The organism is Streptomyces sp. NPDC002446 (assembly GCF_053595675.1).
Map to the genome: position 1 here is coordinate 57,222 of NZ_JBSFYC010000018.1, position 56,102 is coordinate 113,323.

Consider the following 56,102-nt stretch of genomic DNA (forward strand, 5'->3'; position numbering starts at 1 on the left):
ACGGTGAGGCGAAGCACCACACGACCGTCGGTTCGCATTGCAGGACGGGGTCGGACAACATGTTTGTGGCTCCTGTCACGATCGGGGACGGCGCTTATACGGCGGCCGGCTCGGTCATCACCAAGGATGTGCCCCCGGGTTCGCTGGCGGTCGCGCGTGGCCAGCAGCGGAATATCGAGGGTTGGGTCGCGCGTAAGCGGCCCGGAAGCGCCGCCGCGCAGGCCGCTTCGGCTGCTCGCCGGGATTCTGAGGGCGAGTAGTGATCGTGCAACAGGTGGGCCGTGCGGGGCGTACCGTGATGAGCGCACGCAAACTGTGATTCGAGGAGATTTGCTGTGACCGGGATCAAGACGACCGGCGAGAAGAAGCTCATGCTCTTCTCCGGCCGCGCCCACCCCGAGCTGGCGGAGGAGGTCGCGCATCAGCTGGGTGTGGGCCTGGTCCCGACGAAGGCTTTCGACTTCGCCAACGGTGAGATCTATGTCCGCTATCAGGAGTCGGCGCGTGGCGCGGATTGCTTTTTGATTCAGAGCCACACGGCTCCGATCAATAAGTGGATCATGGAGCAGCTGATCATGATTGATGCGCTGAAGCGGGCTTCGGCTCGTAGCATCACGGTGGTCGTGCCGTTCTATGGCTATGCGCGTCAGGACAAGAAGCACCGTGGCCGTGAGCCGATTTCGGCGCGGCTGATCGCGGATTTGATGAAGACCGCGGGTGCGGACCGTGTGGTGACGGTGGACCTGCACACGGACCAGATCATGGGCTTCTTCGACGGCCCGGTGGATCACCTTTTCGCGCTGCCGGTTCTTGCGGACTATGTGGGTGCGAAGGTGGACCGCGAGAAGCTCACGGTGGTTTCTCCGGACGCGGGCCGGGTGCGGGTCGCCGACCGCTGGTGTGACCGGCTGGGTGCTCCTCTGGCGATCGTTCACAAGCGCCGGGACAAGGACGTGGCCAATCAGGTCACCGTCCACGAGGTCGTCGGTGATGTGGAGGGCCGGGTGTGTGTCCTGGTCGACGACATGATCGACACCGGTGGCACGATCTGTGCCGCGGCGGAGGCGCTGTTCGCCAATGGTGCGGAGGACGTCATCGTGACCGCGACGCACGGTGTGCTGTCGGGTCCGGCGGCGGACCGGCTGAAGAACTCGAAGGTCAGCGAGTTCGTGTTCACGAACACGCTGCCCACGCCGTCCGAGCTGGAGCTGGACAAGATCACGGTGCTGTCGATGGCGCCGACGATCGCGCGGGCGCTGCGTGAGGTCTTCGAGGACGGTTCGGTGACGAGCCTCTTCGACGAGCAGTGAGCCGGCTCTCGTACTGAGTGATCGACTTTGGGGCGGCCTTCCGGCCGGGTAGACTCGTGGAGTTGCTCGGCGAGGGAGGCCGCCCTTTTGTGGTGGCTGTCCGTTATCGACGCGCTCTTCGTAGCAGGTCTGTCGTGGGCCGGGTGACGTCCACCAGATGTTTCTGCGATACGAGGAGTGCTGTTATGGCTGAGATCAAGCTTGCCGGTGAGGTGCGGAACGACTTCGGTAAGGGTGCTGCCCGCCGTCTGCGTCGTGACGCGAAGGTTCCCGGTGTCATTTACGGTCACGGTGCGGAGCCGCAGCACGTCGCCGTCGACAGCCACGCGCTGATGATGGCCCTGAAGACCCCGAACGCCCTGCTGCGTCTGGAGTTCGACGGCAAGAGCGAGCTGGTCATCCCCAAGGCCGTGCAGCGTGAGGCGATCCGCCGGTTCCTGGTGCACGTGGACTTCCTGGCCGTGAAGAAGGGCGAGAAGGTCACCGTCGAGCTGCCGATCCAGACCGAGGGCGACCTGGCTCCGGGCGGCAACCTGCTGGAGCACGTGCTGAACACCCTGCCGGTCGAGGCCGAGGCCACGCACATCCCGGAGTCGGTCACCGTCTCCGTCGCGGGTCTGGACGCCGGCCAGTCGGTGCAGGCCAAGGACATCGCGCTGCCGTCCGGTGTGTCGCTGGCCGTTGAGGACGACGCCGTGGTGCTGCAGGTCGTCTCGGCGCAGGCGGAGGCTCCGGCCGAGGAGGCCGCCGAGGGTGAGGCCGAGGGCGCCGAGGCCTGATCGTCGCCTCGCATAGTTTTTTTCCAACCGCTGTCCTGTGCCGCCGTGGCGCGGGGCGGCGGTTGGGTTGTTTCAATGGCCGCTCGCACTGGCCTTTCGCAAGGAGATGTGGAGATGTCGGACGCAGACGGTCCGTGGCTCGTGGTGGGACTGGGCAATCCCGGGCCGGAGTACGCGGCCCATCGCCACAATGTGGGTTTTATGGTGGCGGATCTGCTCGCGGAGCGTATGGGCGGGCGTTTCAAGGCTCATAAGGCGCGGGCGCAGGTGGTGGAGGGGCGGGTCGGTCCGCCGGGGCCGGGCAGTCGCCGGGTAGTGGTGGCGAAGCCGTTGTCGTTCATGAATCTGTCGGGTGGGCCGACGACGGCGTTGCGGGATTTCTACAAGGTGCCGGTGGCCAACATCATTGCGGTTCATGATGAGTTGGACATTGATTTCGGTGCGCTGCGGCTGAAGCTGGGTGGCGGGGACAACGGTCACAACGGTCTGAAGTCGATCACGAAGTCGCTGGGTGCGGAGTATCACCGGGTGCGGTTCGGGATCGGGCGTCCGCCGGGTCGTATGCAGGTGGCGGATTTTGTGCTGAAGGATTTCTCTTCGGTGGAGCGCCGGGAGCTGGATTACTTCGTGGACCGGGCTGCGGATGCGGTGGAGACGCTGATCGTGGATGGTCTGGAACGGGCGCAGAGTACGTACAACTCGTGAATGGGACAGTGCGGGTCAGGGTCTGACGAACCGTTGTCGGAGGTTGACCGGGTGCTGGTGGATGGCCAAGGATCGCCGCCATGCCCAGAAGCAGTACGCGCACCAGTTCGGTCAGACGGAGTCGTTCCCGGCGGGTCGGTGAGAGCGCCTTCGGTGTGCTGATCGTCGCCAGGACGGGGTTGATGGGTCTGCTGGCGTTGCTTTTGCTGGTGGCGGGGGTGTGGACGTCGTGGGGTACGGCGCAGTACGCCATGCTCACCAAGGGGCGGGAGCGCGGCACGCTGACGGTGTCGGCGTGTGCGGGTGAGCGGTGCTCGGGTCCGTATGTGCCGGTGGAGGGGGCGGGCGGGTCGCGGTCGCGGGTGTCGATCGCGCAGGCGGCGGCGCCGGACAGGGGCGAGCGGGTCGAGGTGGTGCTGAAGCCGGGTTCGTCGCATGCGGTGCGGACCGGGCCGGCGGGGGTGCTGCACGCGTGGGTGCCGTTTGCGGGGTCGTTGCTGCTGGCGGCGCTGGTGGTGGCCGGGGGGATGCGGCTGCGGCGTACGGCGTGGGTGATGGGGTTGTTGGGGGCGGTGTTGCTGGGGGCGGCGTTTGCCGCGATGTAGGGCCTGGTGTGCGTACGGCGGCGGCCGGCTCCCTTGTGCAGGGGGCCGGCCGCTGTTGTGTGTGCGGGGGTGTCAGCCGGTGTTGCGGAGTCCGGCGGCGACGCCGTTGACGGTGAGCAGCAGGGCGCGGGCCAGTACGGGGTCTGCTTCCTCGCCGCGTTCGGCGGCGGTGCGCTGGCGGTGGAGGAGGGAGACCTGGAGGTAGGAGATCGGGTCGAGGTAGGCGTCGCGGATGTGGAAGGTCTGCTGGAGGACCGGGTTGGAGTCGAGGAGTTCGTTCTCGCCGGTGATGCGCAGGACTTCGGCGACGGTGAGCTCGTGTTCGGCCTTGATGACGTCGAAGACGTGCTTGAGCTCGTCGGGGACGAGGGTGTCGACGTAGTGCTGGGCGATCCGCAGGTCGGTCTTGGCCAGCGTCATTTCGACGTTGGACAGGAAGTTGCGGAAGAAGTGCCAGTGCTCGTGCATCTCGTCGAGGACGCTGCCGAGGCCGGCGTCGCGGGCGGCCTTCAGGCCCGTGCCGACGCCGAACCAGCCGGGGACGATCTGGCGGGACTGGGTCCAGCCGAAGACCCAGGGGATGGCGCGCAGGCCGTCGAGTCCGGCGCCGGAGTCGGGGCGGCGGGAGGGGCGGGAGCCCAGGTGGAGTTCGGCGAGTTGGTCGACGGGGGTGGAGGCGAAGAAGTAGGCGGGCAGGTCGGGGTCTTCGACGAGGCGGCGGTAGGAGCCGTGGGCGGCGTCGGAGACGGTCTCCATGGCGGCGTCCCAGCGGGCGAGGGCTTCGTCGGACTGGCGGGGTGCGGTGTGCAGGGCGGAGGCCTGGAGGGTGGCGGCGACCGTCAGTTCCAGGTTTTCGCGGGCCAGTGACGGTACGAGGTACTTGTCGGAGATGACCTCGCCCTGTTCGGTGACCTTGATCTCGCCTTCGAGGGTGCCGTAGGGCTGGGCGAGGATCGCGTCGTGGGAGGGGCCGCCGCCGCGGCCGACGGTGCCGCCGCGGCCGTGGAAGAGGCGCAGCCGTACGCCGTGCCGGTGGGCGACGTCGCGCAGCAGGCGCTGGGCGCGGTGGATCTCCCACTGGGAGGTGGTGATGCCGCCGAACTTGGAGGAGTCCGAGTAGCCGAGCATGACTTCCTGGACGTCGCCGTTGAGGGCGACCAGGCGGCGGTAGGAGGGGTCGGCGAGCATTTCGTCGAGCAGCTGGTCGGCGATCTTGAGCTCGTCGGTGGTCTCCAGCAGCGGGACGATGCCGATCTTGGCCCAGCCGGCGTGCAGGTCGATGAGTCCGGCCTCGCGGGCGAGGACGGTGGCGGCGAAGACGTCGTCGGAGCCCTGGCACATGGAGATGATGTAGGACTCGACGACCTCGGGGCCGAAGGTCTTCTTGGCCTTGAGGATGGTGCGGAAGACGCCGAGGGTCTTGGCGCCGGCCTCGTCGAGGGGGGCGGGGGTGGGGGCCAGGGGGCGGCGGGAGCGCAGTTCCTTGGCGAGGAGCTTGCGGCGGTAGTCGCGCGGCATGTCCACGTAGCGCCAGGACTCTTCGCCGAGGCGGTCGAAGAGCTGGCCGAGGGCGTGGTGGTGGGCGTCGGCGTGCTCGCGGACGTCCATGGTGGCGAGCTGGAGGCCGAAGGCGGCGATGGTGCGCAGGGTGCGTTCGAGGCGGCCGTCGGCGACCAGGCCGCCGCGGTGTGCGCGCAGCGAGGTCTGGATGAGGGTGAGGTCGTCGAGGAGCTCGGCGGTGCCCAGGTAGTCGCGGCCGGGGACGTGGGGGGTGTCGGCGGCGAGGCGGTCGCGGGTGTTGACGAGCTTCTGGCGGATGCAGGTGGCCTTGAGGCGGTAGGGCTCTTCGCTGTTGAGGCGCTTGTAGCGGGGGCTGATCTCCGGGAGGAGTTCGAGGTCGCGCTGCAGGGAGGCGAGCAGTTCGTCGGTGGCGCCGCAGTTGCGGATGGAGTTGGACAGGGCGCCGCGCAGCTCGTCGACGTGTTCCAGGGCGTCGGTGATGCCGTGCTCGTGCTGGAGGATCAGGACGTCCCAGGTGACCTGGGGGGTGACGTTGGGGTTGCCGTCGCGGTCGCCGCCGATCCAGGTGCCGAAGGTGAGCGGGCGGGTGCCGGGGGGCAGCTCGGTGCCGGCCCGCTCCAGTTCGGCGGCGAGGTCCTCGAGGACGTCGCCGACGGCGCCGCGGCCCAGTTCGTCGAGGTAGTAGATGGCGTTGCGGGCCTCGTCGGTCGGCTCGGGCCGGGCCACGCGCAGTTCGTCGGTCTGCCAGATGAGGTCGATGTTCTCGGCCAGGCGCAGGTCGGCGCGGCGGCGCTCGGTGGTGTCGGTGGTGTCCAGCAGCTCGGCGACCTTGCGGAGCTTGGTGAGGACGGAGCGGCGGGCGGCCTCGGTGGGGTGGGCCGTGAAGACGGGGCGTACGCCGAGGTGGCGGGCGGTCTCGCGGAGGTGCTCGGGGTCGGCGTCCTTGAGCATGTCGGCGGTGCGGGCGAGGATGCCGCCCTCGGCGGCGCGGCGGGCGCGCAGCTCGCGGCCGCGGTGGACCTGCTCGGTGACGTTGGCGAGGTGGAAGTACGTGGAGAAGGCGCGTACCAGCTTGGCGGCGGTGGGCAGGTCCGTGTCGCCGAGGAGGCGGGCGGCGGCCTCGCCGTCGGAGCGGGTCAGGGCGCGTACCCGTTCGACGAGGTCGAGGAGGTCGGGGCCTTCCTGCCGGACGAGGGTTTCGCCGAGGAGGTCGCCGAGGCGGCGGATGTCGGCGCGCAGGGCGATGTTGTCGCTCGGGCCGGTTTCGGGGCTCTCGGCGGGCGTGATCTCGGCGGGAGTGTTGTCGGCACTGCTCACTGGTGCGGCTCTCCTTGCAGCGATCAGGGACGTCGCGCCGCGGCTCGTGGGGGTGGCGGCGGGCTGGGGGTCCCTCCCAGCGATGGCTGGGGGAGGTTGGGCAGGTCTGGTGCGGGCGGGTTGCGGACCGCGCTGTCCGACGCCCCCCAGGATAGATCTGCCCGTTCTCAGCGGATCACACCGTCCGGTGGGTGGGCATCTGTGACGGGTGGTGCAGGTGTGGGGCCTGTCACGGCCTTGCCCGTGGCGGTGTCGCTGCCATACTTACGAGACCGTAGGTTACGGTCCCGTAGCCGTAGCCGTGCCCCCGAGCCCCCGACGAGGGACACCATGACCGCTGGCCCTGAAGCTGTAGAAGAATCACCGATTCCTGCCGATTCGTCCGTTGCGCCGGCTGCCGGTGGCCCGCTGCCGTCCGCGACGCTGGGCGGCGAGCAGCGCAGGTCGCTGGAGCAGATCACGCTCCTGCTCTTCATCACCGTCCCGTTCGTGGCGCTGGTGGCCGCCGTGCCGCTGGCCTGGGGCTGGGGGGTGAGCTGGCTGGATCTGGCCCTGATGACGGCGATGTACTTCATCGGCTGCCACGGCATCACGATCGGCTTCCACCGCTACTTCACCCATGGTGCGTTCAAGGCGCGACGGCCGCTGCGGATCGCGCTGGCGATCATGGGTTCGCTGGCGGTGGAGGGGCCGCTGGTGCGCTGGGTCGCCGATCACCGCAAGCACCACAAGTTCTCCGACGCCGAGGGCGACCCGCACTCGCCGTGGCGGTTCGGCGAGACCGTGCCCGCACTGATGAAGGGCCTGTGGTGGGCGCACATCGGCTGGATGTTCGACGAGGAGCAGACGCCTCAGCACAAGTACGCACCGGACCTGATCAAGGACGATGCGATCCGTACGATCTCCCGCCAGTTCGTCCTGTGGACGGTGGTGTCGCTGCTGATCCCCCCGCTGGTCGGCGGTCTGGTGACCTGGTCGTGGCAGGGCGCGCTGACCGCGTTCTTCTGGGGCTCGCTGGTCCGGGTGGCGCTGCTCCATCACGTCACGTGGTCGATCAACTCCATCTGTCACGCCGTGGGCAAGCGGCCCTTCAAGTCCCGCGACAAGTCGGGCAACGTCTGGTGGCTGGCGGTGCTGTCCTGCGGCGAGTCCTGGCACAACCTCCACCACGCGGACCCCACCAGCGCCCGGCACGGGGTGCTGAAGGGGCAGCTGGACTCCAGCGCCCGGCTGATCCGCTGGTTCGAGAAGGCGGGCTGGGCGTACGACGTGCGGTGGCCCGATGCCTCCCGCATCGAGGGCCGGCGCAAGGAGATGGCGGCCGGGGGTACCTCCCCCCGGTAGCTGGGGAAGGCATGATTGACGGGTGGCGATCGACAACAGCAGCAGCATGGGCAACAACAAGGGCAAGCCTTCTCCGTCCGCGGGCACACGGCGTGCCCGCAGGGTGCGGATGACCGGCGCGGAGCGCCGGGAGCAGCTGCTGGACATCGGTCGCACGCTCTTCGCCGAGCGCGGCTTCGAAGGCACCTCGGTCGAGGAGATCGCCGCGAAGGCCGGCGTCTCCAAGCCCGTCGTCTACGAGCACTTCGGCGGCAAGGAGGGCCTGTACGCGGTGGTCGTGGACCGCGAGATGCGCCAGCTGCTGGACATGGTCACCGGCGCGCTGACCGCCGGGCACCCCCGCGAGCTCCTCGAACAGGCGGCGTTCGCGCTCCTCGACTACATCGAGACCTTCACCGACGGCTTCCGCATCCTGGTGCGCGACTCCCCCGTGGCCCAGTCCACGGGCACCTTCGCGTCCCTGATCAGCGATATCGCCACCCAGGTCGAGGACATCCTGGGCCTGGAGTTCAAGGCCCGCGGCTTCGACCCGAAGCTGGCCCCGCTCTACGCCCAGGCCCTGGTCGGCATGGTCGCCCTGACCGGCCAGTGGTGGGTGGACACCCGCAAACCGAAGAAGGCCGAGGTCGCCGCCCACCTGGTGAACCTGGCCTGGCACGGCCTGGGCAACCTGGAGGCGAAGCCCCGGCTGATAGGGCATCGCAAGAACTGAGGGCTTCGCCGTGCTCAGGACCGGCGCTGGTCCCGGGCCGGTGGCGTCCGGCCGCCGATCAGTGCGGCGTCCGGCCTCCGCATCACCACAGCCCCCGGTACCGTACGAAGCCCGCCGTCCCCTCCGCACCGGAGGTCACCGTGAGCGTCCAGCCCGACGGCCCGTACGGACCGCTGATCCCCCAGCCCGAGCTCACACCCGATGCGCTTCGGTCCGCCGTCGCCCGCATCGCCCCCAGCCGGATCCCCGCGCTCACCCAGCACCTCTTCGAGGCCACGACGAGCGCGCAGCAGACCCAGACGCTCGCCCCGCTCCGGGCCTTCGTCCATTCGTGGGGCGTGTTCGTCGCGATCGAACGGCACCCGGAACGCGCCGCCCGCCTGCGCGAACTGGAGCGGATCGTGGACCGTGGCGAGTCCGATCCGGCGGCGGCGATCGCCGAGATCCAGCAGATCCGGGAGACGGCGGAGGCAGAGGCCGGACTGTGACCGACTGGACATGGGACTACAACCCCAGCACGGAGTACTGAAGGTCGGCAGGCCGGTCGACAGGGAGGGCGGGCTCCGTGAGTTCGACCTTCTGGGCGGGCGGGGCTTCATCAGCTTTCTCGCCGCCCCACGCCATCGGTGCATCTACCTCTGCAACGTCACCTGGTACGGCTGACACCCCCGGCCCGGCCGCCCACCGCCCGTGCCGGCCTCGAACCAGCAGCCGCTGTGGTCGAGGCCGGTGATCATGGCTGTCACCTCGTCTCGGCAGGGGGCGGTAGCGGTCAGCCGGCCGGCTTCTGCGCGATGGCGAAGATGCGGCGGAAGGGGAAGACCGTGCCGTGGCGGCCCGTGGGGTAGGCCTTGCGCAGGGCGTCCCGGTACTCGGCGAGAAAGGCCTCGCGGGCGAGGGGGTCGTCCTCCAGTTCCGTCAGGACGGGGCGCAGGGCGGTGCCCTTGACCCAGTCGAGGACCGGGTCGTCGCCTTCCAGGAGCTGGACGTACGTGGACTCCCATACGTCGGTGGCGCAGCCGAGGTCGGTGAGGCGCTCCAGGTATTCGGCGGGTTCCAGGATGTGGACGAAGCGCCGGCCGTGGGTGGTGAGGCGCTCGCGCCACTGCGGGCTGTCGCACAGCTCGCCGAGGAGGGCGTGGCTGGGCGAGGTGAAGTTGCCGGGTACCTGGAAGGCGAAGGTGCCGCCGGGGGTGAGGGCGTCGATCCAGCGGGCGAAGGAGTCCGGGTGGTTGGGGACCCACTGCAGCGCCGCGTTGGAGACGATCAGGTCGTAGGGCTCCTCGGGTGCCCAGTCGGCGGCGTCGGCGGGCGCGAAGTCGAGGTGGCCGCCTCCCGGTGTGGGCCCGGCGTGGTTCTCGGCTTCCTTGAGCATCTCCGGGGAGTTGTCGTAGCCGGTGATATGCGCGTCGGGCCATCGGGTGGCGAGCTCCGCGGTGACGTTGCCCGGTCCGCAGCCGAGGTCGGCGATGCGGGCGGGGCGGCCCTGCCGGGGGAGTTCCGGAATCCGGGTGAGCAGGTCGTGGAAGGGGCGGGTACGGTGCCCGGAGTGGCGGAGGTATTGCTGCGGGTCCCAGATTGGCGTGTCGTGCATGTTCTGAACCTCTTTGCTGGTGCAGGGCTGACACAAAGCTGGCTCGGTCCGGATCGGTCCGTCCTGGCTGGAAACCGAGCTCCCGCCGACGATGCCCAATCGTCCAGGAAAATATATCTCGACGTCAAGAGACTTCACATCGACAGACCCTCTACACTGATCGTCATGGAGGACGAGGTCGACCGGCTGGTGGCTGCATGGCGCCGTGAGCGCCCGGACCTCGACGTGGAGCCGCTCGAGGTCCTCAGCCGCGTCTCCAGGCTGGCCAGGCACCTCGACCGGGCCCGCCGTATCGCGTTCGCCGAGGTGGGGCTGGAGCCCTGGGAGTTCGACGTGCTGACGGCCCTGCGCCGGGCCGGGGCGCCCTATCAACTCTCCCCCGGAGCGCTGCTGACACAGACTCTGGTCACGTCCGGGACGATGACCAACCGCATCGACCGGCTCGCCAAGAAGGACCTCGTCGAGCGGCTGCCCGACCCCAGCGACCGGCGGGGAGTGCTGGTCAGGCTGACCGCCGAGGGCCGCGACAAGGCCGACCAGTCGCTGGCCGGACTGCTGGTCCAGGAGCGTGCCATTCTCGCCGAGCTCTCCCGCCAGCAGCGCAGCGAACTGGCCGGACTGCTGCGGCAGTTGACGGGCCCGTTCGACAACATCCCCGGGTAGTGCGCAGCGGCGCTCCCCAGCGGGTAACGATCGTTGTGCGGTGCCGTCCGTCCGCCTTGCGGGCCGGACCTCCGCCGACTTTCCGAGGTGGATGAGGGGGCGCGCACTCCCGGGCATACGGCGCGGGCGCTGTCGGTCGAGGTCGCAATGCCGGAGGCACACGACTCCGGGAGGGAACCAGCAGCGGCGCGCGGTGAGTTGATACGCGCCGTATTTGACGGCGCGCAAGCATGGCGCACGCGCCCCATGAATTGACGCACGCCCGTCTCGTACCACGTCCCCTTGCCCACCGCGAGCCTTGTGCACTTGGATCGCGCCATGAGCCAGCAGCGACCACCGCACCCGGCGAACGGCCCCTACGGCAAGCGGTTCGAGGGCCGGACGGTCCTGGTGACCGGGGCCGCCGCCGGGATCGGGGCGGCCACCGCCGACCGGCTGGCGGCCGAGGGCGCCGGCGTCCTGCTGCTGGACATCGACGACGCGCGCGGCGAGCACCTCGCCCGGCGCATCCGGGCGGCCGGCGGCCGGGCCTCGTACGAGCACTGCGACGTGGCGGACGAGGACCACTGGCGGCGGGCGGCCAAGGCCGCGCGGCAGCGCTACGGGCCGGTGGACGGACTGGTCAGCAACGCCTTCCTGCCGTATGTGGCGGCCGCCGACGAGACCTCGCTCGCGGACTGGGACCGCCAGCTCGCGGTCAACCTGACCGCGTCCTTCCTCGGCGTCCGCGCCGTCCTCGACGACCTGCGGACACGCGCCGGCGCGGTGGTGCTGACCTCGTCGGTGCATGCCCTGGTGGGTCTGCCGGGGCGGCCCGCCTACGCGGCGGCCAAGGCCGGACTGACCGGCCTGGGGCGCCAGTTGGCCGTCGAGTACGGGCCGCAGGTGCGGGTCAACAGCGTCCTGCCGGGCCCGGTGCTGACGGCGGCCTGGGCCGGTATCGGCGAGGAGGAGCGGCAGGCCAGCGCCGCGGAGACGGTGGCGCGGCGGCTGGGGCGGCCCGAGGAGGTCGCCGCCGCCATCGCCTTTCTGCTCTCCGGCGAGGCGTCCTTCGTCACCGGCGCGAGCCTCGTCGTGGACGGCGGCTGGAGCGTGTACAAGAACTCGTCATGAGCTGACCCGGCCGGCACGGGGCCGTACCGCCCCGTCCGGGATTCGATCCGTAGGGGGATCCATGGGCATCCATTTCGGCGGCGACTACAACCCCGAGCAGTGGCCCGAGGAGGTGTGGGCCGAGGATCTGAAGCTGATGAAGGCGGCCCATGTCACCATGGTCACCGCCGGGATCTTCTCCTGGGCGAAGGTCGAACCCCGGCCCGGGCAGTGGGACTTCGGATGGTTCGACCGGGTCATGGACGGGCTGGCGGGCGCCGGCATCGCCGTCTGCCTGGCCACGATGACCGCCTCCCCGCCGCCCTGGCTCTCCCGCGCACATCCCGGGATCCTGCCCGAGGGCCCCGACGGGCAGCGCCGCTGGCCCGGCGGCCGGCAGCACTACTGCCCCTCCAGCCCCGTCTACCGCGCACACGCCGTACGCCTCGTCGAGCAGCTCGCCGCCCGCTACGCCGGCCATCCGGCGCTCGCCATGTGGCACGTCGGCAACGAGTACGGCTGCCACACCCGCGAGTGCTTCTGCGAGGTCTCCGCCGAGGACTTCCGGCGCTGGCTGCGCGAGCGCTACGAGAGCGTCGACGCGCTCAACGCCGCCTGGTCGACGGCCTTCTGGTCGCAGGCCTACGGCGACTTCGACGAGGTGCTGCCGCCCCGCACCGCGCCCACCTTCCCCAACCCCGCGCAGCAGCTGGACTATCTGCGCTTCGGCGACGACGCGCTGCGCGCCTGCTACCTCGCCGAGAAGGCGGTCCTTACGCGCCTGACCCCCGATGTGCCCGTCACCACCAATCTGATGCCGCAGCACAAGCCGGTCGACGCGTTCGCCTGGTCGGCGCACATGGACACGATGGCGCTGGACTTCTACCAGGACCCTCATACCGCCGACGACCACATCCGGGCCGGCTATGTCTTCGACCTGATGCGCTCGGCGCGCTCCGGGCAGCCCTGGATGCTGCTCGAACAGGCGCCGGGCGCGGTCAACTGGCGGCCCCGCAACGGTCCCAAGCCGCCCGGCGCCATGCGGCTGTGGAGCTGGCAGGCCGTCGCCCAGGGCGCGGACGCGGTGCTCTTCTTCCAGTGGCGGCAGTCCCTGGGCGGCGCGGAGAAGTTCCACTCGGCGATGCTGCCGCACGCCGGGAGCGACACCCGGATCTTCCGCGAAGTGTCGTGCCTGGGGCGGGAATTGGCGTCGGTACCCGGCATCGAGGGGACCCGCTCGCGGGCCGACGTGGCGCTGCTGGCGGACTGGCACAGCTGGTGGGCACTGGAGCTGGACTCCAAGCCGTCGACGGCGCTGGAGCACTCCCGCATCGCGCTGGACCACTACCGGCCGCTGTTCGAGGCGGGTGTGGCGTGCGACGTGGTGCCGCCGCAGCGCGAACTGTCCGGCTACCGGCTGGTCGTCGCACCCAACCTCTATCTGCTGACCGCCCGCGACGCCGAGCGGCTGACGGCGTACGTACGCGACGGCGGCCGGCTGCTGGTGTCGTTCTTCTCCGGGATCGTCGACGAGCACGACCGGGTGCATCCGGGCGGCGCTCCGGCACCGCTGCGGGAGCTGCTGGGGCTGCGGGTGGAGGAGTTCTGGCCCCTGGACGAGGGCCGTTCGCTGACGGTCGACGGAACCTATACGGGGCGCGCGGACCTGTGGTCGGAGGCCATCGACCTCGAAGGGGCGACGGCGCTGGCCCGCTTCACCGACGGGGACCTCGCCGGACGCCCCGCGGTGACCCGGCACTCCTACGGGCGGGGCACCGTCTGGTACCTCGGCACCCGGCTCGATCCGGCGCTGATGCGGTCGCTGCTGGACGACGTACGGGAGGCGGCGGACGTGGCGCCCGTACTGCCGGGCCTGCCCCCCGGCGTCCAGGCCACCGTCCGCGAAGGCGCAGGCCGCCGGTACCTCTTCCTGCTCAACCACGGGGCGGAGAGCGTGGAGGTTGGGCTGCCGGAGCGGATGCGGGATGTGCTGGCGGCGGACGCCACGGACATGGCGGCCACCGACCGGATCACGCTGGCCAGCCGGGGCGTGGCCGTACTGACCGGGCCCTAAGGCCGCGCCCCGCTGGGAATACCGCCCACGCCCCCCGCGTTTGGTGCGTCGGTACCCGGCTCGATCCGGCGCTGATGCGGGCGCTGCTGGACGACGTACGACGTACGGGAGGCGGCGGACGTGGCGCCCGTACTGCCGGGCCTGCCCCGGCGTCCAGGCCACCGTCCGCGAGGGCGCCGGCCGACGGTACCTCTTCACGGAGACAGTCGAGGTACGGCTGCCGACACCCCCGCCGGACGCACTGGCGGCGGACGCCACGGACACGGCGGCCACCGACCGGATCACGCTGGCCAGCCGGGGCGTGGCCGTACTGACTGGGCTTTGTGGCCGCGCCCCCGTCGGGAGCCACGTCCCGTCCGCTTCCCAGCGGCTGAACCGCTCGTAGACCGTCTGCCAAGGTCCGTACCGCTCGGGCCGGTCGCGCCACGGCGCACCGGTCCGCAACCGCCACAGCACCCCGTTGACCACCTGCCGATGTTCACGCATGGACGACCAGGGCCCGTCCACCTGCGGAAGCAGTGGTTCTCTCAGCTTCCACGCTGCATCCGTAAGCTCGCGTCTACCGGCCGCGTGATCAATTGTTAGGCGGGTCATCGACGGGCAACGGCCCAGACGTCGGGACGAACAGGCTCAACCGATAAGTAGTCGGCTGAGCCAACCGCCCGCAGAGGGTGTCCATTCGGACCGCTGTCCAATCGATCTGTTCGTTTTCAGCTCGCAGGCGCCGGACCTGAGCGCGCCATTCCGACTCGTCCTGAGTCTCGAAGAGCACTTCCCAGCGTCCCGCCTCAGGGGCGAAGCGGACAGCGGCCCGCCGGCGCCCCTCCTGCTGCTGTCGCTTCCGCTTCCTCTGTCCTGCCACGGGCCCAGCATCGCGGCCCACCGTCTACCCCAGCAAGGCCGTTACCCGCTCACCCGACCCCGGAGAACTACTGATCATTTGTCAGGCAGGGCCTAGGGCACCGGCACCGAAGCCGTCGCCGTCGCCGTCTCCAGCTCGACCGGGCCCACTCCGGCCCGGCGGGCCAGGGCCACCGCTGCGAGGGTTGAGTGGACGCCGAGCTTGCCGAGGACGTTCTGCATGTGGGTGCGGACGGTGTGTGGGGAGAGGAAGAGGCGCTCGGCGACGGCCTTGCGCCCTAGGCCCGCCACCATGCAGCGCAGTACCTCGCGCTCACGCGGTGTCAGCGACTCCACCAGTCGCTCGCTCTCCGAACGGTGCTTGCGGGCGGCCGTCAGCTCGCGCAGTACGCCCGTCAGCAGCGCCGGCGGCAGATGCGTCTCATCGCGCAGTACGCCGCGGATGACGGCGAGCAGCCGGGACAGCGAGCAGTCCTTGGCGACCCAGCCGGAAGCGCCGGCCTGCAGGGCGGCGGCCGCGCGGCGCGGGTCGTCGCGGTCGGCGAGGACGACCGTGCGCAGATACGGGTGGCTGGTGCGCAGGCCGGAGACGAGCGCGATGCCGTCGCGCGGGCAGCTGCGCGGGACGGCGTCGCGGGCCGGCCCCGGTGGTTGCGCGGGCACCGCCAGCAGCGGCGCGGCGAGGTCGGCGTCGGCCAGCAGCACGTCGAACCGGCGGCCTTCGGTGGCCGCCCGGTCCAGATTGCGCAGGGCCGCGGGCGCGCTGCCGGCGGCCGCGACGTCCACGTCCTGTTCCGCGGCGAGCGCGGCGGCCAGGGATTCGGCGAAGATGCGGTGGTCGTCGACCACCAGAACCCGGATACGTTGCACAGAGACCCCCTGTCTCGGTGAACGGACCATAGCGGGCACGACGCCCGGATTGAAGATCGCCTCAACCGCACGGCCGCCGCCGTGCCGCATGACTACCCCCACCCGGGGCGCCGTACCCGAACGGTCTCGCCCCCTGATCAGCACCGGCCCCCACCGGTGCAGGATCTCAGCGTACGGACGGGGTGCGGCAAGGGAAGGTGATTGGCGAAACTGCTCCCCCTCCCGGGCCATTTGGCCGGTGCCCGGTGGCCGCGCGCCGGTCGGCGCGCCCTACTCGACGCGGTGTGCTCCCGCGCTCGGGACGGCTTCGAAGATCCGGGGGGTGGTGTGTCCGGCGGCCGCGAACGCCTTGGTGACCGCCGCGCCGACGGCCGCCGCGGCCGGCTCCTCGACCAGCACGATCGCCGAGCCGCCGAAGCCGCCGCCGGTCATCCGGGCCCCCAGGGCGCCGGCCGCGTTGGCGGTGTCGACGGCGAGGTCGAGTTCGGTGCAGGAGATCTCGAAGTCGTCGCGGAGCGAGGCGTGGCCGGCCGTCAGCAGCGGCCCGATGGCGCGGGGGCGGCCCGCGTCCAGGCAGGCGACGACCTCTTCGACGCGCCGGTTCTCGGTCACGATGTGCCGTACGAGGGCCTGGAGGGCGGGCTCGTCGGCCAGTTGTGCCAGCGCGTCGGGCAGCTGTGCGTAGGGCACGTCACGCAGGGCCCGTACGCCGAGCGCCCGCGCGCCACGCTCGCAACCGGCGCGCCGCTCGGCGTATGCGCCGTCGCCCAGCTGGTGCTTGACCCGGGTGTCCACCACCAGGAGGCGCAGCCCCTCCCCCGCCAGGTCGAAGGGGACCTGACGGCGGGTCAGGTCGCGGGTGTCCAGGAACAGCGCGTGTCCCTCGGTGCAGCAGGCCGCGGCGGTCTGGTCCATGATTCCGCAGGGGACGCCGACGAAGGCGTTCTCGGCCCGCTGGGCGAGCCGGGCCTGGTCCTGCGGCGGCAGGTCCAGGCCGTAGAGGTCACTGAGCGCGAGGGCGGTGGCGACCTCCAGGGCGGCGGAGGAGGAGAGCCCGGCGCCGGTGGGCACGGTGCTGTCGTAGTGCAGATCCGCGCCGCCTACGGGCAGTCCGGCCTCCCGCATCGCCCAGACGACGCCCGCCGGGTAGGCGGCCCAGCCCGCCTGGAGCGGCGCCGGGCGGAGCTCGTCGACGCGCAGTTCGACGATCCCGCCGTCGGCGCCGGCGGAGTGCAGGCGCAGCACCCCGTCGGTGCGGGGCGCGGCGGCGGCGAGGGTGGTGTGCGGGAGGGCCAGGGGCATCACGAAGCCGTCGTTGTAGTCGGTGTGTTCACCGATCAGGTTGACGCGGCCGGGGGCGGCCCAGGTGCCCTTGGGCTTCGCCCCGTACACCTCGCCGAATGCCGCGGCGGTGCGGGGTGCGCCGTGCGCCGTCTGTGTCACGTGGCTCCTTTGTGCTGGTTGGCCTTCGCCGGGGCTCCGCCCCGCACCCCGGTCCTCAAGCGCCGGACGGGCTGGAAATGGACTGCGCGAACGCCCACGCATCCGCAACGATCCCCGCCAGGTCCGCGCGGCTGGGGCGCCAGCCGAGGCGGTCGACGGCGGTCTGTGCCGAGGCGACGAGGACGGCGGGGTCGCCGCCGCGGCGCGGGGCGGTGATCTCGGGGATGGGGTGGCCGGTGACCTTGCGGACGGTCTCGATGACCTCGCGCACCGAGAATCCGTTGCCGTTGCCGAGGTTGCAGATCAGGTGCTCGCCCGCGGTGGCGGCGTCCAGCGCCAGCAGGTGGGCCTCGGCCAGGTCCGCGACGTGGATGTAGTCGCGGACGCAGGTGCCGTCGGGGGTCGGGTAGTCGTCGCCGTAGACGGAGATCGCCTCGCGCTTGCCCTGGGCGACCTGGAGGACGAGCGGGATGAGGTGCGACTCGGGGTCGTGGCGCTCGCCGCAGCTGCCGTAGGCGCCGGCGACGTTGAAGTAGCGCAGCGAGACGGCGGCCAGGCCGTGCGCCGCGGCCTCACCGCTGATCATGTGGTCGACGGCGAGCTTGCTGGCGCCGTACGGCGAGGTGGGGGCGGTCGGGTCGGTCTCGGTGATCGGGGTGCTCACCGGCTCGCCGTAGGTCGCCGCGGTGGACGAGAAGACCAGTGTGCGGACGCCGGCGTCGCGCATGGCGGCGAGCAGGTCCATGGTGCCGCCGACGTTGTTGCGCCAGTACTTCTCGGGGTTGACGACCGACTCGCCGACCTGGGAGAACGCGGCGAAGTGCAGCACCGCGTCGAACGAGGCGTCGAGCCACTTGGCGGCGTCCTGGATGCGGCCCTCGATGAACTCGGCGCCGTCGGGGACGCCCACGCGGTGCCCGGTGGACAGGTCGTCCAGCACGGTCACCTCGTGACCGGCCTCCAGCAGATGCGCGGCAACGACGCTTCCGACATATCCCGCCCCACCTGTGACCAGGTACTTCTTGCTCACTCGCTCGCTACCTCTCGCAGTCGCTCGGCCGCGGCCTCCGGCGGCACGTCGTTGATGAACACGTTCATGCCGGATTCGGAACCCGCGAGGAACTTCAGCTTGCCGGAAGTCCGGCGAATGGTGAAAAGCTCGAGGTGAAGTGCGAACTCCTCGCGCTGCTCGGCGCGGACCGGCGCCTGGTGCCAGGCGGCGATGTACGGCGTGCGCGCGGCACCGTCCGCCGCGGTGAAGATCCGGTCGAAGCGCCGCAGGACTTCCAGGTAGATCCGCGGGAACTCGGTGCGCGCGGCGTCGTCGAGGGCGAGCAGGTCGGGTACCCGGCGCCGGGGGTAGAGGTGCACCTCGTAGGGCCAGTGGGCGGCGTACGGGACGAAGGCGACCCAGTGTTCGCCTTCGAGGACGATCCGGCGGCCGTCGGCCAGTTCGTCGGCGAGGACGTCGTCGAAGAGGTTGCCTCCGGTGGCCGCGCGGTGGGCGGTGAGCGAGCGCAGCATCCGCTCGGTGCGCGGGGTGGTGAAGGGGTAGGCGTAGATCTGGCCGTGCGGATGGCCGAGGGTGACGCCGATCTCCTGGCCGCGGTTCTCGAAGCAGAAGACCTGTTCCACGCCGGGGAGTCGGGAGAGTTCGGCGGTGCGGTCGGTCCAGGCCGCGAGGACCAGGGCGGCCTGCTCCTCGGTGAGGTCGGCGAAGGAGGCGTCGTGGTCGGAGGTGAAGCAGACGACCTCGCAGCGGCCGCTGCCGCCGGCGAGGGAGGGGAAGCGGTTCTCGAAGACGGCGACGTCGTAGTCGGCGGCGGGGATCTCGGAGTGCCGGCCGTCGCGGGAGGGGCACAGGGGGCACTCGTCGGCCGGGGGGTGGTAGGTGCGGGCCTGGCGGTGTGAGGCGATGGCCACGCGGTCGCCCAGGAGGCGGTCGTGGCGGATCTCGGAGGCGGTGGCGACGGGGTCGAGGGGGCGGTGGTCGACGGCGTCGCGTACGGCGTCGTCGCGTGCGTCGTAGTAGATGAGCTCCCGTCCGTCCGCGAGCCGGGTCGTCGTCTTCTTCACCGGGAGCTCCTCACCCACCACACCGACCAAACACAAACAAACACAATGAAGCACAACTAAACAGTTGCGTCAATGTGCGGATCATGACCGTGGATAGCGGGAGTTAGCACCCCCATCGACCCCCATCCACCCTCGCCCATCACGATCCAACAACTGAAACGAACAAAAGTATTCAGTTTCTGACCGCCCGGGCGTAGCTTTCTGTGCGTTCAGATCGCACGCAAAGCTGCGTCCTCTGGGGGGCGACCCCCAGCCCCCCGGAAGTGAGCTATGACATGATCACGCTGGCCGAAGGGCTACGGCTCCCCACCAACGGGCTCGACTACACGATCCTGGCCCTCTACTTCGTCGTCGTCCTCGGCATCGGCTTCGCCGCCCGGCGCAGCGTGAAGACGAGCCTGGACTTCTTCCTCTCCGGGCGGTCGCTGCCCGCCTGGGTCACCGGTCTGGCATTCGTCGCCGCCAACCTCGGCGCCACCGAGATCCTCGGCATGGCCGCCAACGGCGCGCAGTACGGGGCCTACACCGTCCACTGGTACTGGATCGGCGCCATCCCGGCGATGGTCTTCCTCGGCCTGGTGATGATGCCGTTCTACTACGGCTCCAAGGTCCGCTCGGTGCCCGAGTTCCTGCTGCACCGCTTCGGGCCCTCCTCGCACCTGCTGTCGTCGGTCATCTTCGCCGTCTCGTCGGTGCTGATCGCGGGCGTGAACCTGTACGCCATGGCGATCGTGCTGGAGGCGCTGCTGGGCTGGCCGGAGTGGGTCGCGATCGTCGTCGCCGGCTTCTTCGTCCTGGCGTACATCACCATCGGCGGGCTGTCGTCAGCGATCTACAACGAGGTACTGCAGTTCTTCGTGATCCTCGCCGCGCTGATCCCGCTGACCGTCGTCGGCCTCAAGCGCGTCGGCGGCTGGGACGGGCTGACCCACTCGCTGACCTCCTCGCACGGCGATGCGTTCCTGACCGCCTGGAAGGGCACCGGCATCGGCGAGGGCAACCCGCTCGGCGCGAACTGGCTCACCATCGTCCTGGGCCTGGGCTTCGTGATGAGCTTCGGCTACTGGACCACCAACTTCGCCGAGGTGCAGCGCGCACTGTCCGCGAAGAACCTCTCCGCCGCCAAGCGCACCCCGCTGATCGCCGCCTTCCCCAAGATCTTCATACCGATGGTGGTGGTCGTACCCGGCCTGATCGCGCTGGTCATGGAGCCGACGCTGGGCAAGTCCAAGGACGGACTCCAGTACAACGACGCCATCCCGGTGCTGATGCGCGACCTGCTGCCCAACGGCGTCCTCGGCATCGCGGTGACCGGTCTGCTCGCCGCCTTCATGGCAGGCATGGCCGCCAATGTGTCGTCCTTCAACACGGTCTTCACCAACGACATATGGGCCGCGTACCTCAAGAAGGGCCGCGAGGACGCGTACTACCTCAGGACCGGGCGGGTGGTCACCGCGGTCGGCGTGCTGATCGGCATGGGCACGGCGTTCATCGCCTCGTCCTTCAGCAACATCATGAACTACCTCCAGACGCTGTTCTCCTTCTTCAACGTCCCGCTGTTCGTCGTCTTCATCATCGGCATGTTCTGGAAGCGGACCAGCGCCGCGGCCGGGTTCTGGGGCCTGCTGAGCGGCACCGTCGCCGCCATGGTCAACTACTTCTGGTTCTACAAGCAGGGCGTCATCTCGATCCCCTCCGACCAGGGCGCCAACTTCGTCTCCTCGATCGTCGCCTTCGTCGTCGGTGCGCTCGTGATGCTCGTGGTCACCTGGGTCACCAAGCCGAAGCCCGCCGAGTCGCTGGCCGGCCTGGTCTACGGCACCAGGTCCCCCGGCATGGAAGAGCTGCCGGCCGAGGGCGACGACGCCTGGTACCGCAAGCCGGCCCTGCTGGGCTGGGGCGCGGTCGTCCTCGCCGCCGTCTGCTACATCCCGTTCTCGTTCTGAACCTGCCTGAACACCTGCCTGAACCAGCGGAGTTGACCCACCATGAGTGACTACCAGCACGAGGTCGAGGAGCTGGAGCGCGAGTCGGCGACCGCCGCGCGGCTCTTCGACGTACGGCGCATCATCGGCGGCCTGTTCGTCGTCTACGGCGTGATCGTCACCATCGCCGGCCTGACGGCCGACGACGCGGACCTGAAGAAGGCCCAGGACATCAACATCAACCTGTGGACGGGCCTCGGCATGCTCGCCCTGGGGCTGTTCTTCCTGGTCTGGCTGAAGCTGCGGCCGGCCGTCCCGCCGACGGCGGCGGAGCTGACGGAGGGGGCCGGGGAGGACGGTCCCCCGCAGGACTAGGCCTGTCGGACGGACCTTCGGCGGGCGGGCCCCCTCCCCGGGGCGCCCGCCCGCTCGGTCACCCGACCGGTCACCCGACCGGTCACCCGACCACGGTCTCACTGCCGTCGGGCCATCTGACGACCGTCTCGCAGATGCTCTGCTGGCGCTCCTCGTCCTCCCAGCAGCGCGTGTACTGCTCCCCCTGCTCGACCTTCCAGCCCGACTGCTGCGCCACGGCCTGATGCGCCCCCTTCTTCGCCTTGACCAGGCCGGTCTTCACCACGGGCTTCGGCGGACGCGAGTCGGCCATCGCGGTGCCGCTCAACACGACGGGGCCCGAGACCACTGCGAGGAGCAGGGCTGTGCAGGCGAGGCGGCGCTTCGGCTTGTCCATCATGGTGGGTTCCTTTCGTCGGCGGAAAGCCTGATTCGATGGAAACCCGCCGCCACGGCCGCGTCACGGCCCGGACATTCGGGGCTTGACCGTGCGGGACGTATGTGGTTGCCGCTGAGGTGCGCAGGTCGGCCGGGTGCGCCGGCACGGGCACGTCGGTGACGGGACCGCACAGCCGGGGGACCCCGGGGCGACCGTCACCGCGGCGGCGGAACAGGAGCGTCGACCGTCACCGCGGCGGCGGAACCGGAGCGTCGGCGGCCGCCGCCGGGGCGGGAGCGGACGCGGCACGGCCGTTGCCCGCCCGGTCCAGCAGCCCGGTGCGGGCCGCCAGCGCGGCGGCCTCCAGCCGGGAGCCCACCTCCAGCTTCATCAGCACCCGCTGGACATGGGTGCGCGCGGTGCTCGGCGCGATGTCCATACCGGCCGCGATCAGCCGGGTGTCCTCGCCGTCCGCGACCCGCATCAGTACCTCGACCTCGCGCGGGGTGAGCAGCTCCAGCAGCCGCGCGCCCTCGTCGTCCGGCTGCGCCGCGGGGTGCAGCAGCTCCTCGAAGGCCTGCTGCAGCAGCTGCGGGGAGACCGCCGACTCCCCCGCGCGGGCCTTCATCATGGCGCGTTCCACGCCCTCGATGCGCTCGTCGTTGCGGACGTATCCGGAGGCCCCGGCCGCGAAGGCGGCGGCGATACCGCGCGGGCTGGGCACCGGCCCCAGCACCACCACCGCGACCTGCGGCCGCTCCTTCTTGATCCGTACGACCGGGTCGAAGGTGCCCGGCTCGGCGGGCGTCGCGGTGCCCAGCAGGCACACCTCGGGCGCCCGGCTCACCACCAGGTCGGCGGCACCGGCGCTGGGAGCGGCGGCGGCCAGCACACGGTGCCCGCGCAGCTTCAGCGCCGAGGCGAGCGCCTCCGCGAGCAGACGGTGATCGTCGACCACCATGAGCCGCACGCCCATCGAGCAACCCCTCCACTCCGGCGGGCCCCGGCGCGGCCCCGGCCGGGCCGCTCGTCCCCGGGAAGCTACACTCTCAGATCGCCGAGCGCGCCCCCTACCGGGGAGAAGACCCCCGGAATGCTGGAATCCCGGCCAATCGGGGCCGATTGCCGCCCACGCGGCCGGATTTGGGGCGCCAGCGGAATACCTCCCACCCCCACCGGAATACCTCCCGCCCCCACCCCGTTGTGGCCCCGCAGGGGGCGCTCGCCACCCCTACGGGAGGTGTTCGACCGCCCCCTAGGGACCTTAGGGACCTCTTACGCGTCCTCCGCCAGCTCCAGCCAGCGCATCTCCAGCTCGTCCCGCTCGGTGGTCAGCTCGCGCAGCTGGGCGTCGAGTCCGGCGACCTTCTCGAAGTCGGTGGCGTGCTCGGCGATCTGCGCGTGCAGGGTGCTCTCCTTGGCGCTGATCTTGTCCAACTGCCGCTCGATCTTCTGGAGTTCCTTCTGTGCCGCGCGGTTGACGGCGGCGGCCTTCTTCGGCGCCGCGGCCTGCGGGGCGGGCGCCGGAACGGCGGCGTCGATGACCTTCTGGCGGCGCTCCAGGTACTCGTCCAGGCCGCGCGGCAGCATCCGCAGCGCGGCGTCGCCCAGCAGCGCGAAGACGCGGTCGGTGGTGCGCTCGACGAAGTACCGGTCGTGGCTGATGACGATCAGCGAGCCGGGCCAGCCGTCGAGCAGGTCCTCCAGCTGGGTCAGCGTCTCGATGTCCAGGTCGTTGGTCGGCTCGTCGAGGAAGAGGACGTTGGGCTCGTCCATCAGCAGCCGCAGGATCTGCAGCCGGCGCCGCTCACCGCCGGAGAGGTCGCCGACGGGCGTCCACTGCTTCTCCTTCGTGAACCCGAACTTCTCGCACAGCTGGCCCGCGGTCATCTCCCGGCCCTTGCCCAGGTCGACCCGCTCGCGCACCCGCTGTACGGCCTCCAGGACCCGCCAGGTGGGGTCGAGCTCGGCGACCTCCTGCGACAGATACGCCAGCTTGACGGTCCTGCCGACGACGATCTTGCCGGCCACGGGCTGCGCCTCGCCCTGCGTACGGGCCGCCTCGGCCAGCGCCCGCAGCAGCGAGGTCTTCCCGGCGCCGTTGACGCCCACCAGACCGATCCGGTCGCCGGGGCCGAGCTGCCAGGTCAGGTGCTTGAGCAGCACCTTCGGTCCGGCCTGGACGGTCACGCCCTCCAGCTCGAAGACGGTCTTGCCCAGCCGGGAGCTGGCGAACTTCATCAGCTCGGCGCTGTCCCGCGGCGGCGGCACATCCGCGATCAGCTCATTGGCGGCCTCGATGCGGAACCGCGGCTTGCTCGTACGGGCCGGGGCGCCGCGCCGCAGCCACGCCAGCTCCTTGCGCATCAGGTTCTGCCGCTTGACCTCCTCGGTGGCGGCGATCCGCTCCCGCTCGGCCCGCGCGAAGACGTAGTCGCTGTAGCCGCCCTCGTACTCGTGCACATCGCCGCGCTGAACGTCCCACATCCGCGTACAGACCTGGTCGAGGAACCAGCGGTCGTGGGTGACGACCACGAGGGCCGAGCGCCGCGTCTGCAGATGCCGGGCCAGCCAGGAGATGCCCTCGACGTCCAGGTGGTTGGTCGGCTCGTCGAGGACGATCAGGTCCTGCTCGGCGATCAGCAGCTTGGCCAGCGCGATCCGGCGCCGCTCACCGCCGGACAGCGGCCCGATGACGGTGTCCAGGCCCTTGTCGAACCCCGGCAGGTGCAGATCGCCGAAGAGCCCGGTCAGCACATCGCGGATCTTGGCGTTGCCCGCCCACTCGTGATCGGCGAGATCGCCGATCACCTCGTGCCGGATGGTGGCGGCCGGGTCGAGGGAGTCGTGCTGGGTGAGGACGCCGAGCCGCAGGCCCCCGGAGTGGGTGACCCGGCCGTCGTCCGCGCCCTCCAGCTTGGCGAGGATCCGGATCAGGGTGGTCTTGCCGTCGCCGTTGCGTCCGACGACGCCGATCCGGTCCCCCTCGTTGACGCCGAGAGAGACACCGTCGAGCAGGGCCCGGGTCCCGTAGACCTTCCCGACGGCTTCCAGATTGACGAGGTTGACGGCCATCTCACTCCTGCGCTTCCCATCGATGCGCTTCACACCGATCGACCTTCCCAGCGTAGTCGGCGCGCGGAAACGCCCCGTCCGCAGCGGAGCTCCCCGCAGGCGGAGGCGGATGAGCGGCTTCCTGACGGTGGCCGTCGCGGGTGCCTGAGGCCGCGCGGCGCCCGTTGGCTAGCGTGATCACCATGACATCCGAGACGGGTACGGCAGTGGAGACGGAACGCGGGCTGGTCTACGGCCCCAGCGGCAAGCGGCTGGACCTCTACCGCCCGGCGGGGAGGCCGGGCCCGGCGCCGACCGTACTGCTCTGGCACGGCATCGGCCCCGACGAGCGGGACATCCTCGCCCCCCTCGCGCGCGCCGCGGCGGCCCGCGGCCTGCTGGTCCTCGTACCGGACTGGCGCTCGGACGCCGCGGACGCCGGCCGTGCGCATCTTCTGGAGTCGGTCTCCTTCGTCCGCAAGGAGGCGGGCGGGCTGGGCGGCGACGGGGAGGCGTTCGCGCTGGCCGGGTGGTCGGGGGGCGCCGGGGCCGCGCTGGGCGTCGCGCTGCGGCCGGAGAGCACACCGGGCTGGCGGCCGAGGGCGGTGGTGGGCATCGCGGGCCGCTACGACCTGCCGGCGCGCACCACCGGCACGGCCCCGCTGGCCGATCTCGCCGCGGGCCCGGCCCCGGCCGTCCCGGTGCACCTCGTCCACGGCAGCCGGGACGCGGCCGTGGACGCCCGTCACTCGCACGACCTGGCGGAGGCGCTGCGCACCGCGGGCCGTCCGGCGACGCTCCAGGAACCGGAGACCGACCACGCGGGCGTGATCATGACCGAGTACGACCCGGCGGCGAACCGCTGCGTTCCGACGAGGGCCGAACACGCCGTGCGGGCGGGCCGGTTGGCGGCGGGGGTGCTGGCGGCCGCCGCGGGTGCGGTCTGAGACGTTGCCGCGTCAGGGCAGCCGTCACCCCGCCGGCCGGGAGTCGTATTACCTGAACCACCCCGGGGAGTTGTGGTCGAGGTGTCGCGCGCCCGCGGCGGGGGTCCGGCGGGCATAATGGCCAACTCGCTGGATACGAAGACCGGTTGCGGCAGGAGAACCCATGGCGCCGAGCGACACCTACGAGAAACTGATCGCACTGCTCGATGAGCACTCGGCCGACTACCGGCTGATCGACCACGCCCCGGAGGGCGCCACCGAGGCGGTCAGCCGGCTTCGCGGCCATGCGACCGGCCAGGCCGCGAAGTGCCTGATCGTGATGGTGAAGATCGGCAAGAAGACCAAGCGTTATGCGCTGGTCGTCGTCCCGGGGGACAAACGCGTCGACCTGTCCAAGGTGAAGGCGCTGTACGAGGGTACGTACGCCTCCTTCGCCTCGCCGGAGATCGCCGAGGAGCTCGCCGGTTCCGCCAGCGGAACCATCCTTCCCTTCTCGTTCGACGAACGGCTGGAGCTGTTCGTCGATCCGCAGCTGCTGGAGCATGCGGAGTTCTTCTTCAACGCCGCACGGCTCGACCGTTCCCTCGCGCTGTCGGCACGGGATTACGTGAGCATCGCGGGCCCCCGCGTCGAGCCGGTGTCACTCGACTGACGGGGGAAGAGGCGCTGGAGGTACGGGAGGCGGCCAGGGCCTGTCCGGCCCTGGCCCATCGGTCAGGCCCTAGAGGACCGTTGCGCCGGGCGCCGGGGACTGCGCCACCCTGGTCTGGCGGCAGGTGCCCGACGCCAGCAGGGCCGCCGCCACCTCCGCCGCCGACTCGGGGTCCTTGACCAGGAACGCGGTGGTCGGGCCGGAGCCGGAGACCAGGGCGGCCAGGGCGCCGGCGGCGGTGCCGGCGTCCAGGGTGGCGGTCAGGGCCGGGCAGAGGGAGAGGGCCGCGGGCTGGAGGTCGTTGGCGAGGGACGCGGCGAGCGCGGTGGCGTCGCCGGATTCCAGGGCGGCCAGCAGCGCGGGGGCCGCCTCCGGCTCGGGTACGTCCGTTCCCTCCGTCAGGCGGTCGAACTCGCGGTAGACGGCCGGGGTGGAGAGCCCGCCGTCGGCGACCGCGAAGACCCACTGGAAGGTGCCGCCGACGGTCAGCGGGGTCAGCAGCTCGCCGCGGCCGCGCCCCAGGGCCGCGCCGCCGACCAGGCTGAACGGGACGTCGCTGCCCAACTCGGCGCAGATGTCGAGGAGTTCGGCGCGAGAGGAGCCGGTCGACCACAGCTCGTCGCAGGCCAGCAGGGCGCCGGCGGCGTCCGCGCTGCCGCCGGCCATGCCGCCGGCGACCGGGATGTCCTTGCGGATGTGGAGGTGGACGTCCGGCTCGATGCCGTGGCGGGCGGCGAGGAGCTCGGCGGCGCGGGCGGCCAGGTTCGTCCGGTCGAGGGGGATGCGGTCGACGTCGTGGCCCTCGGCGGTGATCCGGAGGGTGTCCGACGGGGTGGCGGTGACCTCGTCGTAGAGGCCGACCGCGAGGAAGACGTTGGCCAGGTCGTGGAAGCCGTCCGGGCGGGCGGCGCCGACCGCCAGCTGGACGTTGACCTTCGCGGGTACGCGGACCGTCACCGGCTGCGTCACTTGCCTGCCTCCCGGTTCTCCGCGATACGGGCGAACTCCTCGACGGTCAGTGCTTCGCCGCGGGCCTGCGGGGAGACCCCGGCGGCGAGCAGTGCGGCCTCGGCCGCGGGGGCCGATCCGGCCCAGCCGGACAGCGCGGCCCGCAGGGTCTTGCGGCGCTGGGCGAAGGCCGCGTCGACGACGGCGAAGACCTGGTCGCGGGTGGCGGTCGTCTCGACCGGCTTGCTGCGGCGCACCAGGGAGACCAGGCCGGAGTCGACGTTGGGCGCGGGCCAGAAGACGTTGCGGCCGATGGCGCCGGCCCGCTTGACCTCGGCGTACCAGTTGGCCTTGACGGAGGGCACGCCGTAGACCTTGTTGCCGGGGCGGGCGGCGAGGCGGTCGGCGACCTCGGACTGGACCATGACCAGGGTGCGGTCGATGGTCGGGAAGGTCGCGAGCATGTGCAGGAGCACGGGGACCGCGACGTTGTAGGGGAGGTTGGCGACCAGCGCGGTGGGCGGGGGGCCGGGCAGCTCGGTGACGTGCATGGCGTCGCTGTGGACCAGCGCGAAGCGGTCGGCGCGGTCCGGCATCCGGGCGGCGACGGTGGACGGCAGCGCCGCCGCGAGCACCTCGTCGATCTCGACGGCGGTGACCCGGTCGGCGGCCTCCAGCAGCGCCAGGGTCAGTGAGCCGAGGCCGGGGCCGATCTCGACGACGACGTCGTCGGGCCGGACCTCGGCGGTCCGCACGATACGGCGGACGGTGTTGGCGTCGATGACGAAGTTCTGGCCGCGCTGCTTGGTGGGACGTACGCCCAGCGTGGCGGCCAGCTCGCGGATGTCGGCGGGCCCCAGCAGGGGACCGTGGTCGTCGGTGGTGCTCTTGCTCATGCCAAAGCCTCGCTGCGCTCGTTCACCCGTGAAGCTTACGGCCGCACAGCGGCCACGGGCTCGCCCCCCGGCTGATGTAGAGCTTCTTGGCCCGGTAGGTCTGCTCCTGGGCCGGGGCGTCCTGGGGGCGGCCGGTGCCGCCGAGCGCGTGCCAGGTGTCGACGTCGAACTGGTAGAGCCCCCCGTAGGTGCCCGAGGCGTCGACGGCGTCGGGCCGGCCGCCCGCCTCGCACTCCGCCAGCGCCTCCCAGGCGAGCTGGTCGGCGCCGCGCACGGAGGTCGGCAGTTCCTTGGTGCCGATGTGCACGATCTGCGGGCGTGGGCGGCGCACGACCTCGGTGTGGGTCCGCTTCGGCTTCTGCTTGACGCCGTTGACGGTGCGCAGCCGGTAGGTGACCCGCCGCACGCCCGGCCGCCCCTGCTGGACGACCGCCTCGGTGCCGCGGGTCAGTGCGGGGTTGCTGCGCTTGACCGTACGGAACGCGATGGGTTCCTCGCGGACCTTTTTGGCGCCGGTGATCCGCAGGACGGAGATGGTCTGGCCCTCGCGCGGGAAGCTGTCCGGCGGCACCGAGGTGGTGTCCTGGTCGCGCAGTGCGAGGCCGGCCTCCGCGAGGGCTTCGCGGACGGTGGCGGCGTTGGTGCGGATCCGGTGTTCGCGGCCGTCGGCGACGAAGACCACCGAGCGTTCGGTGCGGACGGCCAGTTCCATGCCGTGCCGCTCGATGCGGCGGGAGCGGGAGGCCGACACATAGGCGCCCTCGGCGCGCACACCGAGCTGGCGGAGCGCGTCGTCGACGGTGTCGGCGGTGGTCCACACCTGGTGGCGCTGTCCGTCGACGGTGAGGACGACGGGCCGGCCGTGCCGGACGACGACCTCGTTTCCGCTGGCCAGATGGGTTCCGGGGGCGGGCGCGACGATGTCGTGGGCGCCGATGTCGAGCTGTTCGTCGGCCAGCAGGTCGTTCACGTCGTCGGCGAAGGTGTGCAGGGTGCGGGGGGTGCCGTCGACGCTGAGCCGGATCGCCTTGTCGTGTGCGATGAAGGCGGTGGTGCCGCCGGCGAGGAAGGCGACGACCAGCGCCCGGGGCAGCACCCGGCGCAGCGCTTCGGGGGGTTCAGGACGGCGCCTGCGACGGCCGCGCGCGGCGCGGTGGCTGCTGGGTGACTGACTCACGGCGCGCTCCCCATGCCACGGATGCGGTTGATTGCCGGAATGTAGCGGAGCGACCGCGACTCTCCAAAGTTGTACCGATACGGAAAGTAGTCACTTCGGGGGACCCCGGGCGGTTGGGCGCCCGGGGTCCGGGAGGGCGGCCGGGGGCCGGACGGCTCAGTAGCCGAAGGCGCGTGCCGTGTTCGCGGCGACGGCGGTGGCCAGCGCGTCCTCCGTCATCCCCTTGACCTCGGCCATCGCCCGGAGGGTGACCGGAATGAGGTACGGGGCGTTGGCCCGTCCGCGGTACGGCGCGGGGGTGAGGAAGGGGGCGTCGGTCTCCACGAGGACCAGCTCGGGCGGGGCGACGGCGAGCGCGTCGCGCAGCGGCCGGGCGTTCTTGAAGGTGACGTTGCCGGCGAAGGACATGAAGTAGCCGGCCGCGGCGCAGATCTCGGCCATCTCGGCGTCGCCGGAGTAGCAGTGGAAGACGGTCCGCTCGGGCGCGCCCTCCTCCCGCAGGATCCGCAGCACGTCGTCGTGGGCCTCGCGGTCGTGGATGACCAGGGCCTTGCTGTGCCGCTTGGCGATCTCGATGTGGGCGCGGAAGGACCGCTCCTGGGCGGCCATGCCTTCGGGGCCGGTGCGGAAGTAGTCCAGGCCGGTCTCGCCGACGCCGCGGACCTGCGGGAGTCCGGCCAGCTTGTCGATCTCGGTGAGCGCGGCGTCCAGGGCCGCGTCGCCGCCGGCCTCCCGGGCGCCCTGCCGCGACCATCCGTCGGGGTCCCCCAGGACGATCCGCGGCGCCTCGTTGGGGTGCAGTGCGACGGTCGCGTGCACGCTGTCGTACTGGGCAGCCGTCTCGGCGGCCCACTGCGAGCCCTTGATGTCGCAGCCCACCTGGACGACGGTGGTCACCCCGACGGAGGCGGCCTTGGCCAGCGCCTCCTCGACGGTGCCCTCCTGCATGTCCAGGTGGGTGTGCGAGTCCGCGACCGCCACCCGGAGCGGTTCGGGCAGCGGCGGCGGGGTGTTGTTGTCCTGCGGTGCCATGGCCGCGATCCTACGAGGACCGCGGCCGGGGCCTCACCTGCGGTGGTGCTGGAAGGGGTGCAGCAGGTCGGCGAGGTGCCAGTGGTGCCTGCGGGCCTTGGGGGCGTCGTCGGCGGTGCCGCCGGTGCGCTCGGGGGCCTGCTTGGTCCGGCCGTTCCCCTCGCCGCCGGGGTGGCGCCGGTGCATGCTCGCGATCGCGTCGGAGACCTTCGAGACCTGGCCGGAGCGCATGATGCGTACGACGTTGCTGCCGCAGTTCAGGCAGGTGGGGCGGGTCAGGGGGGAGGGCACCCGCTCGTCGTCCGCGTAGTAGACGACATGCGGCTCGCCCTTGCCGTCGGTCTGGTGGACTATCTCGTACGCCTGCTCCCAGCCGTGCCCGCACCTCATGCAGGCGAAGGAATAGGCCTCGTGCGCGGCCGGCTCGGGCCGGGGCCGGGGCGTGACCGGGCCGGTGCTCGGACCGGTGGTCTGGATGGTTCGCTCACTGCGCTCGCTCATTGCACTCCTCTTGTCCGCTGGACAAGGCGTCCGGGAACCGTTCGTCCCACCCCCAGTGGACGCCCTTCCCGGCCGGAACGCATCGGATCGCGAGCCCTATTGGCCCAGATTTGGCAGTGGGCATATAAAAGGCCCGACTATGCCGCCCTGGGCTTTACCTTTCAGGACAGTCATTTACCTTCCGAAGTGTCGGTTCCGGGGTGTGATGTGGGCTTTTTCGCAGTGCCCCGGGTGGCGTTCTTCGCCGCGACCACGGCGTCGAAGACCTCCCGCTTGGGCAGCCCCGCCTCCGCGGCGACCGCGGCGATGGCTTCTTTGCGCCGTTCGCCGGCCTCCTCGCGGATACGCACCCGGCGCACCAGTTCCGCGGCGTCCAGCTCCTCGGGCCCGCTCTCCGGGGCGCCCTCGACGACGAGGGTGATCTCGCCGCGTACGCCCTCGGCCGCCCAGGCCGCCAGCTCGCCCAGCGGGCCGCGCTTGACCTCCTCGTAGGTCTTGGTCAGCTCGCGGCAGACCGCGGCGCGCCGCTGCGTACCGAAGATCTCGGCCATCGCGGCGAGGGTGTCGTCGAGCCGGTGCGGCGCCTCGAAGTAGACCAGGGTGCGGCGTTCGGCCTCGACCTCGCGCAGCCGGGAGCGCCGCTCGCCGGCCTTGCGGGGCAGGAAGCCCTCGAAGCAGAAGCGGTCCACCGGCAGGCCGGAGACGGCCAGGGCGGTGAGTACCGCGCTGGGGCCCGGGACGGCGGTGACCTTGATGCCGCGCTCGACGGCGGCGGCGACCAGCCGGTAGCCGGGGTCGGAGACCGAGGGCATGCCGGCGTCGGTGACCAGCAGCACCCGTGCGCCGCCGGACAGCGCGTCGGCCAGCTCGGGTGTCCTGGCCGCCTCGTTGCCCTCGAAGTACGACACGATGCGGCCGGCCGGCGTCACCTCCAGCGCCTGGGTCAGCCGGCGCAGCCGCCGGGTGTCCTCGGCGGCGATCACATCGGCGGCCGCGAGCTCGGCGGCGAGCCGCGGCGGCGCGTCCGCGATCTCGCCGATGGGCGTCCCTGCAAGTACCAGCGTTCCAGTCACCTGCCCATCCTCCCAGGCCGGGGCCGTGCCCCCCGGCCCAGCCCGGCCCCGGTCCGCCGGCATCCCGTGGTGGCGCTCCGCACCGGTCCACAGGGGGCTTCCCTACGATGGGCCGGGTGACGAGTGAGACCACCGCGACCGACGCCGCCGCGCTCCGCGCCCCGGAGCTGGCCGAAAAGCCCCCCGTGTGGCAGCGGCGGCTGCGCCGCTTCGGGTATCCGGCCCGTCCGCAGGCCGATGTCCGGGCGCGGCTGGTGCCCGGCTTCCCGGAGCCGAGCGGCCGGCTGTGGGCGGTGTTCGGCGCGGGGCCGGACGCCGCGGCGAAGCTCACCCGCTGGGCGGGCTGGGCCGGTCCGCTGCTGGTGGCGCTGGTCGCGGGGGTGCTGCGGTTCTGGAACCTGGGCAGCCCGCGGAAGGTGATATTCGACGAGACGTACTACCCCAAGGACGCCTGGTCGCTGCTCCAGTACGGCTACGAGGGCACCTGGGCCAAGACCGCCAATGACGCGCTGGTCGCGAACCCGCCGCAGATCCTGCTCTCGCCCGAGCACTCCTATGTGGTGCACCCGCCGATGGGCAAGTGGCTGATCGCGCTCGGCGAGTGGGCGTTCGGGATGAACCCCTTCGGCTGGCGGTTCACGGTGGCGCTGCTCGGCACGCTGTCGGTGCTGCTGGTCTGCCGGATCGGGCGGCGGCTGATGCGGTCCACGGCGCTGGGCTGCCTGGCTGGCGGCCTGCTCGCGGTGGACGGGCTGCACTTCGTCATGAGCCGTACCGCCCTGCTCGATCTGATCGTGATGTTCTGGGTGGTGGCCGCGTTCGGCGCGCTGCTGGTGGACCGGGACCGCACCAGGGCCCGGCTGGCGGCGGCGCTGCCCGTGGGGCCCGGAGGTGTGGTGCGTCCCGACGACGCGGTCGGTGACCGGCTGCGGCTCGGGTGGCGCCCCTGGCGGATCGCGGCCGGTCTGTGCCTGGGCCTGGCCGCCGCCACGAAGTGGAACGGCCTGTACTTCCTCGCGGCGTTCGCCCTGATGTCGGTGCTGTGGGACGTCGCGGCCCGCCGTACGGCCGGTGCCCGCCACCCCTTCCGTTCGGCCGTGCGCCGTGACGTCCTGCCCGCGTTCGGCGCGACCGTCCTCGTCGCGCTCGCCGCCTACCTCGCGTCCTGGTCGGGCTGGCTCGCCACCAAGGGCGGCTACTACCGCGACTGGGCGACCACCCCCGACGGGCGGCTGGGCGGCTGGACCTGGCTGCCGGACTGGCTGCGCAGCCTGTGGCACTACCAGACCGAGGTCTACGCCTTCCACACCGGACTGACCACCCCGCACACCTACCAGTCCAACCCGTGGAGCTGGCTGGTCCTGGGCCGCCCGGTCTCGTACTTCTACGAGGACCCCAAGGCCGGCCAGGACGGCTGCACCGTGGCCGAGGGCTGCGCCCGCGAGGTGCTGGCGCTGGGCACCCCGCTGCTGTGGTGGGCGGCGTGCTTCGCGCTCCTGTACGTGCTGTACCGCTGGCTGTTCCAGCGGGACTGGCGGGCCGGCGCCATCGCGTGCGGCGTCGCGGCCGGCTATCTGCCGTGGTTCCTCTACCAGGAGCGGACGATCTTCCTGTTCTACGCGGTGGTGTTCGTCCCGTTCCTGTGTCTGGCGCTGGCCATGATGATCGGCGCGATCATCGGTCCGCCGGGCTCGACGGAGCGCCGCCGCACGATCGGCGCGGTGGGCGCCGGCGTACTGGTACTTCTGATCATCTGGAATTTCATCTACTTCTACCCCCTCTATACGGGTACGCCGATTCCGAAATCCGCGTGGCACAACCGGATGTGGTTCGACAGCTGGGTGTGACCGGCATCAAGGGCGTGACCCGGGGTCAATATCGCGGTCGAGCGGGGTCAAGCGGAGGTCACGGGAAGAGTTCGACAATTCCGTAACAGGAGTGCAACAGCGTGTCACCGGACCGTGCCCGGATCGAGACTCGGCAATTTCCCCGTGTCCCTTAGAGTGCGATGCACGTTCTTGTGTGCGTATTCAAGGACGAGGCTCCTGGGAGGGGATCGGTGACATGCGCCGTGAGGTGAAGTACGGGCTGATCGGCGGATCGGTGGCCCTGGTGGCGGGAGTCGTGGGCGGACTCACGCTGTTCGGCGGTTCGGACGAGGCGTCCCCGCAGGAGGTCAGGTCGGCGGACGCCAAGCCGGGCGACGGCGGGCCCAGCATCCCGACCGGCCCGCTGTCGGCCAAGGAGGTGCAGTCGGCGGGCGAGGAGTTCCTGACCGCCTGGCAGTCCGGCGACACACAGAAGGCGGCGGAGCTGACGGACAGCCCCGAGACCGCCCGCGGCGCGCTCGCGGACTTCAGCAAGCGGGCGAAGTTCTCGAAGGTGACGGTGACCCCGGGCACCCCGTCCGGCGACAAGGTCCCGTACACCGTCGCCGCGCAGATCGACTACAACGGCACCAAGGCGGCCTACTCGTACCGCACGTCGGCGACGGTGCAGCGCGACAAGTCCACCGGCGAGCCGCGGATCGTCTGGCAGCCCTCGGTGCTGCACCCGGGCCTGGCCAAGGGCGATGAGCTGCGTACCGGCGAGGCCGAGGCGCCGCCCATCAAGGCCGTGGACCGCAACGGCACCGAGCTGACCCCCAAGGCGCATCCGACGCTGGCGGGGATTTTGGACAGCCTGCGCGACAAGTACGGCGACAAGACCGGCGGCAAGCCCGGCGTGGAGCTGTTCATCCACCGCGCCAAGAGCGCCAAGCCCGCCCAGCAGCTGCCCGACAAGACGCTGAAGGTGCTCTCCAAGGGCACCCCGGGCACCCTCAAGACCACTCTGGATGCCAAGCTGCAGGCGGCGGCCGAGCGGGCGGTCAAGGGCAAGAAGTCCGCGGCCGCCGCGGCCGTCAAGCCCAGCACCGGCGAGATCCTGGCGCTGGCCAACGCCCCGGAGAAGGGCTTCAACCTCGCCACCCAGGGGTCGCTGGCCCCCGGCTCCACGATGAAGATCGTGACCGCGGCGATGCTGATCGACAAGGGCATGACCTCGCCCGGCAAGTCCCACCCGTGCCCCAAGTACGTCACCGTCGGCGGCTGGAAGTTCCAGAACCTCGACAAGACCGAGATCAAGTCCGGCACCTTCGCCCAGAGCTTCGCCGCCTCCTGCAACAACGCCTTCATCTCGCAGGCCGAGAAGCTGAAGAACGACGACCTGACGAAGGAGGCCCGGGACGTCTTCGGCATCGGCCTGAACTGGCAGACCGGCATCCCCACCTTCGACGGCGCGGTGCCGGTGCAGCAGGACGCGCAGATGGCGGCCTCGCTGATCGGGCAGGGCGGGGTGCGGATGAACCCGCTCAACGTCGCCACGCTCGCGGCGACGGTCCGGGCCGGCTCCTTCCACCAGCCGTACATCGTCTCGCCGTCGCTGGACAACCGGACGCTCGCCAAGGCCGCCCGCGCGATGAAGCCGGGCACCGCGTCCGCCCTGAAGTCGCTGATGAAGCTGACCGCGACGTCCGGTACGGCCGCCCAGGCGATGTCCGGGGTCGGCGGTGACATCGGCGCCAAGACCGGCTCCGCGGAGGTCGACGGGCAGAAGAAGCCCAACGCCTGGTTCACCGCCTACCGCGACGACCTCGCCGCGGCGGCCGTCGTCCCGGCCAGCGGGCACGGCGGCACCAACGCGGGCCCGGTGGTCCGCGCCATCCTCACCGCGAACTGAGGCCCGGCGGGGGGCCTTCCCGTCCCCCGCTCCCTCCGTCCCACCGGCTGGATCTCCGTCGCATGGCCCGTACAACTTTCGTTAGCGTACGGGCCATGACCGATTCCGCGCCCCGCATCCGCCAGGCCGCCGGCCGCCGCGCCTCGGACATACGCGAGCGCACCGCGTGACCCCGCTCGTCGTCGCCGCCGTCCTGGCCGCCGCCGTCACCCACGCCAGCTGGAACGCCATCGCCCACGGCATCCGCGACCAGCTGCTGGCCTTCACCCTGGTCGGCGGCGGCGGTGCGGTCTGCGGCGCCGCACTGGCCGGCTTCACCCCGCTGCCCGCCGCAGGCGCCTGGCCCTTCCTGCTGGCCTCCGCCGCCGTGCACGTCGTCTACCAGGCCCTGCTCATGCAGTCGTTCCGGCTGGGCGACTTCGGCCAGATGTACCCCATCGCCCGCGGCAGCGCCCCCCTCGTGGTCACGGTCCTCGCGGCCGTCTTCGTCCACGAGGTCCCGGGCGGCTGGGCGCTGGCCGGGGTGGCCCTCGCCTCCGCGGGGCTGGTCGGGGTGGCCCTGTGGGGCATCCGGGGATCCGGCACCCTCCCGCACTGGCCCGCCATCGCCGCCGCCCTGGCCACCGGCCTGTCCATCGCCGCCTACACCACCGTCGACGGCCTCGGCGTACGCGCCTCCGGCACACCGCTGGGCTACATCGCCTGGCTGATGATCCTCGAAGGCCTCGCCATCCCCGCCTACGCGCTGGCCACCCGCCGCCGCAGGCTCCTCGCCGACCTGCGGCCCATCGCCGCACGGGGCCTGGCCGGCGGCGTCCTGTCCGTCTTCGCCTACGGGCTGGTCCTGTGGGCCCAGACCCGTGCCCCGCTCGCCCCGATCGCCGCCCTGCGCGAGTCCTCCATCATCGTCGGCGCGGCCATCGGCGCCCTCTTCTTCAAGGAACGCTTCGGCACGCCGCGCATCGCCGCGGCGGGCCTGATGGTCCTCGGGATCGGGCTGATGCTGTACCCGGGGTGAGCCGGCGCGCCACGTCGCCGGGCGGCCCCGGCGTCACCTCACGACGCGGGAGACGGCCCGCAGCAGCGCCTGCGCGCGGGGGTCCGCGGTGACGTTGCGCTGCATGCCGTTGGTGACGTACCCGAAGGCGACGCCGCTTTCGGGGTCGGCGCAGGCGAGCGCGCCGCCGCGGCCGGGGTGGCCGAACGACCCGGGGGCCAGCAGCGGCGACGCCGGTCCGTGCAGCATGAAGCCCAGGCCGAAGCGGGTGTTGACCAGGAGGGTGCGGTCGAGCCCGGCGGACTCCTCGGTGCGGGCGAGGGTGAGGGTCGCGGGGGCGAAGAGCCGGGGCCGGTCGTCGACGGCGCCGATCAGCGCCGCGTAACAGCGGGCCAGCGAGCGGGCGGTGGCGATGCCCGCGGAGGCGGGCAGCTCGGCGGCCCGGTAGGCGGGGTCGTTCTCGTCGGGGCCCGGGGAGATCGCGCCGAAGGCGCGGCTCGTCAGGGAGGAGGGATCGGCGTACGCGTCGGCGACCGACTGCTTCGGCCGCACCCTGAGCCCCGCGGCCGCCGGCGCCGCCGGCGGCTCGACGGCCGCCAGGCGGCCCACCTGCGCCTGCGCGGCACGGGGAAGCCCGATCCACAGGTCGAGGCCGAGCGGCCCGGATATCTCCTCGGCGACCCAGCCGCCGATGGTGCGCCCGGTGACCCGCAGCACCAGCTCGCCGATCAGCCAGCTGTAGGTCTGTGCGTGGTAGCCGTGGTCCGTGCCGGGCTCCCAGACGGGTGCCTGGGCGGCGACCGCGGCGGGGCCGCTCATGCCGTCGGCGGCCTGCGCGGGGGTGAGCGGGGTGTCCAGGACGGGCAGCCCGGCGCGGTGCGACAGCAGATGGCGGACGAGCACCCGCTCCTTGCCGGCGGCCTTGAACTCGGGCCAGTACGTGCCGACCGGGGCGTCGAGGTCGAGCTGTCCGCGCTGGTGCAGCAGCAGCGGGACGACGGCGGCGATGCCCTTGGTCGCGGACCGGATCACCTGGGCGGTGCCGGCCTCCCACGGTGCGGCGCCCCCCGCCGCGGCGTCGGCGTCCCCGTCCTTCGTACCGGCCCACAGGTCGACGACCTTCCGCCCGTGCCGGTAGACGGCGACCGCCGCCCCCCGCTCTCCGCGCTCGGCGAAGTTGGCCGCGAAGGCGTCCCGGACCGGCTCGAAGCCGTCCTCGACCGTGCCCTGGACGTCCACCACTGATTCCCGCTTCCCACTCATCCGTCGCTTTCGTGACCCATCAATGGTGCAACGCGCGGATCGGTGGTCATGACCAGGGCCGCGGCCCGTGGCGTTCGTCACACGAGAACGCCGGTTGGCCGGGCGGCGCCGCTCGGTCACCGGGGGACGGTGACCGACCGGGGGTCGAAGCCGAAGGGCAGCTCCAGCCGGTGGCTGCGCATCAGTTCCTCGTCGCACAGCAGCTCCTGGGTGGTGCCGTCGGCGACGAGCACGCCCCCGGAGAGCACCACGGAGCGCGGGCACAGCTCCAGCGCGTACGGCAGGTCGTGCGTGACCATCAGCACGGTGACGTCCAACGACCGCAGGATGTCCGCGAGTTCACGGCGCGAGGCCGGGTCGAGGTTGGAGGAGGGCTCGTCCAGGACGAGGATCTCGGGACGCATGGCCAGGACCGTGGCGACGGCCACCCGGCGGCGCTGGCCGAAGGAGAGGTGGTGCGGCGGGCGGTCGGCGAAGTCCGCCATGCCGACCCGGTCGAGCGCCTCGGTGACGCGGGCGTCGAGTTCCGCGCCGCGCAGGCCCGCGGCGGCCGGCCCGAAGGCGACGTCCTCGCGGACGGTGGGCATGAACAGCTGGTCGTCGGGGTCCTGGAAGACGATGCCGACGCGGCGGCGGATCTCCGCGAGGCTGCCCTTGGCGACCGGCAGTCCGGCGACGCTGACCGTGCCCGCGCCGGCCTGGAGGATGCCGTTGAGGTGCAGTACGAGGGTGGTCTTGCCGGCGCCGTTGGGGCCGAGCAGGGCAACGCGTTCGCCGCGGCCGACGGTCAGGTCGACGCCGAAGAGCGCCTGGTGGCCGTCCGGGTAGGCGTAGGCGAGGCCGGAGACGGCGAGGGAGGGGGCGGGGGCGGGCGTGGCGGTGCTCAAAGGGTCCATCCCAGGAGGCAGACGGCGAGCGCGGCGAGCGGGAGGGCGGCCGCGCGGGTCCATTGTGTGCGGGTGGCGCAGGCGGCGTCGAGGACGGGCATGGTGCCGGTGTAGCCGCGGCTGACCATGGCGAGGTGGACGCGCTCGCCGCGCTCGTAGGAGCGGATGAACAGCGCGCCGGCGGACTTGGCGAGCACGCCCCAGTGGCGTACGCCACGGGCCTCGAAGCCGCGCGAGAGCCGGGCGATCCGCATCCGCCGCATCTCGTCGGTGATCACATCGCCGTAGCGGATCATGAAGGAGGCGATCTGGACGAGCAGCGGCGGCATCCTGAGCCGCTGCAGGCCGAGCAGGAGTTCCCGCAGCTCGGTGGTGGCGGCGAGCAGGACGGACGCGGCGACGCCCAGCGTCCCCTTGGCGAGGATGTTCCAGGCGCCCCAGAGCCCGGATTCGCTCAGGCCCAGTCCGAGCACATGGACCTGCGGGCCTTCGGCGACGAACGGCATCAGCAGGGCGAACGCGACGAACGGCACCTCGATCAGCAGCCGTTTGAGCAGGAAGGCGGCCGGGATCCGGGCCACCGCCGCGGCGGTGGCGATCAGCAGGGCGTAGAGCCCGAACGCCCAGACCGCCGCGCGCGGGGTGGAGACGACGATCAGCACGAAGCAGAAGACCGCGGTGAGCTTGCAGTGCGCGGGCAGGGCGTGCACCGGCGAGTGCCCGTGCCGGTAGAGCTTGTGCGCATGTCCCGCGCCCATCTCAGGCGTTCTCCGCCCGCTGCGCGGCCGCCTGACCACCGGTCTCCTGACCACCGGCCGCCTTCCGGCGGCGCACGACCACGAACACCCCGGTGCCCACCGCCAGCGTCGCGCCCACCCCGATGACGCCGGCCAGGCCGCCGGACAGCCGCGGGTCGGTGATGTCCTTGACGCCGTAGTCGGCGAGCGGCGAGTCCTTGGCCGCGTGGTCCTCGGTCTTGGCGTCGATGCCGTGGTCGTGGGCGACCTTCTCCAGGCCGTCGGGGCTGGCGGAGGCGTAGTAGCTGACGCCACCCGCGCACACCAGGGCAGCGGCGAGCCCGGCCAGCCAGACGCGGCGGGCCGAACGGCGCGGGGCGGCAGGGGCCGCGGGGGCGGGCTCGGCGGTGGGCGCGGGGGCGGGCACGGCGGTGGCCGTGGGGGCGGGCACGGCGGTGGCCGTGGGGGCAGGCGCGGTGACGGGCTCGGCCACCGGCCCAGCGTCGGCGGCCGGGGAGGCCAGCGGCGAGGTCCGCAGTTCCAGCGGCTTGGTCAGCCCGCGCGCGCCGTACACCAGGTCGGGCCGTACGGCGATCACGGCCCCGACCGTCAGCGCGGTGATCGCGGCCTCACCGATGCCGATCAGTACGTGCACCCCGACCATGGCGGTGAAGACCTTGCCGATCGGCACGTCCGCGGTCCCGCCCAGCGCGTAGAGGGCGGTGAAGGCGACCGCGGCGGCCGGCACCGAGGCCAGCGCGGAGACGAACGACGCGACGGTGACCGAGCGCCGCCGCTTGGGCAGCACCTTCACCAACCCCCGGAACAGGGCGTAGGCGACCACGGTCGTCACGATCGCCATATCGGTGATGTTGACGCCCAGCGCGGTCAGCCCGCCGTCGGCGAACAGCACGCCCTGCATCAGCAGCACGACCGAGACGCACAGCACCCCGGTGTACGGCCCGACGAGTATCGCCGCCAGCGCCCCGCCCAGCAGATGGCCGCTCGTACCGGCCGCGACCGGGAAGTTCAGCATCTGCACGGCGAAGATGAACGCCGCCACCAGCCCGGCCAGCGGCGCCGTGCGCTCGGCGGCCGCTTCGCCGCCCTGCCCCGCACCCGCCAGCTCCCGCCGGGCGCCGCGCAGGCTGACCGCGACCGCGGCCGCGGCGGCCACGCCGGCCGCCGCCGACACCGGCGCATTGATGAATCCATCGGGTACGTGCATCTGGGGCTCTCCGCTTCGGGCTCTGCAAACCAGCCAAGGGGTGGCGCAACCAGCCAATCGTCGCGGCTACTGCAACCAAGTCGCAAGAGCGCCCATCATGCGGATACTGATCGGGGCCCCGGGAATGCGCCGGGCTGCCGGGAGCCCGCCGTCCGCCGCAGAGAGGACGGAAAGGCGGACGGTCAAGCTGCATACGGGAAGTCAACCGAACGGCAACACGTGCGCCGGGTGCTCGAACCACGGGCGGGCGCTTCCGGCACGGTCAATCGTGAGCCCGAAGCGATCAAGGCCGGGCTTTTCGTGATCGCTCCACCAGGCGAGGGCTTGCTCCACCTCATCCCAGAGGCGGCGTGGTCCCGACTGGTACACCATGGCGTCCGGCGTACTACCACCGCTGAAATCGACAGCTGCCCATGACCGGCTCGCCAGGTCGAAGAACCACGCCTTTCCGCTCTTCTCGTCCGAGCGGTTCACGACATGGGCACAACCGGGAACACACAGCCCGATCACGAACCGGACAGTGTCGTAGCGGTCGCCCAAATCGGCCAGAGCCACCGGCGTACGGGACACATCGGCGTCACCGGGGAACTCCGGCACATGCTCACTGAACCGGTTCCAGTCCAGGCGCTGTGACCGCAGCTTCATGAACTCCACCATGCGGAGAAACGGCCCGCTCGCGCTGCCGTCCGGCCCCACGGACAGCCGGACAAGGGCATCCTGGTCGGTGTAGTGGGTGCCCCATGGGGCGAGGATGACTCCGCCCGGCCGGGTCTGCTCCAGCCAGCGTGGCGGGATGGCTCGCACGCCTGCCGTGACGATCACGCGGTCGTACGGCGCCCGCGCCAGCCACCCCTCCTGGCCGTCCCCGTGGATCACCTCGGGGCCGAGGCCGACGCGCCTGAACGCGTCGCGGGCCCGCTCGGCAACGGCAGCGTCAATCTCGACGGTGACCACGTTGCCACCGCCCAGCCGATGAGTGAGCAGCCCGGCGTTCCAGCCGGCACCGGTGCCGACTTCGAGCACTCGCATGCCGTCGCGCACATCCAGATCGCGGAGCATGGAGGCCACCACCGACGGCATGCTCGCGGAGCTGGTCGGCACGGTGCCCGGCTGGGTGCCGGTGTGCAGGCCGTCGTCCCACTGGATGACGAGAGGGACATTCGTGGAGGCAGCACGCTCCCATGCTTCGGGATCATCGGTACGGGAAACAGGGACACTGCAGCCGGTGGCCATATCGTGCGCCCAGACGAGATCCGGCAGGAACAGCGTGCGCGGTACCGCCCTGAACGTCTCCGCCCACGGAAGCGTCAGGGCTCCGTTTTCGAGGAGGGACCGCACCAGCTCGTCACCGGCGCGGCCTTCCTTCCTCTCAGGAGTGGGTGTCACTTGCGGTGCTTCCCATCACCTTCGGGCATCTCACCGTCCGGAGGCGGAGGAGGCGGCGGCTCCCAGGGCTGACCGGGGTGGTCGTCCCCACTGCCTCCATCGCCGCCGTTCCACACAATCGGTCCCGTCATCTCGAACCCTCCCTCGACTCATACGGAACCCGTCTGGCGGGGTGCCAAACGGGTCGGCTGCCCGCCCCGACCGGGGCGAGAGTCTTCTCAGTGGCGTACCCGCGGCAGCTGATCAGCGTTCATCCGGGCACTCTGCCTTCGCCGCCTTCCGCTTCGCGATGTACGAGATCACGGTGTATCTCCTCAACGGGGTTGGGTGGAGAGCCCGCCAGCCGCTCCCACCGGCGCTGACGCTCACACCATCAAGGGAACCGTGAAGACCAGGACCACTCCACGGCATCCATGAGGCAGTCTTGAGGCACACCCGATGCACATCGTGCACCTCACCGGATGGCAGAACAGGCGAGAAGGGGGTCGGGGTGGGTCTTGCTGAGCGAAGGAAGGCCCTGGGCTACAGTCAGGAAGCGTTCGCTCACGCGCTCGGAGTCGACCGCACAACGGTTGGCCGCTGGGAGAACGGAAAGACCGAGCCTCAGCCGCAGTTTCGATCGAAACTGGCCGAGGTGCTGCATGTTGACCTCGGCGAACTTGACGTCCTGGTGGCCCGAGCACAAGCCTCCCCTCAGGAGACCGCGGGGTCGCCGCCCGGCGATCACTACGGCTCTAGGGACACCGACGACATGATCCGACGCGAATTCCTGCGTGCCATAGCTCTCACAGGCGCGCTGTCAGCTCTGCCCGTCGATGAAGCGGAAGCTACCCAAGTCGGGTCACGCCGCAGATCCGCGGCCGGCTTCCTGCACATGAACGACCACCTGTGGCGGGTGTACCAACTCGCCCGCACCAAGGGGGCGGTTCAGCCGATCGTTCGTGACCAGCTGGAGGCGCTCAACAGCGCCCTTGACGCGCGATCAGGTAGGGAGACCCACGCGCTGTTCAGCGCCGCGGGTGAGCTCTTCCAGCTCGCCGGGGAACTGGCCTTCGACGGCAACCGCTACACGGATGCGGCAGCCTCCTACACCCTTGCTGCAGCAGCAAGCAAAGAGGCATGTGCGTACGACCTCTGGGCGTGTGCGCTCGTGCGACATGCTTACGTCGACGTATACGAGCGCCGGTATCAAGAGGCCGCCACCGTCCTTTCTGCTGCTGAGCGAGTCGCCGGGCGTGGGGACAGCACCCTGTCCACGCGGTACTGGGTTGCCTCTGTCCAGGCCGAGGCGCAGGCAGGTTTGGGCAACCTGACGGCATGCGAGTACGCACTGTGCGCGGCCGAGAAAGTACTGGATCTTGATGCCCCTGGCCGAAAAAGCGGTTGGCTCCGGTTCGACGGATCACGGCTCGCCGAGGAACGCGGAGCCCGCTATGTACAGCTGGGACGTCTCGACCTTGCCGAGAAAGCATTGCTGTCCGCTCTGGAACAGGATGCCCTCGCCGAGGGACAGTCGTTTCGTCGCCGTGGCGCCGTACTCGCCGACCTTGCCGCAATCGGCGCCAAGCGCCGGGACTGCGAACAGCTCATCACCTTCGGCCGCAAGGCCGTGCAACTCGCTCGGGAATCTTCGTCAGGATACGTCGCCCGGAGACTCCGCAGGCTACAAGCTGAGTTCGGCCCGCTGGCGAGGAATACCCGTGTGGCTGAGCTGAAGGCCGAAATAGACGCACTGAGCACCACATGATGAGAGGGGCAGGTATGTCACGGGTTGAGGGCGCACGACTGTTTCGCGAGGCGTGGATTGCCGGTGTGCGAGAGCACTTCCCCGGCGAGCCGAAGCCCGGCTACGTGACCCCTTGGGAGGACACCCCCGACTGGGAGCGTCAGGCTGCGGGCGCCGCCTACGAGCAGGTGCGGCAACTGTTGGAAACGAGCGCCGGCCACGCGTCGCGGCTGACGCCGGAGCAGAAAGGCCGATTCGTCGCGACGTGCTGGACGGCTCAGATGTTCAAGCACTTCGAGAACCCGAAGCCAGGCTATGTCGCGGACTGGCCTGACCTGCCGGACTGGCAGAGGAAGACCGATATGGACATCTTTGAAGCGATCGAGAAGTCACTGCATTGATCACCACACCGACTTCGGATTGCCGAGCCCTGACCAATCGGTGAGCAATCAAGCTCCCAAAGCACGAGGAGCGCTCGGTGCCCAGCTTCGCGGATTCCGCAAGGATGCGGGGTTCGCAAGCCAGGGCATTCGCCATTGCCACGAGGTGGACAGAGGCGAAGCCCTCCCGGCGGGCCCGGGGGCTGCCCCCGGCCGGTAGTCGCCCGCCCGAGTTGCCGCCCCCTCCCCCGCCCGAAACCATGGGTGCGTGAGCGAAGTACCGGAGGCCGTCGGGCCGCGGCCGGAGTCGAACGCCGCCGAGCCGGGCGGGCGGCTGCGCCGGATGCCGAGCGCCGGGACCGCGCCGGGGCCCGGCTCCTACCTGCGCTTTCCGCATCTGCACGGTGATCTGCTCTGCTTCGCCGCCGAGGACGACCTGTGGGTGGCCCCGATCGCCCCGGACGGCCGGGAGCCCGAACGCGCCTGGCGGCTGACCGTCGACCGTACCCGGGTCGGGCACCCGCGCTTCTCCCCCGACGGCCGGCACATCGCCTTCACCAGCTGGCGCAGCCTCGACCCCGAGGTGCACCTGGTGCCGGTCGAGGGCGGACCGGCGCGCCGGCTGACGTACTGGGGCAGTACGGACGCGCGGGTGTGCGGGTGGATGCCGGACGGGCACATCCTGGTGGTGTCCTCGCACGGCCAGCCGTTCTCGTACTACTCCTGGGCGTACAAGCTGGCGACCGACGGCGGTCCGGGCGGGAAGCTGCCCTGGGGCCCGGTCTCCGACATCGCGGTCGCCGATGTCGACGGGGAGCACAAGACGCTGCTGCTCACCGGCAAGCCGCCGCACGAGCCCGCCTCCTGGAAGCGCTACCGGGGCGGTGCGATGGGCCGGATGTGGCTGCACGGCACCCGGCTGCTGCCGGAGCTGTACGGGCATCTGGACTCGGTGATGTTCGTGGCAGGGCGGATCGCCTTCCTGTCGGACCACGAGGGCGTCGCCAATGTGTACTCGTGCCTGCCCGACGGGACCGATCTGCGCCGGCACACCGATCACGCCGACTTCTACGCCCGGCACGCCGCGACCGACGGCGAGCGGATCGTCTACCAGTGCGCCGGCGACCTCTGGCTGATCGAGGATCTGGGCCCGGACGCCGTGCCGCGCAGGCTGGCGGTGCGCCTGGGCGGCCCGCGGGCCGGCCGGCGCGGCTATCAGGTCCCGGCCGCCTCGCACGTCACCTCGCTCGCGGTGGACGCCACCGGGCGGGCCAGCGCGGTCGGCGTGCGCGGCAGCCTGTACTGGCTCACCCACCGCGACGGCCCGGCCCGGACGATCCACGACACCCCCGGCGTACGCGTCCGCCTGCCCGAGATGCTGGGCTCCAGCGGACGGATCGCCTATGTCACCGACGCCGAGGGCGAGGACGCGGTGGAGATCACCGATCTGCCGCGGGCCAGCGCGCCGGGCGAACCGCGCCGGCTGGCGGCCGGGCAGCTCGGCCGGGTCCACGAGATGACCGCCTCGCCGGACGGCGAACGGCTGGCGGTGGCCGCGCACGACGGCCGGCTGCTGCTGGTGGACGTGACCCGGCCGGAGGAGGGGTCGACCGAGGAGGACAGGTCCGAGGCGGAGGAGGCGGCCGGCCCCGGGGGCGTCACCGAGCTGATCCGCTCCGTCAACGGCCCGGTCCGCGATCTCGCCTTCTCCCCCGACTCGCGCTGGCTGACCTGGTCGCACCCCGGCATCGGCCGTTCGCTGCGGCAGATCAAGATGGCCCGCCTGTCCGACCGGCACATCGTGGACGTGACGAACGGACGGTTCGAGGACGAACAGCCGGTGTTCACCCGCGACGGCCGCTATCTGGCGTTCCTGTCCTGGCGCGGCTTCGACCCGGTCTACGACGTGCACACCGGGGACCTGTCCTTCCCGCTGGGCTGCCGCCCTTACCTCGTACCGCTGTCGTCGGCCACCCCCTCGCCGTTCGCGCTGTCGCCGGAGGGGCGGCCGGCGGCGGGCGGCCTGGACCCGGACGAGATCCCTCCGCCGGCCGGGGAGGGCCCGGTGCTGGTGGAGGTGGAGGGGCTGGAGAACCGGGTCACGCCGTTCCCGGTGGCCGCGTCCAAGTACTCCTCGCTGGAGCCGGTCAGCGGCGGCGGGCTGGTCTGGCTGCGCTGGCCGATCTCCGGCGCGCTGGGCGAGACCTTCGCCAACCCCGACAACACCTCCGGCAAGCCCACCCTCGAACACTTCGACCTGACCAAGGCGCGGCGCACCGAACTCACCAGCTCCCTGGAGGGCTTCGCGCTCAGCGGCGACGGCTCCCGGCTGGTCGTCAACGACGAGGGCGAGCTGCGCGCGGTGCCGGCCACCGAACCGCCGGACAGCGATTCGACGGTCTACCTGGACCTGCGGCGCATCCTGCACGACGTGGACCCCGGGGCGGAGTGGCGCCAGGGCTTCGACGAGGCGGGGCGGATCATCCGGGCGTACTTCTGGGAGCCGCGGATGTGCGGCATCGACTGGGACGCGGTACTCGCGCAGTACCGGCCGCTGGTCGAACGGGTCGCCTCCCCCGACGAGTTCGCCGACCTGCTGCGCGAGGTGCTGGGCGAACTGGGCACCTCCCATGCGTATGTCACCGGCGCCCGGCGCAACGAGGGCCCGCCGCACTACCAGCGCGCGATCGGGCTGCTGGGCGCCAACTTCGCCTGCCGGGACGGCCGTTGGATCGTCCAGCGGATCCTTCCCGGCGAGTCGTCGGACTCCAAGGCCCGCTCCCCGCTGGCCGGTACGGGCATCCGCGAGGGCGCGGCTCTCACCCATGTCGACGGCCGCCCGGTGGACCCGATCGCCGGCCCGTATCCGCTGCTGGCGGCGGCCGGCGGCACCACCGTCGAGCTGGCGTTCTCCCCGCCCCCCTCGGCCGCCGGCAACGGCCACGCCCGCCGGGTCGCGGTGGTCCCGCTGATCGACGAGCGGCCGCTGCGCTACCAGGACTGGGTCGCCAAACGCCGTGCCGTCGTACGGGAGCTGAGCGGCGGCAAGTGCGGCTATCTGCACATCCCCGACATGGGCGGCTCCGGCTGGGCGCAGTTCAACCGCGATCTGCGGATGGAGGTCTCCCGGCCCGCGCTGATCGTGGACGTACGGGGCAACGCGGGCGGCAACATCTCCGAGCTGGTGATCGAGAAGCTGACCCGCACCATCATGGGCTGGGACCTGACCCGCGACGCCGAGCCCGTCTCGTACACCAGCAACGCACCGCGCGGCCCGGTCGTGGCGGTGGCCGACGAGATGACCTCGTCCGACGGCGACATGATCACGGCGGCCTTCAAGCTGCAGGGCATCGGGCCGGTGGTCGGCATGCGCACCTGGGGCGGGGTGGTCGGGATGACCGGCCGCCACCGGCTCGCCGACGGCACGACGATCACCGTGCCGATGAACGCGGCGTGGTTCCGGCTCTACGGCTGGGGCGTGGAGAACCACGGCGTGGAGGTCGACATCGAGGCACTGCGCTCCCCCCTGCACTGGGCCGAGGGCCGCCACCCGACACTGGGCGTGGCCGTCCGCACGGCTCTGGAACTCCTGGAACGGCACCCGGCGGCAACACCTCCGGACCTGTCGGACACACCGGACCGCCGCCGCCCGCCGCTACCCCCGCGCAACGGGGGCGCGGAGGTGGCCGAGGGGGCTTAGGGGGCGCGGGGGGCCGAGGGGCCGAGTAGCTGAGGGGCTTAGGGGGCCGGGCTCAGGGGTCGGGGGACGGATCCCCTAAGAGAATCCCCCTAAGCGGATCCCCTAGGGGACACGAACGCCCCCTGCGGGGCCTCAACGCGGCGGGCCGAGAAGGTATTCCCGGCGTGAAGGCATTCCCGGCGCGAAGGCATTCCCGGCGGTCACCGCGCACCGATCAGGAACTTCTGGTCCGCCGCCCCGCTGCAGGGTTCGACCGTCGCCGTGGTGCCGGGCTGGTCGCCGGTGAGGGTGACGCAGCGGTCGCCCTCGTCGTCGCCGTCGTCGCTCAGGCGCAGCCGGTAGGCCGTGGCGGCGCCGTCCGCCCGGTCGCCGGCCGGTTCGATGCGGAAGAGCTGGGCGGGGCCGCCCGGGGAGCAGTTCTCCCATGGCTCCAGCAGGCCCGCCAGGGCCGGTGCGTGCAGCCGGACCAGGCAGCCCTTGCCGTGGTCGCGGTGGATCCACTGGATGCGGTGGCGGCCCGCGCCGGCCGCGGTCAGATGTGTTTGCGGCGGCACCGCCTCCGTACAGGGCCGCTGCACGGCGACGGTGCGGTACTCGCCCGCCCGCCGCACCCGCCCGTCCGTCAGGCACAGCGCGGGCGCCCGCAGCGGACGGATCGTGACCTCGCCGGTGGGCAGCGGTGCGGCCGCCATCGCCTCGGGCTGCCCGCCGCCGTCCCCGGACAGCAGCGGCACGCCCACGGCGACCAGCAGTGCGGTGAGCCCGGCGCCGGTGATCATCAGCACCCGGCGCCTGGGGTACGGGCGGCCGGGTGCGGCCGCCGCGACCGGCGGCGCCCCCTCCTCGATGCGCCGCCGTGCCGCGAGCCACTCCTCGACCTCGTCCGGTGCGCGGCCGTTCGCCCGCAGGAACGCGCCGAGCAGCTCCTCCTTCGGCAGCGCCTGCCTGCGCAGTACGTCGGCGAGCGTGCTGCGGGCGAGCACCTCCCCGCGCTCCGCCGCCCGCTGCTCCAGCTGACGGTACGTCAATCCGGTCTCGTCCTTGAGCTGTTGCATCAGCGCGACGAGCGCGGCCGCGTCCCGGGCCGCCGCCAGAGATAAGCCGCCGGTTTCCCCCGTGCGTGTCATGCGAGTCATTGAACCGCCGCCCGCCCCCGGCCACAACACCCGTTCCCGTCACCCCGGACAGCGGCCCGCGCCCCGCCGGACACGGTCCGGGCGCCCCCGTCCGACCTGCCCGGACGGGGGCGGGCCCGTCCGGGACGGCGCAGTGCCTTGCCGGACACCGGCGAGGGCAGCAAGGTCATGTCCAGCCCGGCCGGGGCAGTTCACGCACAAGCCGTCAACGCGCACCACCACAACGGGAGATGCACCGATGGGAATCCGTCAGCGGATCGTTCCGCTCGCCGCCGTACTGGCCGTCACCGGCGGCCTCGCCGCCGCCGAAGCCGCACCCGCGCTGGCCGCCCGCCCGGCGTCCGGGCAGGCCGCCGAGGCGGCCGCGGCCGGCGGTACGTACCTCTACTTCGACAAGAACCAGAGCAACCCGAGCAACTCCAGGCTCTACCTGATGAAGAGCGTCCCGAACGCCAGGGACAAGGTGCTCGCCAAGTACCGTGCGGGCTCCGGCAACGGCGGCCGCAACGGCAGGAACGAGTGCGCCAGCATGCAGGGCTGGCTGCCCAACGGCGCCTACCGGGTGCTCGCCCACACCACGCACCACAACGGCGGGGCCCGGGGCGTCAACGGGTACGCGATCCAGGTGCAGGACAAGGTCTGCGAGAACGGCCGGACCAAGCGCACCGAGCTGTTCGTGCACAGCGAGATGAAGCCCAACGGCACCCAGGGCGCCCGGCAGCCGGGCCGCGACAACCCCTACCGCTGGGACGGCACCAACGACTACTACTCGCTGGGCTGCATCAAGCTGACCCCGGCCCACATCAAGAACCTCTTCGCCAAGGCCGCGCACCACGGCTGGCCGAAGAGGCTCAAGGTCGTCAGCTGACAAGCCGGATGGGGCGCACCCGGTCGACCGGGTGCGCCCCTCACGCATGGCGCGTACGTCGCCGCGCGTGGTCTTCAGGACGTGGCACGTCAGCTCTGGTAGCGACCCTCGGCGTCGTCCAGCGCGTCCTGAGCGGTCCGGCGGCCCTGCTGGCCGCGGTCACGCTGCGGGTCGCGCTCCTGGCCGCCCTGGCGGCGGCTGCGCTCCTGCTCCTCGCGCCGGCCGGGCTCCTGGCCGCCGCGAGCGCTGCCCGCCGCCTTGCTCGCCTGGTCGCGGAGCTCGTTGGCCTTGTCCTGGAACTGGTCCTTGATGCCCATGCTGTTCACTCCTAGTGGGGTGTAGGGGGGTTGGGCCCCGACCAGCGTGACACGCCCGGACATTCGTCGCATTTCGATCACGATTGGTCACCCTCCGTGAGGGTAGGGGTGGCGTTACCGGCCCGCCCGTGCCTTCTCGTCGGCCTCGCCGCCCGCCCCGACCAGCCCGACCCGCATCCCGTCCAGCCGGTCGCCGAACCGCCGTATCTCGCGCTGGCCCACCGACCCGATGACGGCCGGCAGATACCCGCGCAGCGACTGCATCCCGCGCAGCCACCACTGCCCGTAGACATGCGCGGAGCGGCGCTCGATGCCCGCGACGATCCGGTCGACGGCGGGGCCCAGCGGATAGGTCTTGTTCGACGGCCAGGGCAGCCGGGAGCGCAGTTCGCGCATCAGGTCGTCCTGGTCGGCGCCGCGCACCATGTCGGTGTCGGTCCAGCTCAGATAGCCGACACCGACCCGTACGCCCTTGTGGCCGACCTCGGCGCGCAGACAGTGCGCAAACGCCTCGACACCCGATTTGGACGCGCAGTACGCGCTGAGCATCGGCGCCGGGGTGATCGCCGCGAGCGAGGCGATCTGCAGGAAGTAGCCGCGGGACTCCGTCAGTACGGGCAGGAAGGCCCGGCCGGTGACCGCGCTGCCTATCAGGTTGACCTCGACGACCCGCTTCCAGGCGAGGGGGTCGGAGTCGGCGAACGGGCCGCCGGTCGCCACACCGGCGTTGGCGACGACCGCATCGACCTTCCCGAAGCGCTCCTTGACCTCGCCCGCGACCTGCGCCATCGCCTCGTGGTCGGTGACATCGGCGTGCCAGTGGTGCGCCGGGCCGTGCAGCGAGGCGGCCACCTTCTTCAGCTCGTCCGGCTCCAGACCGACCAGCGCCAGCACCGCGCCGCGCGCCGACAGCTTGCGGGCCAGCAGCGCACCGACCCCGCGGGCCGCGCCCGTCACCACGACGACCTGCCCGTCGAGGCCCCTGCTCGTGCTCATACCGTCTTCTCCTTCGTGTGCCGCTGCTCGCCCCGGGGGGCCTGGGCGGGGACCTCGCCGCCGACGACGGCCTGGCGCAGATGGTCGTGGACGAGTTCCCGCAGGCGGCCGGCGACCGCGCCCGGATCCTCGACCGGTGTCATATGGCCGAGCCCCGGCAGCTCGGTCAGGCCGAGGAAGTCGGGGAGCACGGAGGCCAGCCGCCGGGCGTGCACCAGAGGGGTCAGCCGGTCGGCGGTGCCGGCCAGGACCGCCGTCGGCACGTCCAGCCTGCTGACCTCGCCGGTCAGTTCGAGCCCGGCCAGCACTCCTCCCCAGTGGGCCCGTACGCGCGGCGGGCAGTCGTGCACGATGCGCGCACAGGCCTCGATCTGCTCGGCGGTGGAGCCGGCGCCCATCGTGGCGTACCTCAACGCGCGCCTGGTGAGCGGCGATACGGGGCCCATCGGGGCGCGGGAGCCCAGCAGCAGACGGTGTGCGCGGCGCCGGCCGGCCGGGGAGCGCAGCGGGAACACCCTTGCCTCGGCGGCGAGTTGGGAGAACCCGGTGCTGCACAGCAGCACGGCGGCGGCCCGCGCGCGCAGCTGCGGCCGGCCGGCGGCGGCCATGATCGTCATGCCGCCCATCGAGTGGCCGCCCACCACGGCGCGTTCGTCCGGCTCCAGGGTCGCCTCCAGTACGGCGACGAGGTCGTCGGCGAGCGCACGGGTGCTGTGGCCGGCCGGCGCGGCGGCGGGGCTGCGGCCGTGCCCGCGCTGGTCGTAGACGACGACCTTGTGGTCGGCGGACAGATCGCGCACGACCGGGGCCCAGAAGGCGGTCGAGCAGGTCCAGCCGTGCGCCAGCACGACGGCGGGGGCACGCTCGGGCCCGTGGACCTCGGTGTAGATCTGGGACCCGTCGGCCGAGGTGACGGTCGCCGTCGCGCGCGGCACCGGGGGTGCGTAGGGGCCGCTGGTGAGATGTCCGGGACGGCGGTTCATACGGCCACCTCCGCACGCCCGTCGGCGGACCGGTCCGCGGGTCTGCCGGGCCCCGGCCGCACCACCTCGTACTCCGCGAGATCGACCTGCCGCGTCACCCTCTTGAACTCCGCGGTCGTCCCCGGCCAGACAGTGGTGTTCCGCCCGCTCGCGTCCAGGTACCAGCTGTCGCAGCCGCCGGTGTTCCACACCGTGCGCGCCATCCGCTGCTGGATGCGGCGCGTCCACTCCTCCACGGCGGACTGCCGGGCGCTCAGCGCGACCCTTCCCCCGAGAACGTCCAACTGCCGCAGGAAATCCGCCATGTAGTTCAACTGCGCCTCGATCATCAGGATCATCGAGCTGTTGCCGAGGCCCGTGTTGGGGCCGATGATCGTGAGGAAATTCGGGAATCCGGCCGCGCTGGACCCGCGCAGTGCCGCCATTCCGTCCTTCCATTCCTCTGCCAGCGTCGTGCCGTTGGCCCCGGTGACCCGGTGCGCGATCGGCATGTCCGTCACCTGGAACCCGGTCCCGAAGACGATCGCATCGGCCTCCGCCGTGCTCCCGTCGGCCGCCACGAGGGTGCTGCCGCGCACCTCTTCCAGCCCGGCCGGGACGAGCTCCACATTCGGCCGGGCCAGCGCCGGATAGTACGCATTGGAGAGCAGTATCCGCTTGCAGCCGATCCGGTAGTCGGGCGTCAGCGCGGCCCGCAGCACCGGGTCCTTGATCGCCTTCTTCATATGGCTCCTGGCCAGGAACTCGATCATGCCGAGCTCGCTGGGGCGCTTGGTGAAGGCGCTGACCTGCATCTCCCGGATGCCCCAGAGCAGTCCGCGGCGCGCGGCCCGGGTCGCCGGGACCCGGGTGTGCAGCCATTTCTCGGCCGCGGTGATCCTGCGGTCGGCGCGCGGCAGCACCCAGGGCGGGGTGCGCTGGAAGAGCGTGAGCCGCTGCACGTCCGGCTGGATGGCGGGCACGATCTGAATCGCCGACGCGCCGGTGCCGATCATGGCCACGCGCTTGCCGCGCAGGTCGTATTCATGGTCCCAGCGCGAGGAGTGAAAGACCTTCCCCGGAAAGGAATCCAGTCCCGGCACCTCGGGAACCTTGGGGTCCGACAACGGCCCGGTGGCCGAGACCACCACATCGGCCGTCCATTCCCCGCCCGCCGTGTCGATCTCCCAGCGCAGCGCCTCGCCGTCCCACCGCAGACTGCGCACCTCCGCATGGAACCGCAGGTGCGGACGCAGCCCGAAGGTGTCCGTCACCCGCTCCAGGTACGCGCGGATATGCGGCTGTCCGGAGAAGTTCCGGGGCCACTCCGCATGGGGGGCGAAGGAGAACGAGTACAGATGCGAGGGCACATCGCATGCGCACCCCGGATAGCTGTTGTCCCGCCATGTGCCGCCCACCGAACCGGCCCGTTCCAGGACCACGAAGTCGGTGATCCCCTGGCGTCGCAGCCGTACGGCCGCGCCCAGGCCACCGAACCCCGATCCGATCACCGCCACCCGCACATGCTTCCGCTTGCGCTCGGCCATCCGCCGCCTCCCGAGATCGACGCTGTCCCACCGCAACCTACGGCGCCGACAGCCGCAGGCCACCCAACTGTGCCAGCAATCACTGGCACGATTGGGCACAGTTGGGAGGGTAGGGCAGCCGCGTACCGAGCGGTAGGGGTCGCGCGCCGGGAAGTTACCGCCGGTCGCACCGCGGCCCGCCGTCCCGCCCCCGGCATAGGCTGACCCCGTGGCAGCGAACGAGAACCCCGAGGACGCGCGCGCCGAGCCCCAGGAAGAAGGCCACCCCGCGCGCGAGTTGCGCATGACCGAACTCGCCGAGGAAGCCGGCATCACGGTCCGTACGCTGCGCTTCTACCGCGAACGCAAGCTCATCCCGCCGCCGCGCCGCGAGGGCCGGATCGCCTGGTACAACGAACACCACCTCGCCCGCCTGCGCACCATCGGCGCCCTCCTGGAACGCGGCCACACCCTGGGCGGCATCGCCGAACTCCTCTCCGCCTTCGATTCCGGCCGCGACGTGGGCGAACTGCTGGGCCTGCAGACGCCGCTGCTGCCTCCCTGGTCGGAGGAGACCCCCGTACGCCTCACCCCGGAACAGCTCGCCGACCACTTCAGCGAGGACATCACCCCGGAGAACCTCTCCGCGTCCCTGGACATCGGCTACCTCGCCGTCGACGGCGACGAGTTCGTGCACATCAGCCGCCGCCTGCTGGACGCCTCCACCGAACTCGTCCACAAAGGCATCCCGCTGGCCGCCGTCCTGGAGGCCGGCCGCCGCGTCCGCGCGCACGCCGACGCCCTCGCCGACATCTTCACCACCCTCGTCCGCACCCACCTCCTCTCCGACGTCCTGGAGCGCACCGGCACCGACGCCCTCCCCACCCCCCAGGAGCTCGACCGCATCGCCCGGACCATCGAGAAACTCCGCCCCCTCTCCAAGGGCGTGGTGGAGGCCGAACTCTCCATGGCCATGGACCGCCGCGTCCGGGCGGAGCTGGAGGGGTGGCTGCGCGACGGCCAGGACTAGGGGCTGTCCGACGGTCAGGGTCGGAAGTGCCCCGCACGCCGCCGCTTACAGCTCGTAGACCACCGTCACCGGCGCATGGTCGCTCCACCGCTGGTCGTACGCCGCCGCCCGCTCCACGTACGCCTTCACCGCGCGCTCGGCCAGCCCGGGTGTGGCCATCTGGTAGTCGATGCGCCAGCCCGCGTCGTTGTCGAAGGCCCGGCCCCGGTAGGACCACCAGGAGTAGGGGCCCTCGGTGTCGGGGTGGAGGGTGCGGACGACGTCCCGGTAGCCGCCGCGGGTCTCGGTGAGGACGTCGGTGAGCCAGGCGCGTTCCTCCGGGAGGAAGCCGGACTTCTTCTGGTTGGCCTTCCAGTTCTTGAGGTCGGCCTCCTGGTGGGCGATGTTCCAGTCGCCGCAGACGACCACCTCGCGCCCGTCGGCCGCGGAGCGCTTGCGCAGCTCGACGAGGTACGGGAGGAACTCCGCCATGAAGCGTTCCTTCTCGTCCTGGCGCTCGGTGCCGACCTCGCCGGAGGGCAGGTAGAGGCTGGCGACGGTCACACCGGGCAGATCGGCCTCGACGTAGCGGCCGCTGCCGTCGAACTCCGACGAGCCGAAGCCGACCCGGACGCGGTCCGGCTCACGGCGCGTGTAGAGGGAGACACCGGCCCGGCCCTTGGCGGCCGCCGGGGCGTGGACCGTGTGCCAGCCCGCCGGCTCGCGCACCTCGTCCGGGAGCTGGGCGGTCTCGGCCCGTACCTCCTGCAGGCACAGCACATCGGCCGCGGTCTCCGCCAGCCACGGAACGAAGCCCTTCTTGGCCGCGGCGCGCAGCCCGTTCACATTCACAGAGGTCACGGTGAGCATCCGGGCACCCTACCCAGCCCGGCCGACTGATCGCTTTCCCGTCTCGCCGTGCCCGTCTCGCACACCCGTACGCTTTACGGAATGGAGACTCGCCCCGCCGGGACGCACGGCATCGAGATACGCCCCGTCCGCTACGACCACCCGGACGCGGTCGCCCTCGACGCGCTGGTCCAGCAGGAGTACGCCCGGCGCTACGACGGCGACGGCGATATGACGCCGCTGGACCCGGAGATGTTCAGCCCGCCCCACGGGGTGTATCTGATCGCCTACGAGGGCGAGCGGGCGCTGGCCACCGGCGGATGGCGGGTCCAGGACGACACCGCCAAGGGGTACGCGGCCGGGGACGCCGAGATCAAGCGGATGTTCGTGGTTCCCGAGGCCCGGGGGCGGGGGCTGGCGCGGCGGATCCTGGACCTGCTGGAGGCGGACGCACGGGCCGCGGGGCGGTCCCGGATGGTGCTGGAGACCGGCACCAAGCAGCCGGAGGCGC

General features: G+C 71.5%; 51 protein-coding genes and 1 pseudogene (2 of these 52 cut by a window edge). 25 read left to right on the top strand and 27 right to left on the bottom strand.

The features are described from left to right. From glmU to ACWD6P_RS13405, 5 genes are all read left to right on the top strand, one after another. Window positions 1-260, top strand: the end of a protein-coding gene (gene glmU, locus ACWD6P_RS13385) for a bifunctional UDP-N-acetylglucosamine diphosphorylase/glucosamine-1-phosphate N-acetyltransferase GlmU (RefSeq protein WP_451444193.1). 1,195 nt of this gene lie to the left of the window's left edge; only the last 260 of its 1,455 coding nucleotides appear in the window; its start codon lies off the left edge, out of view; its stop codon occupies window positions 258-260. A 75-nt stretch (window positions 261-335) separates the two neighbouring features. Then, window positions 336-1,310 (top strand): ribose-phosphate diphosphokinase, encoded by a 975-nt coding sequence (locus tag ACWD6P_RS13390; protein WP_451444194.1) that lies wholly within the window; start codon window positions 336-338, stop codon window positions 1,308-1,310. 185 nt (window positions 1,311-1,495) lie between these two features. Beyond that, window positions 1,496-2,089 carry a 50S ribosomal protein L25/general stress protein Ctc gene (locus ACWD6P_RS13395; protein WP_451444195.1) on the top strand — a complete coding sequence of 198 codons (594 nt, stop codon included), beginning with the start codon at window positions 1,496-1,498 and terminating at the stop codon, window positions 2,087-2,089. A 114-nt stretch (window positions 2,090-2,203) separates the two neighbouring features. After that, window positions 2,204-2,794: an aminoacyl-tRNA hydrolase gene (pth, locus tag ACWD6P_RS13400; protein ID WP_451444196.1), complete on the top strand. Its 591-nt coding sequence runs from the start codon at window positions 2,204-2,206 to the stop codon at window positions 2,792-2,794. 80 nt (window positions 2,795-2,874) lie between these two features. Further along, window positions 2,875-3,399, top strand: coding sequence for a hypothetical protein (locus ACWD6P_RS13405; protein WP_451444197.1), 525 nt, complete (start codon window positions 2,875-2,877; stop codon window positions 3,397-3,399). A gap of 72 nt (window positions 3,400-3,471) precedes the next feature. On the opposite strand, the gene ppc is transcribed toward ACWD6P_RS13405, so the two are convergent. Next, the gene (gene ppc, locus ACWD6P_RS13410) at window positions 3,472-6,237 is read right to left on the bottom strand and encodes a phosphoenolpyruvate carboxylase (RefSeq protein WP_451444198.1); all 2,766 of its coding nucleotides are present in this window, start codon (window positions 6,235-6,237) and stop codon (window positions 3,472-3,474) included. Between the two features lie 330 nt (window positions 6,238-6,567). On the opposite strand from ppc, the gene ACWD6P_RS13415 reads away from it, so the two are divergent. From ACWD6P_RS13415 to ACWD6P_RS13430, 4 genes are all read left to right on the top strand, one after another. Beyond that, window positions 6,568-7,581 carry an acyl-CoA desaturase gene (locus ACWD6P_RS13415; protein WP_451444199.1) on the top strand — a complete coding sequence of 338 codons (1,014 nt, stop codon included), beginning with the start codon at window positions 6,568-6,570 and terminating at the stop codon, window positions 7,579-7,581. 46 nt (window positions 7,582-7,627) lie between these two features. Then, window positions 7,628-8,293, top strand: coding sequence for a TetR family transcriptional regulator (locus ACWD6P_RS13420; protein ID WP_451444248.1), 666 nt, complete (start codon window positions 7,628-7,630; stop codon window positions 8,291-8,293). A 140-nt stretch (window positions 8,294-8,433) separates the two neighbouring features. Continuing rightward, window positions 8,434-8,781: a DUF6247 family protein gene (locus tag ACWD6P_RS13425; RefSeq protein WP_451444200.1), complete on the top strand. Its 348-nt coding sequence runs from the start codon at window positions 8,434-8,436 to the stop codon at window positions 8,779-8,781. Between the two features lie 10 nt (window positions 8,782-8,791). Then, window positions 8,792-8,956 carry a hypothetical protein gene (locus ACWD6P_RS13430; protein WP_451444201.1) on the top strand — a complete coding sequence of 55 codons (165 nt, stop codon included), beginning with the start codon at window positions 8,792-8,794 and terminating at the stop codon, window positions 8,954-8,956. A gap of 109 nt (window positions 8,957-9,065) precedes the next feature. Here the strand turns inward: ACWD6P_RS13430 and ACWD6P_RS13435 are convergent, their stop codons facing one another. Next, window positions 9,066-9,887: a trans-aconitate 2-methyltransferase gene (locus ACWD6P_RS13435; protein WP_451444202.1), complete on the bottom strand. Its 822-nt coding sequence runs from the start codon at window positions 9,885-9,887 to the stop codon at window positions 9,066-9,068. A gap of 165 nt (window positions 9,888-10,052) precedes the next feature. Between ACWD6P_RS13435 and ACWD6P_RS13440 the strand changes: the two genes are divergently transcribed. From ACWD6P_RS13440 to ACWD6P_RS13450, 3 genes are all read left to right on the top strand, one after another. Beyond that, window positions 10,053-10,550: a MarR family winged helix-turn-helix transcriptional regulator gene (locus ACWD6P_RS13440; protein WP_451444203.1), complete on the top strand. Its 498-nt coding sequence runs from the start codon at window positions 10,053-10,055 to the stop codon at window positions 10,548-10,550. Between the two features lie 318 nt (window positions 10,551-10,868). Further along, complete coding sequence (locus ACWD6P_RS13445) at window positions 10,869-11,663, top strand: SDR family NAD(P)-dependent oxidoreductase (protein WP_451444204.1); 795 nt, start codon at window positions 10,869-10,871, stop codon at window positions 11,661-11,663. A gap of 61 nt (window positions 11,664-11,724) precedes the next feature. Then, a complete protein-coding gene (locus ACWD6P_RS13450) occupies window positions 11,725-13,716 on the top strand; it encodes a beta-galactosidase (protein WP_451444205.1) in 1,992 nt (663 codons plus the stop codon). 345 nt (window positions 13,717-14,061) lie between these two features. Here ACWD6P_RS13450 and ACWD6P_RS13455 read toward each other — a convergent pair. The 5 genes and pseudogenes from ACWD6P_RS13455 to galT form a co-directional block, all read right to left on the bottom strand. Beyond that, a pseudogene (locus ACWD6P_RS13455) lies at window positions 14,062-14,310 on the bottom strand (transposase); the annotation flags it as partial. A gap of 360 nt (window positions 14,311-14,670) precedes the next feature. Beyond that, a complete protein-coding gene (locus tag ACWD6P_RS13460; RefSeq protein WP_451444206.1) occupies window positions 14,671-15,447 on the bottom strand; it encodes a LuxR C-terminal-related transcriptional regulator in 777 nt (258 codons plus the stop codon). Window positions 15,448-15,717: 270 nt separating this feature from the next. Further along, window positions 15,718-16,890, bottom strand: coding sequence for a galactokinase (galK, locus tag ACWD6P_RS13465; protein ID WP_451444207.1), 1,173 nt, complete (start codon window positions 16,888-16,890; stop codon window positions 15,718-15,720). A 55-nt stretch (window positions 16,891-16,945) separates the two neighbouring features. After that, entirely contained in the window at window positions 16,946-17,920 is a 975-nt protein-coding gene (galE, locus tag ACWD6P_RS13470) for a UDP-glucose 4-epimerase GalE (RefSeq protein ID WP_451444208.1), read from the bottom strand. Beyond that, window positions 17,917-18,966: a galactose-1-phosphate uridylyltransferase gene (galT, locus tag ACWD6P_RS13475; protein WP_451444209.1), complete on the bottom strand. Its 1,050-nt coding sequence runs from the start codon at window positions 18,964-18,966 to the stop codon at window positions 17,917-17,919. The genes galE and galT overlap by 4 nt, the downstream gene beginning before the upstream one ends. Before the next feature lie 275 nt (window positions 18,967-19,241). Here galT and ACWD6P_RS13480 point away from each other — a divergent pair, with 275 nt between their 5' ends. Together ACWD6P_RS13480 and ACWD6P_RS13485 are read left to right on the top strand one after the other, a co-directional pair. Further along, window positions 19,242-20,912, top strand: coding sequence for a sodium:solute symporter family protein (locus ACWD6P_RS13480; protein ID WP_451444249.1), 1,671 nt, complete (start codon window positions 19,242-19,244; stop codon window positions 20,910-20,912). A 42-nt stretch (window positions 20,913-20,954) separates the two neighbouring features. Continuing rightward, on the top strand, window positions 20,955-21,266 hold the full coding sequence (locus ACWD6P_RS13485) for a hypothetical protein (protein WP_451444210.1): 312 nt from the start codon (window positions 20,955-20,957) through the stop codon (window positions 21,264-21,266). 82 nt (window positions 21,267-21,348) lie between these two features. On the opposite strand, the gene ACWD6P_RS13490 is transcribed toward ACWD6P_RS13485, so the two are convergent. From ACWD6P_RS13490 to ACWD6P_RS13500, 3 genes are all read right to left on the bottom strand, one after another. Continuing rightward, window positions 21,349-21,645 (bottom strand): hypothetical protein, encoded by a 297-nt coding sequence (locus ACWD6P_RS13490; protein ID WP_451444211.1) that lies wholly within the window; start codon window positions 21,643-21,645, stop codon window positions 21,349-21,351. A gap of 226 nt (window positions 21,646-21,871) precedes the next feature. Continuing rightward, the gene (locus tag ACWD6P_RS13495) at window positions 21,872-22,600 is read right to left on the bottom strand and encodes a response regulator transcription factor (protein WP_451444212.1); all 729 of its coding nucleotides are present in this window, start codon (window positions 22,598-22,600) and stop codon (window positions 21,872-21,874) included. 299 nt (window positions 22,601-22,899) lie between these two features. Then, on the bottom strand, window positions 22,900-24,699 hold the full coding sequence (locus ACWD6P_RS13500) for an ABC-F family ATP-binding cassette domain-containing protein (protein WP_451444250.1): 1,800 nt from the start codon (window positions 24,697-24,699) through the stop codon (window positions 22,900-22,902). A gap of 182 nt (window positions 24,700-24,881) precedes the next feature. Here ACWD6P_RS13500 and ACWD6P_RS13505 point away from each other — a divergent pair, with 182 nt between their 5' ends. Both ACWD6P_RS13505 and ACWD6P_RS13510 read left to right on the top strand, forming a co-directional pair. Beyond that, complete coding sequence (locus ACWD6P_RS13505) at window positions 24,882-25,625, top strand: alpha/beta hydrolase (protein WP_451444213.1); 744 nt, start codon at window positions 24,882-24,884, stop codon at window positions 25,623-25,625. A gap of 163 nt (window positions 25,626-25,788) precedes the next feature. Continuing rightward, window positions 25,789-26,277 carry a YbaK/EbsC family protein gene (locus ACWD6P_RS13510; RefSeq protein ID WP_451444214.1) on the top strand — a complete coding sequence of 163 codons (489 nt, stop codon included), beginning with the start codon at window positions 25,789-25,791 and terminating at the stop codon, window positions 26,275-26,277. Window positions 26,278-26,346: 69 nt separating this feature from the next. Here the strand turns inward: ACWD6P_RS13510 and ACWD6P_RS13515 are convergent, their stop codons facing one another. The 6 genes from ACWD6P_RS13515 to rsmI all read right to left on the bottom strand — a co-directional run bounded on the left by ACWD6P_RS13515 (window position 26,347) and on the right by rsmI (window position 31,904). After that, window positions 26,347-27,246 carry a 4-(cytidine 5'-diphospho)-2-C-methyl-D-erythritol kinase gene (locus tag ACWD6P_RS13515; protein WP_451444215.1) on the bottom strand — a complete coding sequence of 300 codons (900 nt, stop codon included), beginning with the start codon at window positions 27,244-27,246 and terminating at the stop codon, window positions 26,347-26,349. Next, window positions 27,243-28,121, bottom strand: coding sequence for a 16S rRNA (adenine(1518)-N(6)/adenine(1519)-N(6))-dimethyltransferase RsmA (gene rsmA, locus ACWD6P_RS13520; protein WP_451444216.1), 879 nt, complete (start codon window positions 28,119-28,121; stop codon window positions 27,243-27,245). The genes ACWD6P_RS13515 and rsmA overlap by 4 nt, the downstream gene beginning before the upstream one ends. Window positions 28,122-28,143: 22 nt before the next feature. Further along, on the bottom strand, window positions 28,144-29,298 hold the full coding sequence (locus tag ACWD6P_RS13525) for a ubiquitin-like domain-containing protein (RefSeq protein WP_451444217.1): 1,155 nt from the start codon (window positions 29,296-29,298) through the stop codon (window positions 28,144-28,146). A gap of 156 nt (window positions 29,299-29,454) precedes the next feature. Continuing rightward, window positions 29,455-30,330: a TatD family hydrolase gene (locus ACWD6P_RS13530; RefSeq protein ID WP_451444218.1), complete on the bottom strand. Its 876-nt coding sequence runs from the start codon at window positions 30,328-30,330 to the stop codon at window positions 29,455-29,457. Window positions 30,331-30,363: 33 nt separating this feature from the next. Next, window positions 30,364-30,831 (bottom strand): hypothetical protein, encoded by a 468-nt coding sequence (locus ACWD6P_RS13535; protein ID WP_451444219.1) that lies wholly within the window; start codon window positions 30,829-30,831, stop codon window positions 30,364-30,366. Between the two features lie 170 nt (window positions 30,832-31,001). Then, window positions 31,002-31,904, bottom strand: a complete 903-nt coding sequence (rsmI, locus tag ACWD6P_RS13540; RefSeq protein ID WP_451444220.1) for a 16S rRNA (cytidine(1402)-2'-O)-methyltransferase — start codon at window positions 31,902-31,904, stop codon at window positions 31,002-31,004. A 107-nt stretch (window positions 31,905-32,011) separates the two neighbouring features. Between rsmI and ACWD6P_RS13545 the strand changes: the two genes are divergently transcribed. The 3 genes from ACWD6P_RS13545 (at window position 32,012) to ACWD6P_RS13555 (ending at window position 36,642) form a co-directional block, all read left to right on the top strand. Further along, window positions 32,012-33,751, top strand: a complete 1,740-nt coding sequence (locus tag ACWD6P_RS13545) for a dolichyl-phosphate-mannose--protein mannosyltransferase (protein WP_451444221.1) — start codon at window positions 32,012-32,014, stop codon at window positions 33,749-33,751. 217 nt (window positions 33,752-33,968) lie between these two features. Further along, window positions 33,969-35,624 (top strand): penicillin-binding transpeptidase domain-containing protein, encoded by a 1,656-nt coding sequence (locus tag ACWD6P_RS13550; protein WP_451444222.1) that lies wholly within the window; start codon window positions 33,969-33,971, stop codon window positions 35,622-35,624. 166 nt (window positions 35,625-35,790) lie between these two features. Further along, the gene (locus ACWD6P_RS13555; RefSeq protein ID WP_451444223.1) at window positions 35,791-36,642 is read left to right on the top strand and encodes an EamA family transporter; all 852 of its coding nucleotides are present in this window, start codon (window positions 35,791-35,793) and stop codon (window positions 36,640-36,642) included. Window positions 36,643-36,675: 33 nt separating this feature from the next. Here ACWD6P_RS13555 and ACWD6P_RS13560 read toward each other — a convergent pair whose 3' ends face one another. From ACWD6P_RS13560 to ACWD6P_RS13580, 5 genes are all read right to left on the bottom strand, one after another. Next, entirely contained in the window at window positions 36,676-37,884 is a 1,209-nt protein-coding gene (locus ACWD6P_RS13560; protein WP_451444224.1) for a serine hydrolase domain-containing protein, read from the bottom strand. 116 nt (window positions 37,885-38,000) lie between these two features. Next, entirely contained in the window at window positions 38,001-38,780 is a 780-nt protein-coding gene (locus tag ACWD6P_RS13565; protein WP_451444225.1) for an energy-coupling factor ABC transporter ATP-binding protein, read from the bottom strand. Next, window positions 38,768-39,529: a cobalt ECF transporter T component CbiQ gene (gene cbiQ / locus ACWD6P_RS13570; protein WP_451444226.1), complete on the bottom strand. Its 762-nt coding sequence runs from the start codon at window positions 39,527-39,529 to the stop codon at window positions 38,768-38,770. The genes ACWD6P_RS13565 and cbiQ overlap by 13 nt, the downstream gene beginning before the upstream one ends. 1 nt (window position 39,530) lies before the next feature. Then, the gene (locus ACWD6P_RS13575) at window positions 39,531-40,736 is read right to left on the bottom strand and encodes an energy-coupling factor ABC transporter permease (RefSeq protein ID WP_451444227.1); all 1,206 of its coding nucleotides are present in this window, start codon (window positions 40,734-40,736) and stop codon (window positions 39,531-39,533) included. A gap of 201 nt (window positions 40,737-40,937) precedes the next feature. Continuing rightward, window positions 40,938-42,122 (bottom strand): methyltransferase domain-containing protein, encoded by a 1,185-nt coding sequence (locus tag ACWD6P_RS13580; RefSeq protein WP_451444228.1) that lies wholly within the window; start codon window positions 42,120-42,122, stop codon window positions 40,938-40,940. Window positions 42,123-42,612: 490 nt separating this feature from the next. Here ACWD6P_RS13580 and ACWD6P_RS13585 point away from each other — a divergent pair, with 490 nt between their 5' ends. The 3 genes from ACWD6P_RS13585 to ACWD6P_RS13595 all read left to right on the top strand — a co-directional run bounded on the left by ACWD6P_RS13585 (window position 42,613) and on the right by ACWD6P_RS13595 (window position 47,928). After that, window positions 42,613-43,869, top strand: coding sequence for a helix-turn-helix transcriptional regulator (locus tag ACWD6P_RS13585; protein WP_451444229.1), 1,257 nt, complete (start codon window positions 42,613-42,615; stop codon window positions 43,867-43,869). Between the two features lie 14 nt (window positions 43,870-43,883). Beyond that, window positions 43,884-44,249, top strand: coding sequence for a hypothetical protein (locus ACWD6P_RS13590; RefSeq protein WP_451444230.1), 366 nt, complete (start codon window positions 43,884-43,886; stop codon window positions 44,247-44,249). A 322-nt stretch (window positions 44,250-44,571) separates the two neighbouring features. Next, window positions 44,572-47,928 carry a S41 family peptidase gene (locus ACWD6P_RS13595; RefSeq protein WP_451444251.1) on the top strand — a complete coding sequence of 1,119 codons (3,357 nt, stop codon included), beginning with the start codon at window positions 44,572-44,574 and terminating at the stop codon, window positions 47,926-47,928. 200 nt (window positions 47,929-48,128) lie between these two features. Here the strand turns inward: ACWD6P_RS13595 and ACWD6P_RS13600 are convergent, their stop codons facing one another. After that, window positions 48,129-49,055, bottom strand: a complete 927-nt coding sequence (locus tag ACWD6P_RS13600) for an RICIN domain-containing protein (protein WP_451444231.1) — start codon at window positions 49,053-49,055, stop codon at window positions 48,129-48,131. Between the two features lie 247 nt (window positions 49,056-49,302). Between ACWD6P_RS13600 and ACWD6P_RS13605 the strand changes: the two genes are divergently transcribed. Beyond that, window positions 49,303-49,932, top strand: coding sequence for a hypothetical protein (locus ACWD6P_RS13605; protein WP_451444232.1), 630 nt, complete (start codon window positions 49,303-49,305; stop codon window positions 49,930-49,932). A gap of 89 nt (window positions 49,933-50,021) precedes the next feature. On the opposite strand, the gene ACWD6P_RS13610 is transcribed toward ACWD6P_RS13605, so the two are convergent. The 4 genes from ACWD6P_RS13610 to ACWD6P_RS13625 form a co-directional block, all read right to left on the bottom strand. Continuing rightward, a complete protein-coding gene (locus ACWD6P_RS13610) occupies window positions 50,022-50,249 on the bottom strand; it encodes a hypothetical protein (protein WP_451444233.1) in 228 nt (75 codons plus the stop codon). A gap of 114 nt (window positions 50,250-50,363) precedes the next feature. Then, window positions 50,364-51,245, bottom strand: coding sequence for an SDR family oxidoreductase (locus tag ACWD6P_RS13615; RefSeq protein ID WP_451444234.1), 882 nt, complete (start codon window positions 51,243-51,245; stop codon window positions 50,364-50,366). After that, window positions 51,242-52,228 (bottom strand): alpha/beta fold hydrolase, encoded by a 987-nt coding sequence (locus ACWD6P_RS13620; RefSeq protein ID WP_451444235.1) that lies wholly within the window; start codon window positions 52,226-52,228, stop codon window positions 51,242-51,244. Before ACWD6P_RS13620 ends, ACWD6P_RS13615 begins: the two co-directional genes overlap by 4 nt. After that, window positions 52,225-53,754: a flavin-containing monooxygenase gene (locus ACWD6P_RS13625; RefSeq protein WP_451444236.1), complete on the bottom strand. Its 1,530-nt coding sequence runs from the start codon at window positions 53,752-53,754 to the stop codon at window positions 52,225-52,227. Before ACWD6P_RS13625 ends, ACWD6P_RS13620 begins: the two co-directional genes overlap by 4 nt. Before the next feature lie 208 nt (window positions 53,755-53,962). Between ACWD6P_RS13625 and ACWD6P_RS13630 the strand changes: the two genes are divergently transcribed. Next, complete coding sequence (locus tag ACWD6P_RS13630; RefSeq protein ID WP_451444237.1) at window positions 53,963-54,763, top strand: MerR family transcriptional regulator; 801 nt, start codon at window positions 53,963-53,965, stop codon at window positions 54,761-54,763. A 45-nt stretch (window positions 54,764-54,808) separates the two neighbouring features. Here ACWD6P_RS13630 and ACWD6P_RS13635 read toward each other — a convergent pair whose 3' ends face one another. After that, window positions 54,809-55,612, bottom strand: coding sequence for an exodeoxyribonuclease III (locus ACWD6P_RS13635; RefSeq protein ID WP_451444238.1), 804 nt, complete (start codon window positions 55,610-55,612; stop codon window positions 54,809-54,811). A gap of 111 nt (window positions 55,613-55,723) precedes the next feature. Between ACWD6P_RS13635 and ACWD6P_RS13640 the strand changes: the two genes are divergently transcribed. After that, a protein-coding gene (locus ACWD6P_RS13640) for a GNAT family N-acetyltransferase (RefSeq protein WP_451444252.1) crosses the window boundary here: on the top strand, window positions 55,724-56,102 show its 5' portion. The gene runs 134 nt beyond the window's last position; only the first 379 of its 513 coding nucleotides appear in the window; the start codon lies at window positions 55,724-55,726; the stop codon falls past the right edge of the window.

Excerpts from the sequence above, each read along its gene's own strand:
- rsmA (WP_451444216.1), bottom strand. The coding sequence starts at position 28,121 with ATGAGCAAGAGCACCACCGACGACCACGGTCCCCTGCTGGGGCCCGCC.
- ACWD6P_RS13565 (WP_451444225.1), bottom strand. The coding sequence starts at position 38,780 with ATGGACCCTTTGAGCACCGCCACGCCCGCCCCCGCCCCCTCCCTCGCC.
- ACWD6P_RS13395 (WP_451444195.1), top strand. The coding sequence starts at position 1,496 with ATGGCTGAGATCAAGCTTGCCGGTGAGGTGCGGAACGACTTCGGTAAG.
- ACWD6P_RS13485 (WP_451444210.1), top strand. The coding sequence starts at position 20,955 with ATGAGTGACTACCAGCACGAGGTCGAGGAGCTGGAGCGCGAGTCGGCG.
- ACWD6P_RS13560 (WP_451444224.1), bottom strand. The coding sequence starts at position 37,884 with ATGAGTGGGAAGCGGGAATCAGTGGTGGACGTCCAGGGCACGGTCGAG.
- ACWD6P_RS13445 (WP_451444204.1), top strand. The coding sequence starts at position 10,869 with ATGAGCCAGCAGCGACCACCGCACCCGGCGAACGGCCCCTACGGCAAG.
- ACWD6P_RS13595 (WP_451444251.1), top strand. The coding sequence starts at position 44,572 with ATGCCGAGCGCCGGGACCGCGCCGGGGCCCGGCTCCTACCTGCGCTTT.
- ACWD6P_RS13420 (WP_451444248.1), top strand. The coding sequence starts at position 7,628 with ATGGGCAACAACAAGGGCAAGCCTTCTCCGTCCGCGGGCACACGGCGT.
- ACWD6P_RS13495 (WP_451444212.1), bottom strand. The coding sequence starts at position 22,600 with ATGGGCGTGCGGCTCATGGTGGTCGACGATCACCGTCTGCTCGCGGAG.
- ACWD6P_RS13600 (WP_451444231.1), bottom strand. The coding sequence starts at position 49,055 with ATGACACGCACGGGGGAAACCGGCGGCTTATCTCTGGCGGCGGCCCGG.
- ACWD6P_RS13430 (WP_451444201.1), top strand. The coding sequence starts at position 8,792 with ATGGGACTACAACCCCAGCACGGAGTACTGAAGGTCGGCAGGCCGGTC.
- ACWD6P_RS13550 (WP_451444222.1), top strand. The coding sequence starts at position 33,969 with ATGCGCCGTGAGGTGAAGTACGGGCTGATCGGCGGATCGGTGGCCCTG.
- ACWD6P_RS13605 (WP_451444232.1), top strand. The coding sequence starts at position 49,303 with ATGGGAATCCGTCAGCGGATCGTTCCGCTCGCCGCCGTACTGGCCGTC.
- ACWD6P_RS13545 (WP_451444221.1), top strand. The coding sequence starts at position 32,012 with ATGGGCCGGGTGACGAGTGAGACCACCGCGACCGACGCCGCCGCGCTC.
- ACWD6P_RS13535 (WP_451444219.1), bottom strand. The coding sequence starts at position 30,831 with ATGAGCGAGCGCAGTGAGCGAACCATCCAGACCACCGGTCCGAGCACC.
- ACWD6P_RS13490 (WP_451444211.1), bottom strand. The coding sequence starts at position 21,645 with ATGATGGACAAGCCGAAGCGCCGCCTCGCCTGCACAGCCCTGCTCCTC.
- ACWD6P_RS13480 (WP_451444249.1), top strand. The coding sequence starts at position 19,242 with ATGATCACGCTGGCCGAAGGGCTACGGCTCCCCACCAACGGGCTCGAC.
- ACWD6P_RS13610 (WP_451444233.1), bottom strand. The coding sequence starts at position 50,249 with ATGGGCATCAAGGACCAGTTCCAGGACAAGGCCAACGAGCTCCGCGAC.
- ACWD6P_RS13590 (WP_451444230.1), top strand. The coding sequence starts at position 43,884 with ATGTCACGGGTTGAGGGCGCACGACTGTTTCGCGAGGCGTGGATTGCC.
- pth (WP_451444196.1), top strand. The coding sequence starts at position 2,204 with ATGTCGGACGCAGACGGTCCGTGGCTCGTGGTGGGACTGGGCAATCCC.
- cbiQ (WP_451444226.1), bottom strand. The coding sequence starts at position 39,529 with ATGGGCGCGGGACATGCGCACAAGCTCTACCGGCACGGGCACTCGCCG.
- ACWD6P_RS13625 (WP_451444236.1), bottom strand. The coding sequence starts at position 53,754 with ATGGCCGAGCGCAAGCGGAAGCATGTGCGGGTGGCGGTGATCGGATCG.
- ACWD6P_RS13615 (WP_451444234.1), bottom strand. The coding sequence starts at position 51,245 with ATGAGCACGAGCAGGGGCCTCGACGGGCAGGTCGTCGTGGTGACGGGC.
- ACWD6P_RS13440 (WP_451444203.1), top strand. The coding sequence starts at position 10,053 with ATGGAGGACGAGGTCGACCGGCTGGTGGCTGCATGGCGCCGTGAGCGC.
- ACWD6P_RS13575 (WP_451444227.1), bottom strand. The coding sequence starts at position 40,736 with ATGCACGTACCCGATGGATTCATCAATGCGCCGGTGTCGGCGGCGGCC.
- ACWD6P_RS13500 (WP_451444250.1), bottom strand. The coding sequence starts at position 24,699 with ATGGCCGTCAACCTCGTCAATCTGGAAGCCGTCGGGAAGGTCTACGGG.
- ACWD6P_RS13405 (WP_451444197.1), top strand. The coding sequence starts at position 2,875 with ATGCCCAGAAGCAGTACGCGCACCAGTTCGGTCAGACGGAGTCGTTCC.
- ACWD6P_RS13450 (WP_451444205.1), top strand. The coding sequence starts at position 11,725 with ATGGGCATCCATTTCGGCGGCGACTACAACCCCGAGCAGTGGCCCGAG.
- ACWD6P_RS13435 (WP_451444202.1), bottom strand. The coding sequence starts at position 9,887 with ATGCACGACACGCCAATCTGGGACCCGCAGCAATACCTCCGCCACTCC.
- ACWD6P_RS13415 (WP_451444199.1), top strand. The coding sequence starts at position 6,568 with ATGACCGCTGGCCCTGAAGCTGTAGAAGAATCACCGATTCCTGCCGAT.
- ACWD6P_RS13505 (WP_451444213.1), top strand. The coding sequence starts at position 24,882 with ATGACATCCGAGACGGGTACGGCAGTGGAGACGGAACGCGGGCTGGTC.
- ACWD6P_RS13510 (WP_451444214.1), top strand. The coding sequence starts at position 25,789 with ATGGCGCCGAGCGACACCTACGAGAAACTGATCGCACTGCTCGATGAG.
- ACWD6P_RS13620 (WP_451444235.1), bottom strand. The coding sequence starts at position 52,228 with ATGAACCGCCGTCCCGGACATCTCACCAGCGGCCCCTACGCACCCCCG.
- ACWD6P_RS13635 (WP_451444238.1), bottom strand. The coding sequence starts at position 55,612 with ATGCTCACCGTGACCTCTGTGAATGTGAACGGGCTGCGCGCCGCGGCC.
- ACWD6P_RS13530 (WP_451444218.1), bottom strand. The coding sequence starts at position 30,330 with ATGGCACCGCAGGACAACAACACCCCGCCGCCGCTGCCCGAACCGCTC.